The following is a 57671-nucleotide window of genomic DNA, read 5'->3' as shown; positions in this document are numbered from 1 at the left end:
ACCGTGACCGGACCGTTCACCGTGGTATCGGTCAGCGAGACCGGACCCGTGCCCCCGGACACCGAGACGGGCCCGCTCACCACGGAATCGATCAGTCGTACCTGAGCTGCGCGGTTCACCGACAGCGGCCCGGACAGCTTGGCCTTCACCGCGACCAGTCCCGCGCCGGCCGCGACCGTCACCGGCCCCGAGACCACCGCGCCGTCGAGGCAGGTCAGTCCGGAGGAAACGGGCAGAGGCCCGTTCACTCGGCCCGTCACCTTCGTCGTGCAGGCGGAGGCAAGCTGTCGGTCAAGAGCGCCGACGTTCACGGCCCCGACCGTGATTCCACGCGCACATGCCGAGACGAAACCGAACTGAGCTCCGGCACCTTCGGCCTGCTCCGCGTCGAAGCACACGTCATACGTGCCGTCCGGAACGCTGAGCAGGTAGCGCCCGTCCTCGTTCGTCGTCACCGGTGTGCCAACGGTCGCTCCCGTTTTCGGATCGTGCGCCGTCACGCGCACTCCGGACAGGGCCCCGCCATCTGGACCGGTGACCGCACCGTAAATGGAATCCGGTCCGGCGATGAACGGCACGACCCAGGTCTGGTCCTGATAACTGAAGGTGACGGTTCCGTGGTACGGCTGGTCCGCCGGATAGGTGTGGCTCCCGCTGACCGACATCAGGCTTCTACCCTGCCGTTGGCTCGCCACGTAATCGCGTCCCGCGATGCCGGCCGGCTCCGTCGGGGATCCGTCGCCCCAGTCGATCACGGCCGTGACGTTACCCGGCGCAATCGAGCCGGCGGCCAGATTCGCCAGCGGCGCATTGCTCAGGGTCTTGTCCACGCCGAAACGGGCGACCGTTCCCATCGTCGCCGGGTTCCAGGTGACCTGCGAGATGGTGCCGTAGTTCACGTTCGCGAAGGCCCACCGGGGTCCGGCCGCGCTGAGCCGCTGCCGATACGCGTCGTAGTCCTGGGTGAGCACCTTGGGAGACCAGGCCTTTTCCAGGATGCCGGCCAGCCGCGGGAAAACCATGTACTCGTTCGTGGCCAGCCCACGCATCTGCTCGCCCCAGATGGGCGCCTCGATACCGAGGATGTCCTCGGCCTTCGGCCCGCCGTACGCGGGTTGAGCCCAGACCGACCGGTACTTCTCGTACACCCATTCCGGGTCCCACGAGTAGGACTGGAGAAGTTCCGTCCGCGGCGTCCTGCCGGGGGATCCGTCATACCCGAAGTCGAGATAGGCGTTGTATTCCGGGGTCACGATGACGTCCCGGCCCTGGTTGAACCACTCAGGCTTGATGAGAGCGGGCCCACCGCCGGTGTAGTCGGACCAGTAGTGGTTGATGGAGGTGGAACCCGGTGCGTACCCTTCCAGCGCTGGGTTCCAGCCCATCATCCGCTTGCCGTTGTCGTTGACGATGATCTCCATCTGCCGGATCCACCACTTGTAGTCCTCGTGGGGCATCCCGATGGCCTCGTCGCCGCCGATGTGGATGATGGGTGCGGGAGAGATCGCGGCAAGCTGCGCGATCGCGTCCTTCCAGAACGCGAGGGCCCGCGCACTGGCCGGGTCATTCGGATTGGTGCAGAACCGGTCGGTCTGGGTCTGGCCTTGGCAACCCACGACCGTGCGGCCGCCCAGGGCGGTGACTGCCGCCGTGGCATGGGCCGGGCCCTCCAACTCGGGGACGATCTCGATGAACCGATCGGCCGCGTACTTGACCAGGCCCTTGAAGTCCTCTTGCGTGTAGAAACCCGCGAGGCAGGCCGCTCCGTTGCACCCGGTGCCGTCCAGTGCCGGGTAGCCCTTGATCTCAAGGCGCCAGGACTGGCTGTCGCTCAGGTGCAGGTGCAGTTGGTCGCCCTTCAGCGCCGCCAGTTGGTCGATCATGGACCTGACTTCGGCCACCGTCATGAAGTTACGGGCAGGGTCGAGTTGGAGACCTCGATGCTCATAACGGGGGTAGTCCACCACCGTTATGGGCTGCACCGTCCATGGCCCCACGCCGATGGAAGGCGAGTAGCTCGCCGCCGGCAACAACTGCCGAAGGCTCTGGAAGCCGTTGAACAGGCCGTGCGTGTTCGGGGCCACGACGCTTACGCCCGAACTTGACACCGTGAGGGAGTAGCCTTCGGCCGCGGCGACCTCGTTGCCCTGTGGAAGGCCGGGCACTGGCGCGACGGTGAGGGCGATATCGGCGGCGGTGGCAGAACCTGTCACCACGGGGAGTTCGTACCCGGTAGCCGGGCGCAGGTAGCCCGCAAGAACTTCAGCCGAGGCGGCGAGGCCACTGCCGGAGACCACGATCCGGGATTTGGCCGTGAGTTCCCACGGCTGACCGGTGCCGGGCGTCTGCTGCACCGGCACGGGAATGATTTGACCCACGACCGGCGCCGGCTTGGGGCCGGACCACACCTCGAACTCGTTGATCGTGTATCCGGTCGTGGAATTCGTGGCCAGGGCCTGCATCCGGACGCAGGAGATCGGGTCCTTCCGATCGATCACCTGGGAATCCTTGTCGCTCGGATTCACCACGTGGGTGACCGTCGACCACGTCTGGCAGTCGGCGTCCGTGGCGACCTGCAGGTCGTACTCCGTCGGCTTGGCCGGCGACGTCCAGCGGCTGAACACCTCGTAGACCGGGGCGGGCGTGGCCAGCTTGACCTGGAACCAGTCCTGAGTCGGGTTGTAGCCGTTCCCGACCGACGCATAGTTCGAGGTCCAACCGTTGTGGACGAAGACGTCGATGGCGTTGGCGGGCGCGTACGTCGCAGCGGGACTGGTCAGACGCTGGGACTTGGCGGAGGCGACCACACCCGGCAGGAGGGCGAGATTGACGCTCTCGGCCGTGGTGCTCGTCGAAACCGAGAGGGGAACGGTCTGGGGTGATGCCGGCGCGGTCGACGCCGTGCCGGCCTGTGCGGTGTTCGCCATGACACCGGTGAGGGTGGTGGCGAGGAGCGCACCGATTGTCAAAGCAGAGACCGCGCGGGCCCGTGGCCGTCGGCTTCCGCCGCGGTCCCTTATCTGCTCGCGCTTCGCCGATAGGAACGAGATCTTCACGTCACTCCTTAAATCGGGGTACCGCATACCTCCAGCACGGGCCGCGTTCGGACATTGGTGGGACATGTCCGGCGAACCGTTCGGCGCTGCAGCGTCCGTGCAGCTTCCTGATGTGGTGGATGGGGGAGTTCACGCGGCCAGGAGACCGACCGTCCCGGCGATCTTCTTGCTCATCTCGATTACCGCCTTGCTCTTGGGGGGTGACTGGTCTATACCGGTTGGCGGCCTTGGGCGGCGGTTAGACCCTTATGTAGGGGTCTCAGGCTGTCAGGGTAAACAGAAGTTAAAGTTTTGGTCCATACCGCCATGTATCGGATTCGCAACAACGGTGGCTGTTGCCACAGCCGGTCTATACCGGGGTGGGCGACGCCGACGGCATCTCGGGAGTGAGCCGGAACTCGACGGGGCGACGGCACCTGCTCAGGCGTTGAGTGCGCAGGTCGGCCCGATCCTCATCCGCGAATCTTCTCGACGTCCCGCACGGCCTTGTCCAGCAATCCCCGCATGGCGGCCTCGGCCGCGGTCGCGTCCTGCGCCCGGATCGCTTCCACCACCGCCCGGTGGCTCGGCACCGGGTCGTCATGCGGTTCGACGCCGCCGTGCACCAGGCGGTCGCGCTCCGCGAGGCCGGTCTCCATGACGACCTCCATGCGCTCCAGCAACTCGTTATGCGTTGCGGTCAGCAGCACGCGATGGAAGTTCAGGTCGGCGGCGACGGCGGCCGCCGGGTCGCCGTCCGCGGCGGCCATCTCGTCCAGGGCGCCGGCCAGCGCGGCCAGGTCGTCTTCGGTCGCCCGGCTCGCGGCCAGGCGGGCGGCGGCCGGCTCGATGATGCTACGGACCTCGTGCAACTTGTCGAGCAGTCGCGGATCGGCGCCCTCGGCGAACTGCCAGCGGATCACGTCACCGTCGAGCAGGTTCCAGTCCGCGCGAGGCCGGACGAACGTGCCGCGCTTCTGCCGGGCGTCCACCATGCCCTTGGCGGAGAGCACCTTGAGCGCTTCCCGGAGCGCGGTGAGGCTGACGTCCAACTCCTCCTGGAGCGCGGTCATGTTCAGCGTTTCACCCGCGGCGATCTCTCCGGCGAGGATGCGGCGTGCGATGACCTCGACGGTCTGCCCGTGGACGCCGCGGCGGGCATACCGTGCCATGCTCTCCGCCCCCTTCCCGCTCGTCCCTGTCGATCTTTCAGCCTGAGGCTTTCACCGCGGTCCGGCCCCCGTCCACCACCGGACGACCGCACCGTGACCGGCCTGCGACGAGGTCTGAGCGCGACGGCGAATTCCTCATCCTCGCACCGGGAGGCAGACCTGGTGACGGCAGTCGCACCCAGGTGAATCATCACCTGGGTGCGACTGTCCGGTTCAGCAGGCGGCGTTCAGACCCGCCCAGTCGGCGCGGTCGTTGTAACCACCGTCGCCCGCGTCGCCGACGACCAGGTCGAGCATCCGGACGCCGGTCAGATCGACGTCGACCTGGCGGACGTCGTCGCGGGTCAGCACTCCGCTGTCGAACAGCACCCGGCCGTCGCCGATGACCTGGAACGTCGACGTGGCGCCCTCGGGTCCGACGTTGCGCACCGCGTCGTCCAGGCCGACGGTCGCGGTCAACCGGCTGCACTGGTCGCCGACGTAGTAGCGGACCGTGGACGGCGAGGCGACCCCGAGGCCGGTCGGGTACACCTGGCCGAGCATGCTGATCGGTGACCCGCCGCCGACGCTGAGGTCGACCGTCGGGCTCATCCACCCGCTGGTGGCGCTGATCCAGGTGTGGTGTGACAGGACGGCCTCACCGTCCGGGGGCACCGGCGCGACCACCACCGCCGAAATCGTCGTCTGCTGCGGGCGGCCGTGCCCGATCACGTCGTACGACGTGGTGGCGGTCAGTGCCGCGTTACCGGCAGCGGCTGTGGCCGGGAGTGCCACGGCGAAGGCGAAGGTGGCGGCGTGGCCGGAGCCCAGCAGTTTCGGCGCCCCGCTGAGCTCACGGACCGTCCAGCCGGCGGGCGCCGTCAACCTGACCTTCGGCGAGAAGACCGGCAGTGTGCCGTCGTTGCGCACGCCGACTTCGACCCGCACCTCGTCGCCGCCGGCGGCCACGGGTGCCGACCCGTCCGGCACCGGGGCGTCGCCGACCCGCGTCACCTGCGGCAGCCCGGCGACCACGTGCGGGACGCCCGGCAGGCCATGGGCCCGGCCGACCCGGAACAGCGCCGCGCCGTGGGCGGGGACGGCCGCGCTGATGGTGCCGGCGCTCTCGGTGACCTGGTTCGTCCACGCGTTCTTGAGGGTGAACCGGCCCCCGGACAGACCGACCGAGGACGCCTTGGTGGTCAGGGTCTTCGAACTGTCGCCCCGGTTGAGCAGCACCACTGCCCGGTCGCCGTCGGCCAGCCGCTTCACCCAGGTCTCCGTCGTGCCGGCGGGACCGACGCGGACGGCCTGCACACCGGCGGCGTCCTGGTTGATCCCGACCACGTCAGGGTCGGTGAGGATGTCCACGGAGGTCTGGCTGAGCTTGCGGACGTCGCTGCCGATCACCAGCGGCGCGGCGGCCACGGACCAGAGCGTCATCTGGGTACGGAATTCCTCGTCCGTCATCCCCAACTCGGGGCCGAGGTAGTCCGGGTCGTTGAAGTGACCGGGGCCTGCGACCTCGGGGTGCCGTGCGTTGGCGTCGTAGTTGCGCAGCACGTCCTTGAACTTGATGTCGCCGACGAAGCCCACGTCGGTGTAGGTCCGCCAGGACTGCGCGATCGCCGGGGCGTAGCTCCAGGAGTACGTCGACTGCTGCTCCTCCGGGTAGTTTCCCCAGTCCGGCGACGTCACCGGGTTGCACAGGCTGAAGATGATCGGCCGGTGGGCGGCGTTGTTCCGCAGCGCCTGGGCGAACTCGGTGTAGGCGGTCTTCGGGTCCAGGTTCGCGGCGATCCCGCAGAGGAAGTCCACCTTCACCGCGTCGAACTTCCAGGCGGCGAACTGGTCCGCGTCGCGCTGGTAGTAGCCGTGACTGCCGAGTCCGCAGCTCCCGGGGATGTACGGCCCGGCGTCGGTGTAGATGCCAGCCTTCAGGCCTTTGCTGTGGATGTAGTCCACCAGCGGCTTCAACCCGTTGGGGAAACGGGTCCGGTCGGCCTGCAGGTCGCCGGCAGCCGTCCGCGGCTCCAGGTCCTGCCAGCCGCCGTCCAGCCAGACGATGTCGTAGCCGGCCTTGGCCAGGCCGCGGGAGACGAGCGCGTCGGCGACCTCCTTTACGGACTCCTCCGAGAAGGCGCCACCGAGACCGAAGTAGGTGTTCCAGCCCTGGTACGGCGTCGGGCTGACCACCTGCTTTGTCGCTTGCGGCGGGCCTGCCACCCCCGCGCCCGCATCGGCCTGGGCGGTCGCGGGCGCGACGAGCAGACCTGCCACGAGGGCGGTCACAGCGGCGAGCACATGTCGTTTCACATCGGGTTCCTTTGCTGCCGGGGAATGGCGGACGCCGCGATGGGCAACTTGCCGGACTTCTTGTTCTGGACCTGCAGGTGTTTCCGCCTTCACCTCGCTCCGGCGCCTGCGCGGGGGTGGCCCACCAGCCGACGTGAGCCGCGGCGCACAGCGGCTCCGAGACCTTCGAGGAACGTCCCCGACCGGCTGCCAGACCCAGTCATGTCCGCACTCCTGAGGTGTTTGTTTTCAGGGATCTTGTATCTCGTTACGGCAGCATGTCAACATTAATTCGTAATTTATGAGTTGTTAGGTTGCCTGGAGGTGATCTCATCGAACCCCACAGCCATCAACCGCACCCATTGCAGCTGGACAGACGGTGGCACCACCGCATGGCCGGATGCTGATCTCCAGAGCAAGGAAGGCTCGCGCACGTGCACATGCGTGGCTAGTCTCCCGACCATGAAGCGATCTCCACTGATCACTCACATCTCTTGGGGCCGCATGGTCGTCGAGGGGGTGGGCGAAGGAAAGGACTTCAAGCTGTACCCGGGCGGCGGTCGAGCCTGGGACTGGAACGAGACGGGTACGCGTCACACTCCAGGCATCCAACCCGCCGACGTCGCCGAGCTACTCGACCACGGCAGCGAGGTGGTCGTCCTCTCGCGAGGGATGGACCTGGTCCTTCAGACGTGCCCGGAAACCCTGGACTTGCTGAAGCAGAAGGGCATCGAGGTCTTCGTCGAGGAGACGAGGACCGCGGTTGAGCGCTACAACGCGTTGGCTGAGACGACCTCCGTCGGAGGCCTGTTCCACTCGACATGCTGACCCACGCAACCGCGTGCCCGCTGCGCGCCCGTCAGGGTGGTGAATCGCGGTGTCCGCCGGCTCGTCATGTGTCCGAGCGTGAGGGGAGCCAGACGAACACCGCGTGACGATGACAAGGGGCGACCGTCAGCCGACGGCGTCGAGGACCTCGCGCAGCTTGCGGGCGAACGCCTCGGGCTGCCCGGCGTAGCCGAACTCGCCACCGAGGAAGCCGCCGTGGTGGCTCGGGAAGACCGTCGCCTGCTGACCGAGCAGTTCGGCCGTCGCCACCGAGGTGCGTCCGGTGAAGACGTCCAGGGACTCCTCCCCCACTGCGATCACGACCCGCGTCGGCGCCGCGGCAAGCGCGTCGACGTCGGGCCGGTAGCTGCTGACCGCCCATGACCGGTCGGACAGGAGCGGATCGTCGCGGGAGCCGTCATCATCGGTCGGCATCCCGAACACGGCGGGGTCCGGCACGGGCTGGGCGAAGTAGTCGTCGGTGAACTCGCCCTGCCACGAGGTCATCACGATGAAGGCCGCCATGCCGGCACCCCGGCCCTTGCCCTCGTACGCATCCCGGACGCCGGCCCGGGCGCGCTCGGCAGCCTGGGCGTCGGCGAGCACCGGAATGAGTGGCGGCTCGTGCGCCACCAGGGTGGTCACGTCATCGGGGTAGGCCGCCACGAGGGCGAGCGCGGTCACCGCACCGCCGCTGCTCGCGAACATCTCGACCGGGCCCGCACCGAGCGCCTCGATGACGGCGTGCACGTCGGCAGCCTGGATCCTGGGCTCATGGTCGACCCGGCCGTCCTTGCGGGTGCTGCGGCCGAGGCCGCGCGGGTCGTAGGTGACGACGGTGCGCTCGGCGAAGTGGGACGCCAACACGCCGAAGCCGCCGGCGTCCATGGGCTGACCGATCATGACCAGCGGTGGGCGTCCGTCGGCGGTCGGCAGTGAGCCGTGGACGTCGTAGACGAGGTCGACCTCGGGAGTCTCGAGTATCTGCGTTGCCATAAAGGTGTAGACCCCTTCCGCATCAAGAACTCATCGGACCCTGCGCATGGATCAGGGCCATCCTCATTCTCATCACTGTCGGCGTGGCGCTCATCGGCATCGGCACTTTGCGCCTCCTGCGGGGGCTCTCCGACTCCGGGGTGCTGGTCCGCACCCTGACCACCCTGCGTGTGAGCTGAGGCCGCTACGGCGTGACGATGCACTTGACGAAGCCCGGAGGGCGGTCGCCGAAGTAGCCGAATCCCGTGTCGACCCCTTCCAACGAGACACTGTGGGTGATCAGGGGCTCGAACGTGAGGCGCCGGTCGGCCATCATCCGCAGCCCTTCCGCCAAGGCCTTCATGAGGCGCCACCGCTGGCCGGTGAAGCCGTTGACGATGGTCACCCCGCGATACCAGAGCTCGACGTCCAGGTCACGGCGCCCGTCGTGGTGGTAGCCGGCGACGCACAGCGTGCCGTGCGTCGTCACGAGATCACCCGCGAGCTTGAGCCCGGCCGCCCGGCCGGAGAACTCGACGACCACGTCGAACGCCCCGGCAAGGCTCCCGGCGGCCTCATCCGGAGCATGCACCTCGCCGGCGCCCAGTTCGGCCGCGAGATCGCGCGCGTGCGGCGCCGGGTCGACACCGGCGAGCCGCGCGGGGGCGTGGTCGGCGGCGACCTGCAGGGCGGTCAGCCCCATGAACCCGAGCCCCACGACCGCGACCCGCTGCCCCGGCCGTAGACCGCACCGCGACAGTGCCTCGACGACGCAGGCCAACGGCTCGCCGAGCAGGGCCCGACTCGGCACGTTGGCCGGAGCGGGGAGCAGGTCCCTGGCCGGGACGTTCACCATGTCGGCGAACGCGAGGGAGGCGAACCCGGTGACCCGGTCTCCCGGGGACCAGCCATGGACGCCGGGGCCCAGCGCGACGATCTCACCACTCAGCTCGTGACCGAGCCGGCGCGGCTCCGCCCCGTCGTGCTCGGCCCACGCGGGCAGTTCGGAGACGCAGATCCCGGAGGCGAGGGTGCGCACCCTGACCTCCCCCGGGCCGGGGGGCGTATCAGGCGCCTCCACGATCTGCGACGTACCGGGGGCGACGACCTGGGAAAAGCGCATGATCTCCTCTTGGATTCCGGTCCGGTTCAGCGCTGGGTACGGCAGGCCAGCTCGACGGCTCCCCTGACGGGCGGAGCCTGGAGCAGCGAGGCGGCGACCCCGGGGAGCTGGGATGCCAGCTCGTTCTCGAACGCCGCCATGAGGCGGGGCTGGTTGCTGATGACGCCACCCGCGACGACCACGGCGCCAGCCTCGGCGCCCCGCCGGGCCAGACACGCCACGAGGCGGGCGAGAGACCCGCCGCCCGCCCTGATGACGGCGTCGGCCGTGGCGGACCCGGCCTCTGCCGCCGCGAAGACGGCCGGAACATGAGCACCCCAGCTCTCGACGCCCCCGTTCCAGCTCATCACCGCGGCCAGTTCGGGCAGGCCGGGAACACCGAAGGACCGCAGCAGCGCCTCCTCGAGCCCGTCCTCGTCAGCCCCCTCGTCCGCGTGGCCGAGCACCGCCCTGGCGGCGTCACGGACGAGCGCGGAGCCCGATCCCTCGTCGCCCAGCACCCATCCCCACCCGCCGGCCGACAGGTACGCACCCGTGACGCGGTGCCTGCCCACGACGATGGCTCCGGTGCCGGCGATGACGCCGACGCCACCGGTCAGACCCGCGGCCGGCACGAGCAGCTCGGCGTCGTTGACCACGGTCGTCGCGACCCCGATCGCCCCCGTGAGCTCACGGGCCAGCCGATCGCAGTGGTCGGGAGTCTCACAGCCGTGGGCTCCCACGACGACGTGCCGCACCTCGTGGCCCGGGTCGAGCAGCGGCTGGAGGTACGACGCCAGCCATGCCGCCGCCTGCGGAAGCGAGGCGGTCTGCCAGCCGGAGCTGGCCACCGTCAGGTCGGCGAGGACGTCGCCGGTCCCCGCGTCCGCCAGCTGCATCCGTGTCTTGGTGCCCCCGACGTCCACACCGGCCACCGCCGTCGTCATCCGATGGGCTCCTCGATCTTCGTGTCCGTGTTGTTGAAGACGAAGTCCTCGATCTCCACGCCCCTGGCCTGCGCGAGTGACCCGGCGAGCCGCTGCACGACGGCCGTCTCGAGGACGGTGCGCACCGGCATCGACACGCCCTCGGGGATGCGCACCACATGCAGGTGATCAGCGGGCTCCACGGCCGCAGAGGTGACGCAGAGAGTGTGGTGGCGGCTGCCGGCCAGGCTGCGCGCGAGCTCCAGTTCGCGGCCGTCGCCGATCACGACGTGGAGGGTCTCCCCTGCCGACTCCATCTCCCCGTGCAGGTAGTTGCGCGTGACCAGCGCCGAGGCGGGAACCCGGCACACCTCCCGGAGCAGCAGGGCACCGGACTCGGACGCGGAGCGGGAGGCTCCCGACGCGACGATGTCCGCGGCGACGACCCGCCCGGCCCGCTCGGCCACGTCGTCCACCACCGGGGCCAGGGCCGCCTCGTGGCGCGCGAGGACGTCCGCGATTCCCGCCCACTCGCCTGCGCTGTCGGCCGGCGAGCGGCCGAGCACGGTGTGGGCGATCATGGCGAGGGCCACGAGTGTGCCGGTGTAGCCGATGGTCGAGGCGTAGCTGTCGGGCTCGTTCCCGAGGTCGACGCAGTGCCCCACCGAGTCGGCGAGCCGGGAGGGGACGACGTTGACCACCGCCGCCCGCCGCTCCCTCGGCACCAAGGCCAGCGCGTCCACCGTCTCCGGGCTGCGCCCGGACTGCGAGACACCGATCACCAGGTCCGCGCCGTCGAACCTGATCCCCGAGCTCACCTCACTGGCCAGCTCCTGGCGGGCCAGCACGTCGCCGTCGGACAACATCCTCAGCGGCAGGGCGAGCGCGGCATGGCTGGCCCCCATGCCGACGAAGACGGGCCGTGAGCAGTCCGCGAACACGTGGCTGCCGGCCGCGAGTTGATCCGCGACCCGGGTCGCGATCCGCTCCAGGGCGGCAGGCTGCGCCGCCCTGCCGTCGATGTAGGGGATTCGTTCTCCCGACATTTCCGTCATTTCCCTTCGAGAGACGTGTGAAGTACCGGACGTTCCCATGAGCTGACCACAAGATTCAAAGGAGATACCTCTGCATACCACATGATGCCGTAGAGGAACCTGGTATGCGGCATTGGGGGTTGATCAGGATCTAAGGGACAAGTCACTGCCCAGGCAGCACGAAGCCGTGGAACTCACGCGTGACGTGGATCCCACGGTGGCGTCATCGTCCGACGGAACTTCCACCCCGGATGAACGACGTGCGCAGGCGATACCGATCGCCCCGGTAGGTGATGGTCGACACCAACACGACACGGCCCACCGCGTCGACCATCGACTGGTACATCACCAGGACCGGATCTCCGGGAACGAGGTCGAGGTGCTCGGCGATCTCCTCTGAGCATCCCCTGGCCTCGATGACGGACTGGGCGACGACCGGCTCCGCCCCCGCGGCGGCGAGTTCCTCGAGCAGCGACGCCGTGGCGAAGTCGGCGTCCTGGAGCCGGGGCGCGAGGTTCAGCACCACGCATGAGGCGTCCACTCCTATGGGGACGCCGTCCAGCATGCGCACGCGTTCGAGCACGAAGAGCTGGGTGCCCGCCGCCACGCCGAACTGGTCCGCCTCGTCGAGGGAGGCCTCCTTGACCTCTGCGCGGATCACCCGGGAGGTCGCGACCAACGCCTTGCGCCGCGCCGTTTCCGTGAACGACTCCAAGGAGTTGGGCCAGTCACGATCCGGCCGGCTCGCGACGTACCAGCCGCGGCCGTGGGAGGACTGCAGCACACCCTGCTCGACCAGGTGCTGGAGCGCACGCCGGAGCGTCACCCGGCTGATGCCCATCTGGGTGCACAGCTCACGCTCGGCGGGCAGGCGCCGCCCGGCGGGAAGGGCCCCCTCCCGCACCTGGCGCTCGATCAGCTCAGCCGCCTGCACCCACAGGGGCTCAGGGCTGTCCGAAGCGATGAGAGTCGCCTGAGACACCCTATTCACCGGTCCACGTCCTTTCCTGCTCCTGCTCGCCTTCCGCGGCGAACATAATGTCATTCTCACACCGAATCCGGGCGCCGAGCATCACCCGTGACGGTCTCCGACCAGGCGGTCGAATGCCGCGTCCAACTCCGGGTCCGTCCGGCGTCGCGCCGCCTCCCGGTCAAACCAGGACAGAATCTCTCGCGCCCCTTGTTCAAATGGCACTTGCGGCAAGAAACCCGGCACAAGGCGCTTAATCATCGAGTTGTCATAAATAACTGAGTGCCGGAAATCTTCCTGCAGGACCGGACCCATCCACGCGATTTCCCGGCCGATGTCCTCGCTCGACCGGTGCACGATCTCGGGCGCCACGCCCGCGGCCCGGGCGAGGGAGAAATGAATCTCATCCCAGGTTAGAAGCTCGTCAGAGGTGATGTGCACGCTCTGTCCCACGGCGTGCCGGTTGCCGAGCAGGCCGGTCAGCCCGCGTGCGAAGTCGCGGGCGTGCAACAGGTTCCACAGCGAGGTGCCGTCGCCGTGGACGACCACCGGCCTGCCCTCGCGCCAGCGGGCGATCGCGGTCCAGCCGGCCAGGATGGGCAGCACCGTCTCGTCATAGACGTGCGCCGCGCGGACGATCGTCATGGGGAACGCCTCGTAGCGGTACGCCTGTTCGAGCGCCTCCTCGCAGCGGAGCTTCTGCGTGGGGTACTCGAAGCCGTTGTTCCGCCGTGCGGAGGACTCCACGATCGGCAGGCTGGGGGCCGGCCGCGCGTACACCGATCCGGTCGAGATGAAGACGTACTGCCCGGTGCGGCCGGCGTACCTGGCCACGTCGGTCCTGATGTCCTCGGGGGTGTACCCGATGAAGTTCACCACGGCGTCGAACGTCTCGTCGCCGAGGGCCCCACGCATCGAGGCGTCGTCGTGCACGTCGGCGTGGACGACGCGCACGCCCTCCGGCACGGGACGCAGTGTCGTGCGGCCCCTGGTGACGACGGTCAGATCCACGCCGGCCGCGACGGCCTCCTGGGCGCAGGCGGCGCTGAGCACGCCGGTTCCCCCGAGGAAGAGCACCCGTATTCCGCTCATCGCGGCCCCACCTCCACCGATCGCCTGCCCGTGGCCAGACCGCGGCCGACGAGGAAGTCGTAGCAGCGGCGCAGCAGTTCGTACATGTCCTGACGGGCGCGGTCCGCCTCGACGATCTGCCACCTCACCGAAGGATTGGCACGGGCCACGCTCTCCACATCGACCACGCCCTCCCCGAAGGGGAGCATGTAGTCGTCCATTCCCCGGGCCGGCCCGTCCTTGAGATGGACGAACTCCAGCCGCTCGCCCAGCGAGGCGGCGACGGGCGCCGGCTCCACCCCGGCGGTGCGGACCCAGTAGGCGTCCAGCTCGACGACGACCGCCGGATCCAGCTCGCGGAGCAGGATCTCGTAGGCCCGCTCCCCGCTGAAGACGTTCTCGAACTCGGCGAAGTGGTTGTGGTAGGCGATGCGCATGCCCCGCCCGGCGGCGTTGGCCGCCGCCTCGTTGATGCGTTCCGCCCCCCTCAGCACGCCGTCCAGCGTGGTGAACTCCTCCGGCTCCATGCTCCAGACGAGCGTCTCGACGCCGAGCTCCTCGTTCTCGTCGAGGATCGCCTCGGCGGCGTCTCCCACCGGGAACGGCGCGTGCGCGCTGCAGATCTCCAGGCCGAGGTCGTCGGCCACCCCCCGTACGAGGGACGGCTTGTGGCCGTACAGGCTGATGGGCTCGACCGCGACGTACCCGAGCGCCGCGACACGCGCGAGCACACCGAGCAGGTCCCGGGACGCCTCCTCGTGCAGAGACCACAGCTGCGCGGCGATCGGCGCGGGGCCGGACGCGCCTAGACGGCTCATGACACACCTCCGATCGTTCGCCCGTTGCCGAGCGGCCAGCGCGTCGACCACGTGAGGATCTCGTCGTCTTCTACGCCTGCCGCCCAGAGCGTCGCCTGGCGGACCAGCTGCCGGAAGCCGGGGTTCCCCCACGCTCGCGCGTCATGCCCCAGTGCGGTGTAGCAGACCCTGCCCCGGCCGTGGTCGCGTACATAGACGAGCGGCTCGGCGCCGTCGGGCGTCTCCCGCTCGGCCAGCACCTGGACGTCCGGGGCGTACTCGAGGATGTAGAACTCGTCGTCGATGCCGAAGTCCTCCAGGTGCCGCGTCACGGGGTGGGAGCCGCCGCGCAGCCGCACGTCGAACCGGCCCTCGGAGCCGGACGCCCCATGGGACAGGTACCGGGAGCCCACCAGGTCGAAGGCGACCCGATCCGCGTCGAGGCCGCCCTCGCCGAACCCGAACAGGTTGCTCGCGTGCAGGACGACCAGGCCCTTGCCTTCGGCGACCAGGTCGGAGAGGGCCTGCTGCTCGCGGCGGTCGAAGACGACCGACGAGCGGTACACGACGTACACATCCGCCTCGGCCGTGGCCGGCGTGAGATCGGCGAAGCGGCCCATCCCCACGGCCCTGGCCGTGGGGAGCCCGGCCTCGGTCACGATCTCCTGCAGCGCCAGCGCGGCGCCGATCAGGTCGTGATGGATGTCCGTGCCGTCGACGATCACCATCGCGGACGGCGAGCGTCTCAACTTCATTCATGCTTCCTTCGGTAGTGCGGGCGGCCGCCGCAGGCCGCACGAGCGGGGGCGGCGGCCGCCCGCGTGGACGATCAGCCGGCCAGCGCCGCCGCCTCCGCGTACTCCTTGGCCATCTTGTCGCCGCCACCCGTCTTCCACTTCTGGACCGCCGCCGTCAGGCTGGAGGCGGACTCCCGCCCGAGGAACACCGCGGTGATCGCGTCCTGCATCTGCTGCTGCAGGGACGCGCCCTTGGAGTTGAAGGTCTCGGAGTACAGGTGCGCCGCCGGGTTGTCGAGGAGCATCGGGACGACCTTCTGCTGCCAGTCGTGGTTGAGCTGGTCGACACCGGGGGCGCCCTGCGGGTCGCACAGGACCTGGGGGCCGCCCGCGATGTAGGCCAGGCCGAGGTCCTGCTCACGCTGCCCGCGCGTGGTCAGCACGGCGACGCCGTCCTTGACCTCGTAGTCCACGCCCTCGACTCCGTAGCTCATGATGAACGACTCCCGGGAGCCGAAGGGCGCCGCGATGTAGTCGAGGACCCGGAGGAACATGTCGATCCTCTTCTTGTCGGTCGTCTTCTTGATCATCGTCATCGCGTAGGCGCCGCCGCCGGTCCAGTGCACGGCGTTGCCGCCGTCCTTGCCGAAGGGGGTCATGATGTCGAAGACGACGTCCTTGTCATCGGCCACGATGCCGACCGAGCGGTTGCCGTCGTAGAGCATGGCCAGCTTGCCCGACCGGAAGAGCGCGTCGCGCTGGACCTTGTTGGTCATCAGCGTGGGGGTGTCGGGGTGGAAGCAGCCGCTCTTGTAGAGGTCGGCGAGCTCGGACATGGCCGGGACGAACGCCTCGTGCTCCCAGGCCGAGACGAAGGTGCCGTCGGCCTTCCGCGTCCACTTGTTGGGCACGCCGAACATCATCATCATGAAGTCGGCGATGTTGCCGCCGAAGGCGTACACGCCCGCCTGCGCGTTGGTGACGGCCTTGGCGAGGTCCTTGAACTCCTGAAGGTTCGCCGGCTGCGGGTTGGCGCCCGCGGCCTTGATGACGTCCGTCTTGGTGTAGATCTGCGTGGAGAACACGGGGTCGGACTTGGGAACGCCGTAGATCCGGCCGTTGAGGTAGCCGTTGAGCCAGCCCGCCTTCTGGATGCCCGCGAGGTTGGGGTACTTCTTCACCGCGTCGCCGGAGAGGTACTCGCTCAGGTCGGTGAACTGCGCCTCGGCGAGCTGCGGCAGCCGGGCGACGTTCTCGTACAGGGGGACGGAGACGAACTCGGGCAGGTCGTCGCCGGCCACCAGGGCGGGGAACTTCGTCTGGAAGTCGGCGTAGGGCACCTGAAGGGGCTTGACCTTGAGGTTGAGCTCCTTGTTCAGCAACTGCCAGTAGGGGCTCTGGTCCACCGGCGGGGACGGCTGGCCGTACGTCATGATGAGCACGTTGAATTCGCTGCCGTCGCCGATCGTCCCGTTGACCGTGCGCGGCCCGTCCATCGGGAAGGACGCGTAGACGTCCATGACGCCCTGCGCGCTGCCCTCCAGCAGAGGCTTGGGCTTGACCGGCGGAACGTAGGTCGGCAGCGGCACCGACTTGGCGGCCGCGGCGCCGCCGCCACCGCCGCCCCCCGACGAACCGGAGCCGCCGCAGGCGGCGAGCACGCCGCTCACGGGGACGAGCGCGGCGGCCAGCCCGGCACGCTTCAGCAGGGTCCTGCGGCTGAGGCCCTCGTTGGAGGCGGAGGAGCCGGATCCATTGATGAACGGCATTGATCTATTCCTTACGTTCTCGACTAACCCTTGATCGCCCCGGTCAGCATCCCCTTCGACATGTGCTTCGTCAGGAAGGGATAGACGCACAGGATCGGGATGGTGGCGATCGCCACCAGAGCCATCTGCACCGACTGCGTGGGCGGCGCCACATATCCGGGAATGGACGCCGCGGTGGATGTGACGTTGTTCTGCAGGACGAATGTCCGCATGACGAGCTGGAGCGGCCACATTTGCGTGTCGTTCAAATACAGCAGCGGGCCGAAATAGTTGTTCCAGTAGCCGACGGCGAGGAACAGGCCGACGACCGCGATGACCGCCCTGGAAAGGGGCAGCACGATCGACCACAGGATCCGCCACTCACCCGCGCCGTCAATTCGCGCCGCGTCGAACAATTCCTTGGGAATGCCCTGGATGAAGCCCCGGACGATGACGATGTTGAACGCACTCACCGCGCCCGGGATGATCAGCGACCAGTACGTGTTGAGCATGCCGAGCTGCTTCACCATCAGGTAGACGGGGATCATCCCGGGGCCGAACAGCAGGGTGAGCAGCACGAACGACAGCAGGCCCCGTTGGAAGAGGGACCCCCTCCGGCTCAGGCCGTACGCCGCGAGGACCGTGCAGAACAGGCTGAACGCGGTGCCCACGAGCGTGACGCCGACGCTGATGACGATCGACCTGGCGACCTGCGTGCCGTTGAAGATCTGGTAGTAGGCCTCGAAAGAGATCTTCGTAGGCCACAGGACGTAGCCGCCGTTCTCGTCGATCTGCTGCTTGGTGGCCAGGCTCGTGGAGACGACGGTCAGGAACGGGAAGATCACGACCGCGCTGATCAGCACGAGGGCCAGCGCCTTGAGCGCGACGGCCACGGGCTTCGGCTTGCCGAGCCAGACGGGCCTGCCTGGAAGGCTCATCGCTTGTACACACCTTCCTCACCGAACCGGTGGGCGAGCTTGTTCGCCGCCAGGACGAGAAAGAGACTGACGACGCCCTTGAGGAGGCCTGCCGCGGTGGCGGTCCCCCAGTTCCCGTCGACGACGCCGTTGTAGTAGACGAAGGTGTCCAGTACCTCGGCGGCGCCGGGGCCGACCGCGTCCCGTTGCAGCAGGATCTGCTCGAACCCGACCGTCAGGGAGTCGCCGAGGCGGAGGATGAGCATCAGCACGATGATGGGCCGCATTCCGGGCAGCGTGATGTGCCAGAACCTGCCCCACGCGCCGGCGCCGTCCATCGTCGCCGACTCGTACAGGCCGGGGTCGATGGCCGCGATGGCGGCGAGGAAGATGATGGTGCCCCAGCCCGCGTCCTTCCAGATGGCCTGGGTGGTGAGCAGCAGCTTGAAGGTGTCCGGGTTGGACATCACGTCGAACGGCGAGAGCCCGTGCGTGATCAGGAACCGGTTGACGATCCCCGCGCCCCCGAGGACCTGCTGGAACAGCGCGACGATGATGACCCACGAAAGGAAGTGCGGCAGGTAGATGACCGACTGGACGAACTTCTTCGCCACCGGCAACGCCACCGTGTTCAGCAGCACCGCCAGCAGGATCGGCACGGGGAAGAACAGCACCAGTTGCAGGAAGGTGATCTGCACCGTGTTCCACACGGCGGTCCAGAACGAGGGGTCGGAGAAGAGCGCGGTGAAGTTGTCCCAGCCCACCCAGTCGGATCCGGTGAACCCGAGGAACGGGACGTAGTCCATCCACGCGATCACGCTTCCCAGGAGCGGGACGTACGTGAACAGCAGGAGCACGATCGCGGCCGGCGCCACCATGACGAGCAGCGGCGCGTCCCGCCATAACCGCGCAAGAAATGGCGCCTTTTGCGAAGTTTGCCGCGTTTCATCGCTTTGTGGGGCGACCCGGGGCAATGCCTGTTTAAGCGTCATGCACACCTCTCACCGAGTCAGGTGGACCGCCGATGCGTCTATGCCAACCAGGTAAATACCAAGGAAGTACCGGGAAGATACCAGTTGCACCAAAGTAAGACAATGGGTACCTTCGCGGTCATAAGTTGGTGTGCCGGAACCCCTGACAGGCCGGCCGGATCAACCCCGACGGGACTGCCTTGGACCCCTATTCCGTTCTTCTCCCCCAGCCTGAACTGGCCTTTTCCCAGCCTGGAATGTGCCTGCTAAATGGGCATACGCCCGTCGAGGTGACGGGATCCCCGGAGATCGACAGGCTGCTCAGGCGGTTCGTCGCCGGACTGCCGCTCCCGGCGGCCGACGGACCTCCGAGCGGTCCAGCTAATACCACTCAGACCGCACGGATCTTCGTCACCGAGACGGACGACGTGCCCGGCGCCTACGGCGTCGAGGTCACCGAGTCCCGCGTCGACATCCGCGCCGGCGGGTTCGAGGGCGCGGTCAACGCGCTGACGACGCTGCGGCAGCTCATGCCGGCCCAGGCCTGGCGGCGCGAGTGGAGCGCCGACGGCGGCGGCTGGGCCGTACCGTGCGGCACGGTGGTGGACCGGCCGGAGTACGGCTGGCGCGGCGCGATGCTCGACGTGGCCCGCCACTTCTTCCCCAAGAGCACGATCCTGCGCTACGTCGACCTGCTCGCCGCGCACCGGTTCAACCGCCTGCACCTGCACCTCGCCGACGACCAGGGATGGCGGGTGGAGAGCCGGCGCCATCCGCGGCTGCACCAGGTCGGGAGCTGGCGGCCCTCGACCCGGCTCGGCCCCGACGGCGTCGCCGACGGCACCCCGCACGGCGGCTACTACACACTCGACGACCTGACCGAGATCTCTGCCTACGCGCGTGCTCGGGGGATCACGCTCGTCCCCGAGATCGACGTGCCGGGGCACACCTCGGCGCTGCGCGCGGCCTACCCGGAGCTGGGCCGGCCCGGGCAGGAACAGGCGGTGCTCGACACCGTCTGGGCCGGCGGCTCGTCCATCAGCCCCACCCCGCCGGTCGTGGCCTTCCTCCAGGACGTCCTGGAGGAGATCCTCGACGCCGTCGACACTCCGTACGTCCACCTCGGCGGCGACGAGTGCGACATGAGCTGGTGGGCGGACGACGCCGCGATCGCCGCAGAGATGTCCGAGCACGGCTACACCGACGTGAAGCAGATGCACGGCCACTTCCTCAGGTCCCTCGGCGGCTTCCTCGCCACGCGCGGCGTGCGCATGGTCGTGTGGGACGAGGGGCTGGTCACGGGAGGCGTGCTGCCGGACACCGTCGTCATGGCCTGGCGCGGGCACGAGGTCGCGGGCCGGGCGGCGGCGTCGCATGACGTGGTCCGGGCACCGCTGTTCCCGACGTACTTCAACTTCGACCAGTCGGACCTGCCCGAGGAGCCGCGCTCGGAGGGCGGCCCCATCACGCTCGACGACGTCGCGGCCTTCTCCCCTGCGCCCGCGGAGTGGCCGGACGACATGCGGGACCGGGTCCTCGGCGGCCAGTTCCAGATCTGGACCGAGTGGGTCCCCACCGAGCGGCGCCTCGACTACCTGGCCTTCCCCCGCGCGTGCGCGCTCGCCGAGGTGCTGTGGAGGGGGCGGGTCACGGACCTTCCGGATTTCGAACGGCGGCTGTCCGTCCACCTCGAACGGCTCGACGCGCTGGGCGTCGACTACCGGCCGCCGGCCGGGCCGCACCCGTGGCAGACCGGCGGGGCGGGCGTATGGCGGCGCTCCGGGCCCGGGCAGATCGAGGAGACCAAGAAGTGGGTCGAGTCCATCTCTCGCGAGCCGTAATCTCTCAGCACCCGAAAGATCCTGTTTCTCTCGTGAATGGACGGTCTGCCCGATGACTCAGCGTGCGAATTTCCTGTGGGGTTCGGCTACCTCGTCGTATCAGATCGAGGGCGCCGTGAGCGAGGACGGGCGCACCCCCTCCATCTGGGACACCTTCTGCGCGACTCCCGGCACCGTGGCGGACGGCGACACCGGCGCCGTCGCGTGCGACCACTACCACCGGATGCCCGAGGACGTCGCGATCATGGCGGATCTCGGGCTGGACGTGTACCGCTTCTCCCTCGCCTGGCCGCGTGTGCAGCCGGACGGGACCGGCGGAGGCAACCCCGCCGGGATCGCTTTCTATGACCGTCTTGTCGACGAACTGCTGGCCAGGGGCATCCGCCCGTGGGTGACGCTCTATCACTGGGACCTTCCCCAGGCGCTGGAGGACGCGGGAGGCTGGCCGAACCGCGACACCGCGTACCGCTTCGCCGATTACGCGGCCATCGCCTACGACGCGCTCGGCGACCGGGTGAGCCAGTGGACGACCTTGAACGAGCCGTGGTGCTCGGCCATCCTCGGCTACATGAGCGGCGAGCACGCACCCGGGCGGCAGGACGCCCGCGCGGCGATGGCAGCCGTCCACCACCTGCTGCTGGGGCACGGCCTGGCCGTACGCGCGATCCGCGACAGGGCGGAGGCCGCCGGCCGCGCCGCCGACCTCGAGGTCGGCATCACGCTCAACCTGTCCCCCAAGCTCCCGGCCGGCGAGTCCTCCGCCGACCTGGCCGCCGCCCGCTGGGAGGACGGCCTCTCCAACCGGCTCTACCTCGACCCGCTCCTGCGCGGGCGTTATCCGGCCGACATCGCCGGGAAGCTCGACGAGCTGGGATGCCCGCTCCCGATCCGGGACGGCGACCTCCCACTGATCGCCCAGCCACTGGACGTCCTCGGCGTCAACTACTACTCATCGCAGGTGGTGGAGGCGGCACCCACCGGTCAGAACGGCTGGCCCGGATCGGTCACTCTCCGCCGTGACGTCCCGCGCACGGCCATGGACTGGGAGGTCACGCCCGGCGCGCTGACGGACCTGCTCCTGCGGCTGGAGCGGGAGTATCCGGGCCCCGCCTGGTACATCACGGAGAACGGCGCCGCGTACGCGGACGTGCCGGACCAGACCGGTTATGTGGACGACGCCGAGCGGACCGACTTCCTGCGGGCGCACATCGACGCCACGCTCGAGGCTCGCGATCTCGGCGCGAACGTCCGCGGCTACTTCGCCTGGTCGCTGCTCGACAACTTCGAGTGGTCCTTCGGTTACGACCGCAGGTTCGGCATCGTCCGGGTCGACTACGACACGCTCGAGCGCACCCCGAAGCGGTCGGCGCGCTACTTCGCCGAGCGTGTCGCGGCCGAGAAGAAGGCCGCCGCGGAGGAGGGCGAGCTTTGATCACCGTTCTCACCAGCCACCTCGGCTACAACGCCGCAGGCACGAAGAAGGCCGTCGCGCTGCTCCGCGGTCCCGTCACGATCGAGGACGCCGCCCTCGTGAACGAGGATGACGGCACGCGGACCGGGCTCGCCGTCGGTCCGGAGGAGCGGGTGGACGGATGGTCTCTCGGCACGTTCCTGCGTATCGACTTCACCCATGTCAGGGCCGAGGGCCGATATCGGATCGAGGTGGTCACGCCGGACGGCGTGCGCACGTGCGAGCCGTTCACCATCGGCACGCGACGCATCCACCACATGACGCTGTCGGACACGCTCTACTACTTCAAGGCCGTCCGATCCAGCGGCGAGATCGATCGCAAGGACCGGCACGCGCGGTTCTACCAGGACGACTCGGGCCGCACGGTGGACGCTCACGGGGGCTGGCTGGACGCGTCCGGCGACCACAGCAAGTTCCTCAGCCACCTCAACTACACCCGGATGATGAATCCGCAGCAGACCCCGCTGTGCGCGTGGGCGTTCATCGCCGCACACGACCGGCTCGCCGCCGCGCATCCGGAGCTGTTCCGCAGCCTCGGCGGCCGGATGCGTGACGAAGGCCTCCACGGCGCGGACTTCCTCATGCGGTTCCAGTCGGAGGACGGCTACTTCTACACGGCGATCTTCGACGCGCTGACCAAGGACCTCGACGAACGCGTGATCAACGCGCCCCTGCAGGACAGCGTCAGGACCACCCGCTGGCAGGCCGCCTACCGCCAGGGCGGAGGCATGGCCATCGCCGCGCTCGCCCGCGCGTCGACGCTGGACGACCACGGCGACTTCACGCCCCGGCAGTACCTCGAGGCGGCGCACCGCGGGTTCACCCACCTGGAGGAGCACAACCTCGACTACCTCTACGACGGGGCGGAGTCGGTCATCGACGACTACTGCGCGCTCATGGCCGCGACCGAGCTTGCCCACGCCGCCGGAATCATGCCCGGCGGCCCCGACCCCGCGGATTTCGCGAAGGCCGCGGATCGGCGCGCGGAGTCGCTGATGAACCGCCACACCACCACGGGCATGGGTTTCGGCTACCTGCTCGGCGACGTCGAGGGCCGGCCGTTCTTCCACGCGGCGGAGTCCGGTCTGCCCGCGCTGGCGCTGATGCGATTCGCGGAGGTGCGGCGCGACTCGGCGCTCGCCGGCCGGGCCCGCTCAGTCGCGCTCACGCTCCTGCGGGACGCGGCCTTCCTGGCCGACGAGGTGCCGAACCCCTTCGGCTACGCCCGGCAGTACGCGCAGCCGGCCGGATGCCCGCCCAGGACCACCTTCTTCTACCCGCACGACAACGAGACCGGCTACTGGTGGCAGGGCGAGAACGCGAACATCTCCTCGATCGCCTACGCCGCGCTGCTCGCCGCCGAGCTTCCCGAGTGCGACCCCGCGCTGCGCGAGCGGCTGCTCAGGCTCGCGGACGACCAGGTGCAGTGGGTGATGGGGCTGAACCCGTTCGACGCCTCGATGATCCAGGGCAGAGGACGGGGCAACGTCGAGTACTCGACGGCGTTCCAGAATGTGCCAGGAGGCATCCTCAACGGCGTGACCAGCGGCTTCGACGACGAGCACGACATCGCGTTCATGCCGGACGAGCACCGCGCCAGCGGGAACTCGTGGCGCTGGGCCGAGCAGTGGATCCCCCACAGCGCCTGGTTCATGCTCGCCGTCTCGGCGCTCGGATAGGGGGACGGCGATGGCGATCATCCGTCCCTTTCAGCCGTTCGATCTGCCCGGCATGTACCGGGTGTGCCTGCGGACCGGCGACTCCGGAAGGGACGCCACCGGGCTCTATCACGATCCCGACCTGCTCGCCCATGTCTACGCCGCGCCGTACCCGGCCGCCGACCCCGGCCTGACGTTCGTCGCCGCCGACGCCGACGGCGTCCTCGGTTACATCGTGGCGACCGCCGACACGTTCAGGTTCGAGACCTGGCTGGAGGAGCACTGGTGGCCGGCGCTGCGCGAGCGGTACCCACGGGAGCGGGCCGCCGATCCGGGCGACGGAACCGAGGACTGGCAACGGATCGCCCACATTCACGAGACGCGACCGCAGGCCGACGAGCTGTACGACCGGTATCCGGCGCACCTCCACATCGACATCCTGCCGCGCGGCCAGGGCGTGGGGCTCGGCCGGCGGCTCATGGCCACGCTCGTCGAGGCGCTGCGGGAACGGCGGGTGCGCGGCCTCCACCTGGGCGTGGGAAGCGGAAACCCGGGGGCCTTCGCCTTCTACCAGGCCGTCGGCTTCAGCGAGGAACGTCCTGGTGACTGGGGCTCCATCATGGTGATGGACCTTCGCGGCTGATCGGCGTCAGGCCGGACCGCGTGTGGGGCGCCAGAACAAATAGTTGACACGACATATATGTCATGTAATCTACTTTCCATGACGAGCGAACCGAAGGGCGCGACAAGCCCGATCAAGCAGGTCTCGGTGGTCAGCACCGGGACGGTGTCGATCCACCCCGAGCATGTGGCCGCCACGCGCAAGCCGTTGTACTGGTGGCTGTTCACCTCGCGCCGGTGGACGGATCCGCTGCCGATCAACGTCTACGTGATCGAGCACGACGAGGGGCTGGTGTTGTTCGACACCGGTCAGGACCGGGCGTCGGTGACCGACCCCGGCTACTTCCCCGGCGGCGTCAGCGGAGTGGTGTACGACAGGCTGGCCCGCTTCGACATCGGCGCGGCCGACACCCTCACGGCCCAGTTGGCCGCCATCGGCTACGACATCGCCGACGTGCGCGTGGCCGTGCTCTCGCACCTGCATCAGGACCACATCGGGGGGCTGCCCGAGCTGGCCGGCGCGGAGATCGTGATCAGCGGTGAGGAACGGCGGACCCTCGACGGGCCCCTGCCGGAACCCCGCGGTCTCCTTCGCGACCACATCGACCTGCCCGGGCTGCGCTGGCGACACGTCGATCCCGGCCCCGTCCACGATCCTCAGATCGCGCCCTTCACGACCGGCCACGACCTGTTCGGCGACGGCGCCCTGATCCTGCTGTCCACCCCCGGTCACACCCCCGGGTCGATGTCGCTGCTGGTCCGAGCCCCCGGGCAGCCGCCGCTGCTCATGGTCGGCGACCTGACCTACGACGCGCACCTGCTGGAGGAAGGCCACGTGCCGGGCGTCGGGAACAAGCGGCAACTGACGGAGACCACCAAGATGATCAACCAGCTGCGGGAGCGGAACCCGGGCCTGGTGATCCTTCCCGCCCACGATCCGGGAGCGGCGTCACGGCTGGCCCCCGTGACCAGGGCTCTTGCCGAGGGACGGGAGACCGCCGCGTGAGACCCGCAGAAGAGCTCCGCTACCTCATCCTGGCCGCCCAGCGCGAGGGCAACCGGCTTCTCGCCCAGGCTCTGCGGCCGCTCGGCATCACCCCCTCACAGGCCGAAGTGATCCGCATCCTCCAGGATCGCCGGCTGCTCACCCTCAACGGCCTCGGCGACCTGCTGGTCTGCGAGAGCGGCAACAGTCCCAGCCGGCTGGTCGACCGGCTCACGTCCGCGGGCCTGGTGGACCGCCAGGTGTCGGCGCACGACCGCCGCCACGTCGAGGTGACCCTCACAGAGGAGGGCCTGCGCCTCGCCGGGCAGATCGCCGCGATCGAAGAAGGCCTCTACGAGTCCATCGACGCCGCATCCGAAGGCCGTGACCTCGACCAGATCACCGGTTTTCTCCGCGCCTTCGTCGCCGACCTGCCGGCCGGCCAGGCTCTGGCCCGTCGCATCACCACTGAATGAGGAACCCCACCCGTCACCTCCCAGGAAGCGACCCGGCTCGTGCACGCATTGCCGGCCCGCGCCCGTCAATCGTTCTCGCCGTCGGCCCTTCCCCGGGCCATGGGCGCGCCGCCCAAAGATCTCCCCGGGTTTCGCGAACCGATGAACGATGACGTTGACCAGCGCCTTAGCTCTCTCTAGCGTGAGGTGATGGTCGGTTTGCGGCATATGCAGCGGATTGGCAACCTGCCTGCCGACCTGACCAGCTTCGTGGGCAGGAAACGGGAGCTCACCGAGATCAGGCAGCTGCTGACCGGCTCGCGGCTGGTGACGCTGACGGGGCCGGGCGGCGTCGGCAAGACGCGGCTCGCCCTCCGGGCGGCGGCCGAGCAGCATCGCGCGTTCGACGCGGTGTGGCTGGTGGACCTGACCGGCCTCGACGACCCGGAGCTCGTGGTGGAGACGGTGGCGGCGACCATCGGCCTGCGCGATGAGTCCACGACCCGCCCACTGGACAGGCTTTCCCTGCTGCTGTCCTCGCAGCGGACGTTGCTCGTCCTCGACAACTGCGAGCACCTGAGCGACGCCTGCGCCGGGCTGGCCGACTGTCTTCTGCGGACCGCCTCGGAACTGCGGATCATCGCGACGAGCCGGCAGTCGCTCGGCATCCCGGGCGAGCGTGGGATGAAGGTGGCACCGCTCGCCGTTCCCGGCCCGGATCAGCCCCTGGCGGCGAAGGCGCCGGAGCTGTACGACGGGCTGGCCCTGTTCGTGGAACGGGCGGTGGCGGTGCTGCCCGAGTTCTCGTTGAACCAGGACAATCAGGCCGCGGTCGCCGAGCTGTGCCGCCGGCTGGAGGGCATCCCCCTGGCGATCGAACTCGCCGCAGTGCGTCTGCGGGCGCTGTCGGTGAACGCGCTCGTCGAGCATCTCAACGATCGTTACGGCTTCCTGACGCGCGGCAGCCGTACGGCCGCGCCGCGTCAGCGGACCCTGCACGCGCTGGTGGACTGGAGCTTCCAGTTGCTCTCCCCCAGTGAGCAGACACTGTGGAGCCGCCTGTCGATCTTCCCGGGAGACTTCGATCTGGAGACCGTCGAATCCGTCTGCACCGGCGGCGGCATCGAGCGGCAGGACGCGCTGGACCTGGTCGACGCGCTGCTGGACAAGTCGCTGCTGCAGCGCGAGGAACACGAGGGACAGGTCCGCTATCGCATGCTGGATACGCTCCGGGAGTTCGGGCGGCTGAGGTTGGGCGCCGACGAGCGGCGGTCGCTGCTGCGGAGGCACCGGGACCGGTACCGGCTGCTGGTCGATCAGGCGGTCGCCGAATGGTTCGGCCCCCGGCAGGTCTCCTGGTTCACCCGGCTCCGGCTGGAGCGCGCGCATCTGCGGGCCGCCATGGAGTTCTGCCTGCAGGAGCCCGGCGAGGCGGAGACCGGGCTGCACATCGCCACCTGCCTGTACGAGACCCACTGGAAGCCCAACGCGTTCTACAGCGAGGGCCGCCACTGGCTCGACCGCGTGCTGGAAGCGGCTCCGGGTCCCACCGCCACGCGAGCGCAGGCCCTGTGCGCCGAGGCCGACGCCGCCTTCACCCAGGGCGACATCGCGGCGGCCGAGCTTCTCGCCGAGGAGGGCCGGGTGCTGGCCCACAAGCTGGGCCACTCGGAGGCCATAGGCCTGGCCTCGCTGATCTCGGGCACGGCGGCGAACATCAGAGGCGACTACGGGCGGGCGGCCGTCCTGCTCGAGGATGCCGCGACCAGGAACGCCGCCGCCGGCAACACCTTCCGCCTGGTGTGCGCCCTGCTCTCCCTCGGAACGGCCGCCCACTACCTCGGCGACCGGTGGCGGGCCGCCGAGCTGATCGAGCGGAGTCGCGCACTGTCCGAGGCCCATGGGGAGAGCTGGATCCGCTCCTGGGTGCTGATCATCGTCGCCGTCGGCGCCTGGGAGCACGGCGACAACGCGCGGGCGATCTCGCTGTTACGCGAAAGCCTGGCGGTCGGGCGCGACTTCGACGACCGGCTGATCATCACGATCGGCATGAGGGCGCTCGGCTGGATCCTGGCGAGCGAGGGTCACCTCATCGGCGCGGCCCGCATGCTCGGCGCCGCGGACGAGATACGCCGCACGGCCGGCATCTTCACCGGCTGGAGCCAGCACGCCGAGTTCCACGAGCAGTGCGTCGCCACCCTGCGGGAGAAGCTGGGCGAGGAGGCCTTCGCCGCCGCGGTACGGCAGGGCGGCGGGTTGACGGTCGAAAACGCGACCGCGGAGGCGCTCGGCATCCGGCCGGACGACAAGGAGAAGGCCGCGGAGAAGCCGGCGCCGTCGCCGCTGACCCGGCGAGAGCACGAGGTCGCGGAACTGGTCGCCCGGGGATTGGGCAACAAGGAGATCTCGTCCGCGCTCGTCATCGCCCAGCGCACCACGGAGAGCCATGTCAAGCACATCTTGACCAAGCTCGGATTCAGGTCGCGCACCCAGATCGCGGCCTGGATGACGGCTCGAAAGGCCGCTGAGCAAGCAAGGCCATAGAGGGATCGTTCGCCGGTTCACCCGCCGCGCCCCGCTGACCACGGATGTGCCGCACTTCCCTGGACGGGGTGGGCGAATTCGGCGCGACCGCGTCCAGCGGGCGGCCGTACGGCCAATGATCCCCCGGGGGCGTCTGGACGGACGACGCGAGCGGGAGGCGGACCACGAACCGGACGCCGGGATCGGCGTCCTGGACGAGGATGTCTCCGCCGTGGGCCTCGACGACCTCGCGGACGATGGCCAGGCCGAGGCCGGGGCCGCCGTCGCATCTGCTCCTGGCCGTGTCCCTCCGGGAGAACAGGTGGAACATCCGCTCACGGTCCTCCTCGGGCACGGGCTCGCCGTCGTTGCCCACCGACAACAGGGCTCGCTCGCCGTCCCGGCGGACCTCCACGTCGACCATCGTCGCGCCGTGCCGTTCCGCGTTGTCCAGCAGGCTCGCCACCAGCCGGGACAGCAGGGGGCGCGACCCCTCGACGGTCACGCCCGCCTCTCGGTGGAACCGGATCGGCCGTCGTCCCGCGCGGCACAAGAGTTCGCCCGCGACCAGCCGCCCCAGATCCACCTCGTCGCCGGCAGTGGGCGGCACGGCCCCGATGTCCGCCAGCAGCAGCAGGTCGGCCACTATCGTCTCCAGCCTGCCGATGGCCCCCAGCGCCCCGCTGATCGCCTCGCGCGCGTCCCCCGGATACAGCAGCGCCGCCTCCAACTCGACACGGATGGCCGCGAGGGGGGTGCGCAGTTCGTGCGACGCATCGGCGGCGAACTGGCGCTGCTGCCTGAGCGCATGCTCAGTGATCTGCTCGGCAGAGCTCCGGATGCGGTTCATTCTCGGCATTCTCGGCTTTCCTCGATCCACGGCTGGACGTGCGGTCGAACACCCACTCCACCAGCATGCGCGCACCGGGCTCCCCCGAGAACGGGATAAACCACGACATTCATACTGAAACCCGGCCGGGTAACCTCAGCCCCTCTCCGTCGTGGCCTCCGATGCCGGGTTCAGCCGAGGACGCCCCGTGTCATCCGTGAGGGCGGCGAGCTCGCCCAGGGTCACCGGGAACGCGAGGCTGCGGGTGGACAGCGAGCGGAGGTCTTCCGGAGTGGTCTCACGACGGCTCAGGCAGGACGCGATCTCCGCGCTCGCGAAGCCGCATATGCGCCCCTGGCACCAGCCCATCCCCGGCCTGGCCAGCATCTTCAACGTGCGTGGATCCTCCGCGCCGAGGTCGTGACAGGCATGGAGGAGGTCACCGTAGGAGACCTCCTCGCACCGGCACACCAGTGTCGACTCCGACAGCCACTCCGTCCACGCGCCCGGCACCGGATACGCGCGATGCATGGCGGCGGCGAACCTCCGTCCCCGCCGGATCGCCCTTTGCAACCGCCCTGCCACAGCGGCCGTCGCCGGACGGCGAAGTGAGGCACTGAGGGCGAGGGCGCTCAAGCGGCCCTCGGCGACGGCCAGGGCCGCGCCCCCGACGCCGGTCGCCTCTCCCGCGACGTACACGCCGTCGACGCTGCTGCGCTGGAGGTCGTCGACGACCACGACGAGGGAGCCGTCCGTGTCCTTCCTGGTGTCCACGCCGAGCATGAGCGGCAACTCGAGCGAGGGGGTGAAGCCCCAGCCGAGGGCCACGAGGTCGGCGGCGATCTCCCTGTCCGGCCCGGCACGGCGGCCCTCGCGATCGACCCTGGCGATCCGGACCGCCTCGACCCTGTTCTCGCCGAGGATCTCGCGGATCACGGTCCTGCGGCGGTACGGAATGCGGTGACGTGCCATCAGCGCCGCGTACTGCAGCGCCTCCACGCCCTTGCCCGGGACCGCCACCGTGCCCAGGGGATCACGCAGCCAGCCGAGCGTGCCGTTGGCCTCGACGACGGCCGCCAGACTCGCCCCGGCTCGCGCGAGGCCCGTGGCCACCGGAAGCAGGAACGGCCCGGTGCCGGCGACGACGGCGCGCTTGCCCGCAAGCGTGCGATGCCCCTTGAGCAGGGCCTGGGCTCCGCCGGCGGCCATGACCCCGGGCAGGTCCCACCCGGGGACGGGCAACTGCCGGTCGTATCCCCCCGGGCAGAGAATCAGCGCCCGCGCCGCCACCTCCCGGTTCGGCCCGGTTCCCGTGCCCCCGATCACTTCGGCCGCGGCGCGTCCGGCGGATCCGTCGAAGGAGCGCGTCACCCGCAGGGTGAACACGCCGGGATCGTCGCGGGTGATGAGCCAGACCTGGTGGCCGGGGAGGTAGTGGATCCGGCCTGCGGCGGTCAGGGCGTCCAGCCGGTCGCGCAAACGGGTGAAGGCCGGCCAGCCGTGGTGGCCGCGGTGGTCGCCGGGACGGGCGTGGCTCTCGTCGTAGTGCCGCCAGTATTGGCCGCCGGGTTGTCCGGCGCCGTCGATGAGGGCGACGGCGAGCCCGGCCTCGGCGCTCTCCACGGCGGCGGCGAGCCCGGCCGGGCCCGCGCCGACCACGGCGACGTCATGCGTGTACGGCACGGCCGCCCTCCTCGTCGTCGCCGAGTTCCATGCCGTCCCCGGCCGGGACGAGGCAGGCACGCTGATCGGGCATGCCGTCGACCGTGATCAGGCAGTCGAAGCAGACCCCGATGCCGCAGAACAGGCCACGGGGTCTGCCGCCCTGGCGGGTGGTGCGCCAGTCGAGGATCCCCGCCGCCACCAGGGCCGCGCCGACGCTCTGGCCGGGCTGGGCGGGGACGACGGAACCGCGGAAGGTCATCCGGTAGGTCACCTGAGCGCCTCCTCGTCGTCGGGGAATCGGTCAGGGGCGAACGGCACGAGATCCAGGCCGGGCTTCACTCCCGCGAGAGCCTGGGCGATCAGCTTGCCCGTCCCGGCGGACAGGCCGATGCCGGCGCCCTCGTGCCCGCAGGCGTGCCACAGGCCGGGCGCGCGCGGATCCGGGCCGATGACGGGCAGGTGGTCGGGACAGTAGGGACGGAAGCCGAGGTAGGTGCGCATCGCTCGGACCTCCCGCAACATCGGGAACAGCGTGATCGCCTTGGCGGCGAGGGCGCTGATCGCGGTGACGGACACCGTACGGTCGAAACCGACGCGCTCGCGCGACGAGCCGATGAGGATCGTGCCGCTGCCGGTGCCCTCGACGACGGGCGACGTCTGCAGGGCGGCGTCCGAGCTGGCCACGTCCCCGACATATTCAGCGGCGTACACCTTGTGGCGGATCGTCCGGGCCGGCATGGGCTGGGTGACCAGGATGAAGCCGCGGCGGGGCAGCACGGGCACGCGCACTCCGGCGAGGTCGGCGACGCCGCCGGCCCACGTGCCCGCCGCGTTGAGCACCGCGCCGGCCGGGATGTCGCCTCCGGAGGTCCGCACGCCCTTCACCCGGTCGCCGTCGCGCAGGAATCCGACCACCTCGGTACGCGTACGCACCTCCGCCCCCGATTCGCGGGCGAGGCGGAGCAGGTGCGCGACCACCAGCATCGGCTGGACCTGGGCGTCCTGGGGGTAGAAGGCGCCTCCGGCGAGCTCGCGGGAAAGATGCGGCTCGTAATCGTGCAACTCGGCCCGCGCGACGTCCCGGACCTCGACGCCGCACCGGCGCTGGTGGACGCTGAGCGCGCGCAGCGAGGCGAGGCCGTGCTCCGAGCCCGCGACGACCAGACCCCCTTTGGCCTCGAACTCCCACAGACCGGCGTGTTCCACCAGGTCCTCACGCCAGACCTGCTGCGAGTACAGCGCCAGGTCGAGCTCGGGGCCGGCCTCCTTGTCGGAGACCAGCAGGTTGCCCTCCCCCGCGCTGGACGTGCCTCCGGCGAGCGCGCCGCGTTCGACGACGACCACCCGCAGCCCGGCCAGCGACGCGAAGTACGCACTGGCCGCACCCACCACGCCCGCTCCGACGACGACGAGGTCCGCACTCATGGGGCGTCCGTGGCGGCACCTGCCCACAACCCGCGCACGTGGCCGACGTGGCGGTGCATCAGGATCTCGGCTCCGACCGGGTCGCGGGCCTCGACGAGGTCGAGCAGTTCGTGATGCTCGGCGGCCGAGGCGCCCAGCCTGCCGCCGCGCAGCAGCGCGGCCAGGCCGAACAGCCGCGTCTTGGCGCGCAGGCCTGAGACGACCTCCAGGAGGAACCGGTTGCGGCTGTAGCCGAGCAAGGTCAGGTGGAAGACATGGTCGGCCTCGACGTATCCGACGAGGTCGCCGCGCTCGGCGGCGTCGACGATGGCCTGGGCCAGCGTCCGCAACCCGGGAAAGTCCTCCGCCGGTATCACGGCGACGGCGTCCCGAACGGTCGGCGGCTCGATGAGCAGCCGTACGGCGGCGAGGTTGTCGAGATCCTCATCGGACACCTCGGTGATCCGGAAGCCCTTGTTCGGGTGCGCGACGACCAGGCCCTCCTTCACCAGGTCGAGCATGGCCTCCCGTACAGGGGTGGGCGAGACGCCGAACTGCGCGCCCAGCGTGGGAGCCGAGTAGACCACGCCGGGCTCCAGCCTGCCAGAGATGATCGCGGCCCGCAGGGCGTCCCTGATCCGGTCGCGGAGGTTCTCCCGCCGGCCGATGTCCGGCAGACCGGGAACGGAGGCGGGACTCACAGCAGGAAACCGGCGGGGAACGGGTCGGTGGGGTCGAGGTGGAACTGCGAGGTTCCGGTGACCCATGCCCGGCCGGTGATCGACGGCAGCACCGCGGGAAGCGACCCGACCGTGGTCTCGCCGAGCAGTCGTCCCGTGAAGCGCGTGCCGATGAACGACTCGTTCACGAAGTCCTCGCCGATCCCCAGCTCTCCACGCGCGTGCAGCTGGGCCATCCGGGCGCTCGTGCCCGTGCCGCACGGGGAACGGTCGAACCAGCCGGGGTGGATGGCCATGGCGTGCCGCGACAACTCGGCGGTCGAGCCGGGGGCCTTCAGATAGACGTGATGGCAGCCGTTGATGTCGTCGCGCTCCGGGTGGACGGGCCGGTCGTGCTCGTTCACCGCATCCATGATCTTCAGTCCGGCGGCCAGCAGGTCGCCGGCGCGGGATCGGTCGAAGGGCAGTCCCAGGTCCGACAGCTCGACGACCGCGTAGAAGTTCCCCCCGAACGCCATGTCGTAGCCGACTTCGCCGAAACCGGAAACCTCGACCTTCCGGTCCAGCGCGTACGAGAACGACGGCACGTTCTGGATGGTGACCGACCTCGCCGCACCGTCCTCGACCGCGACGGACGCGACGACGAGCCCGGCGGGAGTGTCGAGCCTGATCGTGGTCACCGGCTCGACGACGGGCACCATCCCGGTCTCGACCAGGACCGTCGCGACCCCGATCGTGCCGTGACCGCACATCGGCAGCAGGCCGGAGACCTCGATGAACAGCACACCGTAGTCGGCGTCGGGACGCGTGGGGGGCTGCAGGATCGCGCCGCTCATCGCCGCGTGGCCGCGCGGTTCGTACATGAGCAGCGTGCGGACGTCGTCGCTGTTCTCCATGAACCACAGCCTCCGCTCGGCCATGGTCGCGCCGGGAATCGTCCCCATGCCGCCGACGATGACCCGCGTGGGCATGCCCTCGGTGTGGGACTCGACGGCGTGGAAGGTGCGGCGTGATCTCACTTGTAGCCCTTCGCGAGGACGGCTTCGGTGTCGGCGGTGATGCGGGCGACCAGTTCCGGCGGGAGCGGCAGGCGCGGCGGGCGGCAGGGACCGCCTCTGCGGCCGGCGACGTCCATCGACAACTTGATCGACTGAACGAACTCGGTCTTGGAGTCCCAGCGCAGCAGAGGGTGCAGGTCACGGTAGATCGGCAGCGCCGTGGCGATGTCGGCGCCTTCGCCGGAGGTGACCAGCCGATAGAGCGCGGACGTGGCCTCAGGGAACGCGTTCGGGTAGCCGGCGATCCAGCCGACGGCCCCGGCGACTCCCAACTCGAGCAGCACGTCGTCGGCGCCGACCAGCACGTCGAGGCCGGGTGCCAGTTCGGCGATCTCGTACGCCCTGCGGACGTCGCCGGTGAACTCCTTGACGGCGACGATCAGGCCCTCGTGGAAGAGTTCGGCGAGCAGTCCCGGCGTCAGGTCGACCTTGGTGTCGACGGGGTTGTTGTACGCGACGATCGGCAGTCCGGCCTTGGCCACCTCGCGGTAGTGCTCGACGACGGCCTCCCTCCCGGCGCGGTAGGAGTTCGGCGGGAGCAGGAGGACGGACGTGGCCCCGGCGGCGGCGGCCTGCTCGGCCCAGCGGCGGGACTCCAGCGCGCCGTACGCGGCGACGCCCGGCATCACGCCGAACCCTTCGGGGGCGGCCTCGACGGCCGTCTCGACGACGCGGGCCCGCTCCTCCGGGGTGAGCGTCTGGTATTCGCCCAGCGAGCCGTTGGGCACCACTCCGTCGCAGCCGCCCGCGGCGAGGAACCGCACGTGCTCGGCGAACGCGGTGTGGTCGACGGAGAGGTCCTCGTTGAAGGGCAGCGCCGACGCGACGTGGACGCCGCGCCAGGGCCTGGCGGAGATGGTCATCCCGGACTCTCCTCAGTGCGTATGCGGCTAGTGCAATGTCACATTGTTAGAGCGCCGTCAGGCGATTTTCAAGACCGGCGGTGCTCGGGGACCTGACGCATCTAGGGGACCTACCGCATCTATCGGCCTAACGCCATCTATACGACACCTATACAGCCGCTGATCAACATGAGTCCGACTGTGTATTCGCGTTATGCGGAGGTAGAGGGTGTTGAAGAAATCAAGGCGGCCGACCGCGTTACCGGCCCTCATGGCCCTGGCGCTGGTGTCCACTGTCGTGGTGCCGGTCCCAGCGAGAGCGGCGCCGGTCTCGGCCAAGGCCCAGGCGCCGGCCGCGACCTGTCCCGACGAGATGCCGACCGAGATCTCCGCCAGGCTGGCCGCCGCGGTCTGCGGCAAACGGATCAAGGTGACGTCACTCACCTCGGAGACCGACGAGTACTTCATCAACCCCGGCGGCACGGTGACTCAGGAGCACCGCTACCGCCCCGTACGGGTGAAACGTGGCGACGAGTGGACCGCCGCGGACGCGACGCTGGTCGCGAACCCGGACGGGTCGATCGCTCCGAAGGCCTCGTCCGTCTCCTACAGCTTCTCCGGCGGCGGTCAGGGCCCGCTGGTACGCGCATCCGAGAAGGGCACCGAGTTCTCCCTGGACTCGCCGCTCGGCGCTCTGCCCAAGCCGGTGCTGAACGGCGCGACCGCCACCTACTCCGAGGTGCTGCCCGGCGTCGACCTGGTGCTGACCGCAGATGTCGACGGGTTCGCCGAGAAACTCGTGGTCAAGTCCCGCGCAGCGGCCGCCGATCCCAAGCTGAAGGCGCTGACGTTCGCCACCTCCCTGAAGAAGGGCAAGATCAAGGCCGACGAGTACGGCAACGTCGCGATCGTGAACACCAAGGACGACCCGGTGTTCACGACTTCAGCCGCGGAGATGTGGGACGCCACCGCGGAAAAGGCCATGACGCGCAACCCCGCCACCCCGGCCGTCGGCGCGCAGGCGGGCAGGCGCAGCAAGATGGACGTGCGGCTTTCGGCCGGCGCCCTGAAGGTCACCCCTGACGCCGCCCTGCTCACCGACCCCGCCACCGTCTTCCCCGTGACGATCGACCCGAGCTTCACCGCCGCCAAGTCGGGCTGGACGTACGTCGACTCTGCCTATCCGACCAGCGCCTACTACAACTCCACCAATGACGCCACGGCCGGCACCAGTAGCGCCGGCGCGGCCAAGCGGCGCTCGTTCTTCAACATGAGCTTCTCGGGGATGGGCACGGGCAAGCACATCATCTCCGCGACGTTCAACATCAAGGAGACCTGGGCCTGGTCCTGCTCGGCCAGGAACGTCGAACTGCACAGAACCGCCGCGGTCGGCTCCTCCACCAACTGGAACAACCAGCCCGCCTCCAACCTGTCCATCGGCGCGAAGAACGTCGCCTACGGCTGGTCGTCCAGCGGGCTCGGCGGCCCTTCGACCTGCCCGGCGGCCGTCGTCGGCTGGGACGTGACCAGCGCCCTGCAGAGCACCGTGACCGCCGGCGGCACGTCCATCACGTTCATGGTCAAGGCCGGCAGCGAGACCGACAACTACTACTGGAAGCGGTTCGAGAACAACCCGAGCATCTCCATCACCTACAACACGATCCCGGCGACGCCCGCGAGCCTGGCGATCGCGCCGTGCACCACGTGTGCCAGTCCCGCCCTGGTGAGCGCTCCCCAGCCGACGCTGTCCGCCAAGGTCAGCGACACGGACGCGCAGGCGCAGCGGGCCGACTTCGAGGTGTGGACTCCCGACCACGTGACCAAGGTCACCGGCGGCTCCGTCTCGAACATCGCCTCCGGCGCCACCGGATCGTGGAAGGTGGGCACGCCTCTCGCCAACACCTCCTATCACTGGCGGGTCCGCTCCTTCGACGGCACCGACTACAGCGCGTGGTCGAGTTGGTTCACCTTCACCGTGGACGCCACTCCGCCGCCCGCTCCCGCCGTCTCCTCCGACGACTACCCCGAAGACGGGTGGGCGAAGGGATCCGGCCAGGCGGGCAAATTCATCATCACGCCCGGCGGCACCGACGTGTCGGCGGTGCTCTGGTCCTTCGACGGCGGCGCCCAGCAGTCCGCGGCGAACTCCGGCGCGCCGTACGCGCTCAACTGGACCCCCGGCAGTGACGGCCCGCACACCCTGAAGGCGTGGGTGAAGGACAAGGCGGGCAACCTGTCGGCCGCCACCACGTATGCCTTCAACGCCGGCACATCGGCCGTCACCTCGCCGACGGACGGGCAGTCGACCGCTCGCCGCACCGTGCTGGCCGCGACGGGCAGCCCGGGACTGACCGCGGTCACCTTCTCCTACCGGCGCGGCGAGACCGACACCTGGCACCAGGTTCCCGCCGCGGACGTCCGGAAGAAGTCGGACGGCACGGCGATCACCTGGCCGGTGGCGATGGCCTCAGGCGTCTCTCCGGAGCTGATCTGGGACACCACGCACACGCTCACCGAGGACGGCGTGATCCAGGTGCGTGCCGAGTTCACCACCTCGACGGGAACGGCGGCGTCCGATTCGGTCGACCTGGTCGTCGACCGTGAGGCGCAGGGCGCGTCCACCCAGCCCATCGGGCCGGGGGTGGTCAACATGCTCACCGGCGAGTTCAAGATGGCGGCCACGGACGTCAACGTGTTCGGCGTCGGGCTCATGCGCTCCTTCTCCTCGCGCGACCCGCGCAAGGGATCGTCCCTGCCGGGGGTCGCGGCGATCTTCGGCACCGAGTGGACCTCGAGCGGGCTCGCCCAGGCGGGGCAGGGCTCCTTCACGCAGCTCCGTCCCACCTCGGCCACCTCCGTCGAGATCAGCGGCGAAGACTCCTCAGTGGCCTTCACCAAGAACACCGACGGCTCCTTCACCCCTCAGCCGGACGCCTCCAACCTGACGCTGACCTTCGATGCGGCGACCGACCGCTACACCCTTTCCGACGTCAACTCGGCAGACCGGACGGTCTTCGCCAAGGTGAACCCCACGGCGACGACCTACCTGGTCCGCGCCGCCTACCCGGCGAGCGGCAAGGGCAGCACGGTCTTCATCTGGGAGCCGGTGACCGGCTCTGACGGCACGACTCTGGCCAGGCCACTCAAGATCATCGCCCCGTCCTGGTCGGTCGCCTCGCAGACCGACTGCGACGTGGACGACCTCGCCTCCCTGCCCAAGGGCTGCCAGCTGATCAAGTTCACCTACGCCACCACGACGACCGCCGGCGCGCAGCTCGGCGACGTGGCCGGGCAGGTCAAGCAGATCAGCCTCTGGGAGGGCGGGGCGAGCACGCCCCAGGGCCTGGCCGTGTACAGCTACGACGACCTGGGCCGCCTCCGCGAGACGTGGGACCCCGACAGCCCGACCGTCAAGACCCGCTACGACTACGACCTGGGTGGCCGGGTGAACCGGTACACCCCGCCCGGACAGCTGCCGTGGACCATGGCGTACGGCAGGGCGGGCAACGCCGACACCGCGTCCGACGGGATGCTGCTCAGTGTCTCCCGGCCGACGCTCCGCCCGGGAACCCTGAGCGAGACGAACGGCACCGCGACCGTCTCGGTCGTGTACGACGTCCCGATCAGCGGGGCCGGCGCGCCGTACAACCTGGCCCCGGCGACCACGGCGACGTGGGGGCAGTCCGACGCGCCCGCCGACGCGACCGCGATCTTCCCCGCCGACCAGGTGCCCGCGAACAACACCGGACGCGGCGGCCTGGCCGGGTCCGACTACGGCCGCGCCACGATCACCTACCTCGACGCGTCGGCGCAGCTGGTCAACCGCGCGGAGCCAGGCGGCGGCGTATCCGTCAGCCAGGACGACGGGCAGGGCAACACCGTGCTCTCACTCTCGGCGGCCAACCGGGCGCTCGCCCTGGGCCAGGGGCCGAACGCGGCGAACGTCCTGACCCAGCTCGGCCTGCTCAACACACCGACGGCGGAGCGGGCGCGGCTGCTCTCCGAGCAGACCACCTACAGTGCCGACGGGCAGCGTGAGGAGTCCGAGCTCGAACCGCTGCACCTGATCACCTCAGGCGGCGCCCAGGTCGCCGCCAGGAAGCACACGGTCAACACCTACGACGAGGGCCGGCCGGCGGACGCCAAGGTGGCGAACCTGGTCACCACCGTCACCGTGGGCGCCTCGGTGCCCGGCGGGACGGCGGACGCCGATCTCCGGGTCAGCAAGACGTACTACGACTGGAGCTCCGGCCAGGCCACCAAGACCGTCGACGATCCCGGTGGTCTGGCGATCACCAAGACCACCGGATACGACACGGACGGCAGGGTGATCAGCACCACCATGCCGAAGTCGTCGGGCGCCGACGCCGGCACGACCACCACCGAGTACTACACCGCCGACGGCACCGGAACCTGCGGCGGCAAGCCCGAGTGGGCCGGGCTGCTGTGCCGATCGAAGGCGAAGGCTGCGATCTCCGACAGCGGCTCCAACCCCGCCGAACTGGTCAGCAAGGTCTACAGCTACGAAGCGGGCGGCCGCGTCTCCGCCGTGACCGAGACGGCGAACGGGGTCACCAGGACCACCTCCATGACCTACGACACCGGGGGCCGGGTCGTGCAGACCTCGATCACCGGCGGTGTGGGCACGGCGGTACCGGTGGTGACCACGACCTACGACGCGGCGGGACACGCGGTGCAGACCAGCGCGTCCAACGGGACCGTGATCAAACGGGAGTACGACGTGCTGGGACGGCAGGTTTCCTACACCGACTCCGGCGGCGGCGTGACCAGGGCGGAGTACGACGCGCTCGACCGGGTCACCAAGAAGACGGACGGCGCGCCGTCCACGGTGACCTACGTTTACGACACCGCGGCCGACCCCCGGGGCGTGCTCACCTCGATGACCGACTCGGTCGCGGGCAGCTTCACCGCCGCCTACGACCTGGACGGCGCCGTCGTCCACGAGAACCTGCCGGGAGGCGTCTCCTACAGCGTCACCAGGGACCCGGCAGGCGCACCGACCTGGCGCGGCTACCAGAACGCCACAGGTGTGAAGCTGCTCGACGACTCGGTGACCTGGTCGATCCACGGTGAGCAGGTCTCGCACAACGGGCTGTCGTCCCAGCAGATCGGCTACGACAAGGCGGGCAGGATCAGCTCGGTGGACGACACCGTGAGTGGGACCTGCGCGCGGCGGAGGTACGGATACGACGCCAACTCCAACCGGACCGCGCTGACCAGGAGCGGCTGCGACGGCTCGGGCGCGGTCACCGAGAACCACGTCTACGACGGCGGGGACCGGCTGGCCGACTCCGGCTACGTGTACGACGCCTACGGCCGCACCACGGCCACGCCCGGCGGGCTGAAGGTGGACTACTACAACACCGACCTGGTCAAGACGATGACCTCGGGCTCGGTGCGGCAGTCCTACACCCTCGACCCGCAACTCCGGCGCGACACCACCGTGCTGGCGCAGCAGTCGGGCGGCGTCTGGAACAACGTCAGCACGCGGATCGAGCACTTCGACGCCGATGACGACACCCCCGCGTGGGTCGTGGAGGACACCACCTCCGGCGCCGTCACCAGGAACGTCACCTCGATCGCGGGTGGTCTCGCGGCCGTCACATCGGCGACCGGAGACGTCCGGCTGCAGCTCACCAACCTGCACGACGACATCAACGTGGTCTACACCGTGGTCGGCGGAGTGCCTCTGGCACTGGACTACGACGAGTTCGGCAACCCGCGCCCGGGCCAGCCCTCAACGCGGTACGGCTGGCACGGCGCGGCCCAGCGAGCCGCCGACACCCCCGACGGCACCATGCTCATGGGTGTCCGGCTCTACCAGCCCAAGCTGGGACGGTTCCTGCAGACCGACCCGGTGGACGGCGGCAGCGCCAACGCCTACGACTACGCCGCCCAGGCGCCCACCGCCAAGGCCGACCTGGACGGCAAGAAGTGGTACTGGTGCACGAGTTTCTGGGACTTCGCGTTCAACCACTGCGGCGTCAACTACGCCTGGTATCACGGCAGTTGGCTCTGGGTCTCCTGGAAGAAGACCCCCGCGGGCTGGTGGATCCGCGGAATCAAGTACGACTACTGCACGAAGGCCCCCGACAAGCCGCTCGGGTACGACTTCCGGTGGGCGTGCATGATGCACGACTACGGACTGGCCCTGCGCAACATGGGATACGTCCGCAGCAAGGGCGAGGTCGACAACGTCTTCTATTACGTCCTCTACTACGGCGTCTGCTCGCACTACTTCTGGAAGGGGACCTGCAGGGGCATCGCCTACAAGTACTACCTCGCGGTGCACTACATCGGCTAGCCGTGACCGCTTGCTGAATCAGTGAACCCGCACCGGCGGGAGCCGCATGACGGGCTCCCGCCCGGTGCACAGGTGGCTCGGCTCGACTCAAGTGTTGACGGGAGTAAAACGATCGTGCATATTAAGGCGGCTTCGATCTTGTTTGTGCATGATCGTTCTGTCCGGGAGCACGATGGAGTTCGCCGTCCTAGGACCGCTGCGCGTCGCAGCCGAAGCCCAGCCTCTGCCCCTCGGTGCGGGCAAGCAGCGCACCCTGCTCGCCGAACTCATCTGCCATATGGGACGCGCCGTGCCCCCTTCCACTCTCATTGAGGCGTTGTGGGGGCAGTCGCCGCCACGAACCGCCACCGACAACCTCCGGCTCTACGTGCACCAGCTCCGCAGGACGCTGGGCCCTGACCGGATCGTCCGCACCAGCACCGGTTACGTGCTGTCCATCCATCCGGGTGAGTTGGACGCCGGCCGGTTCGAGATCCTTGCCGAACAGGGCGGGACCGCCCTCGCCGCGGGAGACCACGAACGGGCCGCCGCGCTGCTCAGGGAGTCTCTGGAGCTGTGGCGCGGTCCCGCGTACGCGGGGCTGAACCTCACCACCGGGCTCAGCGAACACGCCCACCGCCTCGAAGAGGAACGGCTCACCGCGCTGGAGAACCGGATCGAGGCGGACCTGGCTCGCGGGATGCATGCCGCGTGCGTCGCCGAGCTCATCGGGCTCGTCGCCGAGCACCCGCTGAGAGAGCGGCCACGCATGCAGCTCATGCTCGCCCTGGCCAGGTCGGGACGTCAGGCGGAGGCGCTGGCCACCTACCAGGACGCCCGCCGGGTGTTCGCCGCGGAACTCGGCCTGGATCCCGGTGCCGAGCTCCGCCACCTGCACCAGGCCATCCTCACCGGCACGCTCCCCGTCGACCCCTCCACGGTCTCGTCAGGTGACGTCACCCCCGCCCAGCTCCCGACGGACATCTCCGACTTCACCGGCAGGGACGACCACCTGGCCCGGCTGACGGACCTTCTCGGCAGGGAGCCTCCCCCGGGCCCCGGGCCCGTGCGTGTGTGCGTCATCACGGGGATGGGCGGCGTCGGCAAGACCACGCTCGCCGTACACGCCGCCCATCAGGTCGCGCGGCACTATCCCGACGGCCAGCTCCATGCGAACCTGCACGGCGCCGAGGCCTCCCTCGCCGACCCCTCCCAGGTGCTCGCGGCCTTCCTCACCGCGCTCGGCGCGCCGCGCTCCACGCTGCCGGAGACCACAGAGGAACGGGCCGCGTTCTTCCGGAGCCTGCTGGCGGGACGCCGGATGCTCATCGTGCTCGACAACGCCGCCTCCGAGCAGCAGGTCCGCCCGTTGCTCCCCGGCACGCCCGGCTGCGCGGTCATCGTCACCAGCAGGTCCCGGCTGAACGGGCTGTCCGGCGCGAATCTGATCGAGCTCTCCGTGCTCCTGCCCGAGCAGGCCGTACAACTGCTCTCCAGGATCGCGGGGGCCGGCCGGGTGGCGGCCGAGCCGGACGCGGCGGCCGAGATCGTCCGGCTGTCGGACCACATCCCGCTCGCCGTCCGGGTGGCGGGAGCCCGCCTCGCCGCGCGGCCGCACTGGTCGCTGACCCGCCTGGCCGGGCAGCTCACCGATGAGCGGCGGCGGCTCGACCAGTTCGCCACCGGCGACCTCGCGGTCAGGGCCAGCCTGGCGCTCAGCTACGTCGGTCTCGACCACGTCACGCGCAGGGCGTTCCGGCTGCTCGGCTCGCTGGACGTGCCCGAATTCGCCGGCTGGGTCGCCGGGGCGCTGCTCGACCTGCCGGTGGCCGCGGGAGAGGAGCTGGTCGAGGCTCTGGTGGACACGCAACTCGTGCTCGTCAGCGGAACGGACCTGGTGGGGCAGCCCCGCTACCGGTTCCACGACCTCGTCCGCCTGTACGCCCGCGAGCGCAACGGCCTCGAAGACGAGCCGGAGGCCGTGGCCGCGGCACTGGGCAGGGCTTTCGGGGCCTGGCTCACGCTGGCAGAACGTGCCACAGAAAGGGTGCAGGGCACCTCGTCCGCCATCATCCACGGCACCGCTCCTCGCTGGAACTCCCCCGACGGGGCTCCCTGGGCGGGTCTGGCCGAGCAGGACCCCATGGCGTGGTTCGACACCGAGCGGACGGCGCTGATCGCGTCGATCCGCCAAGCCTGCTCGATGGGCTTGACCGAGGTCGCATGGGATACGGCCTGCTGCGTGGAACGCTACTTCGACGTGAGCGGGCAGTTCGACGACTGGCGCGCCCTGCACGAGCGCGTACTGGAGGCCTGCCGCAAGTCGGGCAACAGGCTCGGCGAAGCGATGATCCTTCGAGGGCTCACGCACGCCACCACGTGGATGGAGACCGGCGGGGCCATGGCCGCGCAGTACGACGGGGCCGAGCAGCTGATCGCCATGTTCACCGAACTGGGCGAGGATCGCGGCCTGGCCGACGCCTACGTGCTGCGCGCCTGGGGGGAGGCGGCCAGGGGCGACATGGCGCAGGGCCTTCGGTCAGGGCAGATCGCGCTGCGCCTGGCGGAAGGCAGCGGCCACATGAGCGGCCAGGCCAGGGCACACGTCTGCATGGCTGTGACGTACGGGCCCAGAGAGATCAGGATGGCCATCGTCCACCTGCTGAAAGCCCTGCCGCTGGCCGAGAAGCTGGGCAACCCGCGCTTCGAGGCCACGACGCTGCAGTTCCTCGGCCTCGCGCACGCCCATGCGAGAGAGTTCGAGGCCGGTCTGGAATATCTGGTCAAGGCGCTGGCCATCTACCGCCAGTTCCGCGACCCGCTGCTGGAGGCGATGGGCCTGGTGGCGCTGGCCAAGCTCTACGGCGTGGCCCGCGACCCCCGGGCCAGGGCCGCGGCGGAGGCGGCCGAGGCGCTGAGCCGCTCCCATCACCTGGCCCACCACAGGGCCGACGCGCTCTGGGTGCTCGGCGACGTCGACCTGGCAGAGGGCAGGTTCGGCGAGGCGGTCACCCATCTGGAGGAGTCGGTGCGGCTCTGGCGCACCCGTGGCTGGCAGGACTTCCTCGCGGGCGCGCTGAGCAGCCTCGCCGACGCCTACACCGCGGCCGGCGACCTCGTGGCGGCTGCCGGGGCACGCCGGGAGGTGGACGCCCTCACCGGGACGGTATCTGATCCGACATCGCAATCTACTCAGTCATGACGATATCTCCGCGCTAACCGGAAAGGCCCATGGTCGATCAGGATGAGTCTTGAGCAGCAGGTTTTCGCGCCTAGGAGTCCCATGCCCCGTTCCGCCCTCGTGTGGGCCCTCGGCCTCGTCATCGCGGGGTCCGTCGCGGTGGCCGTCTGCGTCCTCACCGCCCCGAAAATCGCCCCCGACGCCCCCCGCGACTTCTTCGACTCGCCCTACCTGCTGCTCGCGTTCGCGGGCTTGGGGGTCCTGGCCGGTCTGGCCGGATGGTTCGTCCCTCGGACGGGGATCCTGTGGGGCCTGCTCGCCGTCGCCCCGTTCTTCGTATATTTCGCGATCACCATCATCAGGGATCTCGGGGAGGACGACCAGGGGCTCTGGCCGGTCGGCGTGGTGTTCCTGGTGGCTCTCACCCTCATCCCCGCCGCCGCCGCCCTGACGACGTCACTCATCCACAAGGCCCGCTGAGGGCGTCGCCGCGATCGCCCGCGGTCAGGCCGGCGGACAAGGCGCTCGGCTCATCGGTCGTGGAGTGTCATCGCCTGACGTCGTAGACACGGTTGGTGAGGGTCTCCGTGGCGAGCCTCCACCTGTGCAGCCCCGCTTCGCCGGCGATGCTCCTCATGACCTCCTCGCCCGCGTGATTGCCCAGTGCCCGCGGGCCCTTCTGGGCCAGCGCGCCAGGCAGGCAGAGCACGGCGGAAGTGGACGCGAAGGACCGGCCGATCGGGTTGATCAGGTCCAGGGGATCGGCCGGGGCATTCGGTTCGACGACCATGCAGCCGCCGTCCGCGGCCAGCGCCCGCTCGGCGTGGCGGAGGGCCGCACCCGGGTCCCCGAGGTCGTGCAGGCAGTCGAAAAAGGTGATCAGGTCGTAGTCGTCGCCGGGGAAGTCCGTGGTGGCGGCGACGTCGAACGTCACCCGGTCACCCAGCCCCTGCTCCCGCGCCGCACTGCGCGCGGCCTCGATGGACGGAGCGTGGAAGTCGAATCCCTGGCAGCGGGACCTCGGGAACGCCTGTGCCATGAGCAGGGTGGAGTGGCCGAAGCCGCACCCGACGTCGGCGACCGACGCGCCCCGTTCCAGCTTCTCCACGACGCCGTCCAGCGCCGGCAGCCACTCCTGCACCAGCATCGCCGCGTAGCCGGGACGGAAGAACGCGGCGACCCCCTCGTACAGTTCCGGCCCGTGCTCCTGCCAGGCCACGCCCTCGCCCGTGCGGTAGGCGTCCACCAACGCGTCTTCTGTGGCGTACAGCGGCTTGAGCATCGTGAAGGCGCCGACCAGATACGTGGGTGCGCCGGGGTCCGCCAGCACGGCCGCGTGCTCGTCCGGCAGCAGGTAGGTGCTCGTCCCGGCGTCGTAGAGCACGTATTCGCCGGCCACCTGTGCGGCCAGCCACTCCCTCACGTACCGCTCGGCGAGCCCGGCCCGCTCGGCCAGTTCCACCGAGGTGAGGGGTCCGGCCCCGGCCAGCGCCGCGTACAGGCCGAGCCGGGCGCCGATCGAGGTGGACAGTCCCGCGAACGCGGCGGCGCTGTCGGCGGCCACCCGTCCCAGGAACTCCGCGACCCGGTCCTGGTCAAGCTTCTTGGCATCCGCCACCGTCTTCACCTCTCCTTATGTCACGTGACCACCGCCGTCCATCGTTTCGATAAATAGGTCATACGGCAACATAGACGGCTAAATCGGGCAGGTCTTGGGCGGCGCCCGAGGGGTTCGCACGGTCGATGCGAGCCGATACGGAAGACCGTTATAACGACATATGTCAGAAAACTCCACAAGAATGTAACGAATACGAAATACCGGACCCTGTATACGTTCTTCCAAAAGAATCTTCCAGGAGGAAACGGATGCGGTCCGCGCGCCACCTGAAAACGATCGTCCCGCTCGTCGCCCTCCCCCTGGCCCTCGCGGCCTGTGGCGGAGGCGGCGCCCCCACCAGCGCCCCCTCTGTGGCCGACGCCACCGCCGACAATCGCACCGTCCAGAGCGGTGGCACGCTCGCCGTCGCCCTGAACGCCGACCCCGACGCACTGGACCCGAGCACCGCCACGACGCTCGTCGGCCGTGAGGTCTTCGTCAACATGTGCGAGAAGCTCTACGACATCGACGCGACCTCCACGCTGGTCCCCCAGCTGGCCGCTGCCATGCCCCAGCTCTCCCCCGACGGCAAAGAGGTGACGATCAAGCTGCGGACGGGCCTCAAGTTCAACGACGGCACCGTGATGGACGCCGCCGCGGTCAAGAAGTCGCTGGACCGGCACCGTTCCTGGGAGAAGTCCGCCCGGCAGGCGGATCTGGCCGCCGTCACCGACGTGACCACGGTGGGTGAGGACACGGTCAAGCTCACCCTGTCCCGGCCGGCCACCCCGCTCACCGCCCAGCTCGCCGACCGGGCCGGCATGATCATGTCGCCCAAGGCGCTGGACAGTGAAGGCGACGCCTTCGGCGCGAACCCGGTGTGCGTCGGGCCGTTCAAGTTCGCGAGCCGGACCTCCGGCAGCGAGGTCGTGCTGGAGCGCGCGCCTGACTACTACGACGCCGCCAAGGTCAAGCTCGACAAGATCGTCTACAAGATCATCGTCGACCCGAACGTCCGCGCCGCCAACCTCAGGTCGGGTGACGTACAGGTCGGCGACCAGCTCGCCACCACCACGGTCGCCGGAGTGCAGGCCGACCCCAACCTCAAGGTCGTGTCGGGCGGAGGTCTCGGCTACTTCGGGATCAACGTCAACATCGGCAACGTCGCCGGTTCGACGGAGAAGTACGGCTCGGTGGACAGCGCGCTCGGCAAGAGCCCGGAGCTCCGCGAGGCGTTCGAGCTCGCGCTCGACCGTGACGCGATCAACAAGACCGTCTACAACGGCCTGTACGAGTCCGACTGCTTCCCGCTGCCGGCCGACAGCCCGTACCGCGCGGCGAGCCTCCAGTGCGCGCCGCACGACGTGGCCAAGGCCAAGCAGCTCGTCCAGGCCTCCGGCGTGCCGACGCCGATCCCGGTGACCCTGACCACGCCGAACGACGCCACCAACCAGCGGCTCGCCCAGGTGATCCAGCAGATGACCAAGGAGGTCGGCTTCGATGTCAAGGTGGAGACCGCCGAGTTCGTCGCCACTCTGGAGCAGGGCGGGGCGGGCAAGTACGACACGCTGCTCACCGGCTGGTCGGGCCGCGTAGACCCGGACGGCAACCTGACCAACATCATCACCACCGGGGGCAGCAACAACTACCCCGGCATGTCGGACCCCGACATCGACGAGCCGATCAAGCAGGCCGCGGCGGCCACCGACACGGCCGAGCGGGCCGAGCTGTACGCGAAGGCCATCCAGAAAGCCGCTGACCTGCGCGGATTCATCTACCTATACCACAACAAGTACTACCTGGGCATGAACAAGACCGTCGCCGGCGTCCAGTACTTCAAGGACGGCCTGCCTCGCTTCACCACGGCCGGGTTCACCGCGAAATGACCTGGTTCATTCTGCGGCGCTGCGGCGCGGCGGTGATCGTGCTCCTCCTGGGCAGCGTCCTGATCTTCCTCGGGGTCAGGGCGCTGCCGGGGGATCCCGCGCTGGTCATGGCCGGGGAGGACGCCTCACCGGCCCTGGTCGCGGCCATCCGGGAGGAGTACGGCCTGGACCGGCCGCTTCCCGTGCAGTACGTCGAGTACCTGCGCCAGACCCTGTCCGGCAATCTCGGCAGGTCCACCCAGGACCAACTGCCCGTCGCGACCATCCTGGCCGAGCGGCTGCCGGTGACGCTGGAGCTGACCGCGCTCGCCATGTTGGTGGCGGTCACGGTCGGCGTGCTGGCGGGCATCGTCGCCGCCGTCCGGCGCGGCCGCGCCGCCGACTACGTGGCCACCGGCTTCGGCCTGGCGGGATTGTCCATCCCGCACTTCTGGCTCGGGCTGCTGGCCATCCTGCTGTTCTCGGTCACGCTGCGCTGGCTGCCCGCCTCCGGGTATGTCCCGTTCACCGAGGACCCGGTGGGGAACCTGCAGCGCATGTTGCTGCCGACGCTGGTCCTCGGCATGGGGTTCGCGGCCGTGCTGATGCGGCAGACCCGCTCGGCGATGCTGAGCGCGCTGTCCGCCGACTACGTCCGTACGGCCCGCTCCAAGGGCCTGCCGGAACGCGCCGTGGTGGGTGTGCACGCGCTGCGCAACAGCCTCACCACCGTCGTGACGGTGCTCGGCCTGCAGCTCGGCGCGCTGATCAGCGGAGCCGTCGTCACCGAGCAGATCTTCGTGATCCCGGGCTTCGGCAAGCTCACCGTGGACGCCGTGCTGACCAGGAACTATCCGGTCATCCAGGCGGTGGTGCTGGTGACCGTGACCGCTTACGTGGTGATCAACCTGCTGGTCGACATCGTGTACGCCTTCCTCAACCCGCGCATCCGGCTTTCGGGGGCGTCCCATGGCTGACCCGATGACGGTCTCCGTGGGGGCCATCCGCGTGGGGAGCCCGGCGGAGCGACGACGCCGGCTGTGGCGGCGGTTCCGCCGCCGCCCGATGCCGATGGCCGGCCTCGTGCTCGTCGCCGGGTTCCTCCTGCTCGCCCTGGTGGGGCCGTTGGTGACCGGCGACCCGATCATCCAGGACTACGCGGCCACGCTCGCCCCGCCGTCGGCCGCCCATCCGATGGGCACCGACGATCTCGGCCGGGACGTGCTGGCGAGGATCGCCTCGGGCGCGCGGGTCTCCCTCCAGGCGGGCGTGTTGTCCACGCTGCTCGCCATGGTGGCGGGCATCCCGATCGGGCTGCTGGCGGGCTTCTATCGGCGCTGGCTCGACCCGCTGGTCGGGAGGCTGGTCGACGTAACACTGGCATTCCCGTTCCTGGTGTTCGCGGTGGGCCTGGCCGCGATCATCGGCCCGTCGCTCACCGGGGTCGTGCTGGCTCTCGGCTTCGCCCAGCTCCCCGCCGTCATCCGGATCACCCGTGGCGAGGTCCTGGCGATCAAGGAGATGGACTACGTCTCCGCGGCGATCGCGGACGGCGCCGCCGACGGCCACATCCTGCTCCGCTACGTCCTGCCGAACTGCGCCGGGCCGCTGATCGTCCAGGCCACGGTGGCGATTCCGACGGCGATCATCGGTGAGGCCACCCTGTCCTTCCTCGGTCTCGGCGTGCAGCCGCCGACCCCGTCGTGGGGCGTCATGCTCACCGTCGCCCAGCAGTACCTCGACGTCGCCCCGTGGCTGGCGATCTGGCCGGGTCTGCTGATCGCGCTGGCCACACTCGGATTCAACCTGCTCGGCGACGGGCTGCGCGACGTCCTCGATCCCAGGAGCGGCCTGTGAGCCTTCTCGACATCACCGACCTGACCGTCGGCTTCGACACCGAGGACGGCCACGTCCACGCGGTCAAGGAGGTCTCACTCAGCCTGGAAGAGGGGGAGATCCTCGCCCTGTGCGGCGAGTCGGGCTGCGGCAAGACGGTCACGGCGATGTCGGTGCCGAGGCTGCTGCCACCCCGCACCACCCGCCTGACCGGCTCGATCCGGCTCGACGGCCGCGAGCTCACCACCCTGCCCGAGCCGCAGATGCGCCAGGTGCGCGGCAAGGAGGTCTCCGTCGTCTTCCAGGAGCCGATGACCTCCCTGAATCCGTCGTTCACGGTCGGCTTCCAGATCGCCGAGGTGCTGCGCAGGCACGAGAACCTGTCACGCGGCGCCGCCCGCCGCCGCGCGGTCGAGTTGCTCGAACTCGTCGGCATCCCGGCTCCGGCCCAGCGGATCAAGGAGTATCCCCACCAGCTCTCCGGGGGGATGCGGCAGCGCGTGATGATCGCCATCGCGGTGGCGTGCTCGCCGCGCGTGCTGATCGCCGACGAGCCGACCACCGCCCTGGACGTGACGATCCAGGCGGGCGTGCTCGACGTCTTCCGCGACCTGCGCGACCGGCTGGGCACCGCGATCATCCTGATCACTCACGACCTCGGCGTGGTCGCCGACATCGCCGACCGTGCCGTGATCATGTACGCGGGACGGGCGGCCGAGCAGGCCCCCGTCGAGGAGTTGTTCGCCCGTCCCCTCCACCCGTACACCCTGGGCCTCATGAAGGCCCTGCCCGCCGCCGCCGTCGCCGCCGGCCCCGGCGGGCGGCGCAGGCTGGCGGAGATCCCGGGAATGGTCCCCTCACCACTCGCCGACCCCGCCGAGTGCGCCTTCCACGCCCGCTGCCCGAGCGGGCAGGACGACTGCCTCGCGGCCCGGCCCTCCCTCGTACGGCACGGCCCGGCGCACCTCGCCGCCTGCTTCCATCCCGCGCGATCAGGAGAACAACCGTGAACGAACCCGTCCTGCGGATCGACTCCCTGGTCAAGCATTACGGCCAGGTCAGAGCCGTGGACGGGCTGTCGCTGACGATCGGGCAGGGCGAGGTGCTCGGCCTGGTCGGGGAGTCGGGCAGCGGAAAGTCCACCGTCGGCAAGTGCGTGCTGCGCCTGACCGAGCCCACCTCCGGCACGATCACGCTGGGCGGCCGGGACGTCACCCACCTGTCACGCCGGGCCATGCGCCCGCTCCGCAGGGACGTCCACATGGTGTTCCAGGACCCCTATTCGTCGCTCAACCCGCGCTTCTCGATCGAGCAGATCGTCAGCGAGCCGCTGCTCCGGCACAAGGTGATGCGCAGGCGAGAGGCGGGCGAGCGCGTCGCCGCGATGCTGGAGAAGGTCGGGCTGCGCACCGAGATGATGTCGCGTCTCCCCCACGAGCTGTCCGGCGGGCAGCGGCAGCGCGTGGGCCTGGCCAGGGCGCTGGTCCTGGAGCCGAAGCTCGTGGTGGCCGACGAGCCGGTGTCCGCCCTCGACGTCTCGGTCCAGGCCTCGGTGCTCAACCTGATCACCGACCTGCAGCGCGACATGGGCTTCTCCTGCCTGTTCATCACCCACGACCTGTCGGTGGTGGAGTTCCTGGCCGACCGGATCGCGGTCATGTACCTGGGGAAGATCGTGGAGACCGGGCCGACCGCGGAGTTGTTCGCCGGACCCCGGCATCCGTACACGCAGGCGTTGCTGTCCGCGGCTCCCGTTCCCGACCCCGCCAGGGCGCGCGAGCGCCGCAGGATCGTGCTCGGCGGCGACGTCCCGAGCCCTCTCGATCCTCCGGCGGGCTGCCGTTTCCACACCCGCTGTCCGCTGGCCTTCGACGCCTGCCGTACGGTCGATCCGGCGTTGACCGACCCCCGGGACGGCGACCACCCGGCCGCCTGTCACCTGGTGACGCCCGAACGCCGGCCCGACGCGGCCGTCCCCGGGCGGACGCTCGAGTACTGATCGGTTTGCTGAAGGAAGGGACCGGGTGTTCACCACAAGACCCGAACTGACGGGCGACTTCGGAATGGTGGCAAGCACGCACTGGCTGGCCTCCGCCGCGGGGATGAGCGTGCTGGAGCGCGGGGGCAACGCCTTCGACGCGGCCGTGACGGCGGGGTTCGTCCTCCAGGTGGCCGAGCCGCACCTCAACGGACCCGGCGGCGAGGTGCCGATCCTGCTGTGGAGCGAGGCCGAGCAGCGGCCCTTCGTGGTCTGCGGGCAGGGCGTGGCACCCGCGGCGGCGACCATCGAGCGGTTCACCGACCTCGGTCTGGACGTCGTCCCCGGGACCGGGCTGCTGGCCGCCACCGTGCCCGGCGCCTTCGGCGGGTGGATGCTCATGCTGGAGCGCTGGGGCACGTGGTCGCTGGCCGACGTGCTGGAACCCGCCATCTCCTACGCCGAGCACGGCGTCCCGGTGCTGGAGCGCGTCTCGGCGACGATCGGCACCGTGGAGCGGCTGTTCTCCGAGGACTGGCCGACCTCGGCCGCCACCTGGCTGCCGCACGGTCAGGTGCCGGAGCCGGGCTCACGGCTGACCAACCCGGTGCTGGCCGCGACCTACCGGCGCCTGGTGACCGAGGCCGCACAGGCCTCCGGCACGCGGGAGGGGCAGATCGCCGCAGCCAGGGACGCGTGGTACCGGGGCTTCGTCGCCGAGGAGATCGCCCACTTCAGCGGAGGCAAGGCCTGGCGCGACAGCTCGGGAGAGCCGCACTCCGGCCTGCTCACCGGCGACGACCTGGCAGGCTGGGCGGCGTCCGTGGAGGAGCCGCTGACCTTCGACTACCACGGCCACACCGTGTGCAAGACGGGGCCGTGGGGTCAGGGGCCGGTCTTCCTGCAGCAACTCGCGCTGCTGTCCGGGTTCGACCTGGGCGGGATGGGCCACCTCAGTCCTGACTACGTGCACACCGTCATCGAGTGCGCCAAGCTGGCCTTCGCCGACAGGGAGGCGTGGTACGGCGATCCGGGCTTCGCCGACGTGCCGATGGCCGGCCTGCTGAGCGAGGCGTACAACGTGGAGCGGCGCACGCTGGTCGGCGAGGACGCCTCCTACGAACTACGGCCGGGCGCCCCGGAGGGCCGCGTTCCGCGGCTTCCCCACCTGCCCGGGCCGGGCACGGTCAGCCACGCGCCGGGGGTGTCCCGCACGCGCGGGACCGCTGGTGTGGGGGAACCGACCGTGGGCGGCGACGGCCGGGTCAAGGGCGACACCTGCCACGTGGACGTCGTGGACCGGCACGGCAACATGGTCTCCGCCACGCCCAGCGGCGGCTGGCTGCAGAGCTCGCCGACGATCCCCTCGCTCGGGTTCTGCCTGGGCACGAGAGGCCAGATGTTCTGGCTGCAGGACGGGCTGCCCGCGTCGCTGCGCCCGGGAAGCCGGCCGCGTACCACCCTGTCCCCCTCTTTCGCCCTACGGGACGGCAGGCCCTGGCTGGCGTTCGGCACCCCCGGCGGGGACCAGCAGGATCAGTGGAGCCTGAACTTCTTCCTCTCCGTGGTCCACGGCGGGCTCGGCCTCCAGGAGGCCGTCGACGACCCCATGTTCCATTCCGAGCACTTCCCCAGTTCGTTCTTCCCCCGCGGCTCGCTGCCGGGTGTCCTGCACATCGAGGAGCGGGCGGATCCGGCGCTCGTCGCCGAGTTGCGGCAGCGCGGCCACCAGGTGGAGGTGCTCGGTCCGTGGTCGCTCGGCAGGCTGAGCGCGGTCGCGCGGGACACGGCTCCGGGCGGATTCCTCCACGCGGCGGCCAACCCGCGCGGCGCCCAGGGATACGCCGTGGGCAGGTGAGTCGATGACGCCGACGGCACCGGTTAAACCGCTTAAGCCGCTTAAACCGCGCCGGTGCCGGCCAGGCCCTCCCAGGACCAACGGGGCACGGGCAGGCTCGAAGCCACCTGGGAGCCGCGCGGAGAGTACGAGACCACCTCTGCCACAGCCCACTCCATGTACGACCGCAGAGCGGCCCGGAAGTCGGGGTCTTCGGGCAGGCCCGCGTCATCGGCCGCCTGCACGAAGCATCTGACGAAGCGTTCCCCCAGGTCATGTTCCGCGCCCTGGCCGGCGTGGATGCCGAGCATCGCCGAGTGCCCCCCGCACGACTGCGAGTAGAGGGCGGGACCACCGAACACTTCAGCCCAATAGCTCGCCAGTCTCTCCACATGCTGGGGATGACCGGGATGCGAGAACGGATGGTTCAGCACCGGATCCCGCAGGCAGCGTTCGTGGTGGGCGGCCGCGAGCGCGAGGAACGCCTGCTCGCCGCCGGCGAACTCGAATATCGATGGCCGCGACACGGCTACCACTGTGCCACAGGCCGGCGTCCGGCCGCCCGCTGTCCTTCCGAGACCGGCTCAGCCGGCCGAGAGGCTCGCGGCGTCGACGATCTCGGCGCCCTCGGGCGCTTCGAACGCCTTGGAGTCGGCCTCATCGGTGAAGCTCACCAGTTCGATCGAGGCCTTTTCCCCGTTGGTCAACGTGCCGGTGAAGGAGGCGAGAACGCCCGCCTCCGTGACGCACACCGAGAAGTCGCGCGGTGCGTCGGTGTCGCCCGGCGACGCGGCCGCCTCCAGCCCTGTGGCGGTGGCACAGAGCGAGTCCTGACCGGCGATCTCCTTCTCCTCGCTCTCGATGTCGGCGCCGGGGACCACAGCGGCGGCCGCGACGACCCCGAGCGCCAGTTCCGGCGTGACGAAGCCGGGCCCGGTCGCGGCCGTCAGCGCCCCGGCGTTGCCGGCGCCGGCAGCCGGGGCGCGGGTACAGGTGTTCTCCGCGCAGAGCAGCATGTGGTCGGGCGTGAAGATGTACCTGCCTTCGGGGCCGATGAAGACCGAGTTCGGCGGCTCCTGGACGAGCGTCACCGTGCCCCCGTCGGTGGACTTGTACGTGGCGGTGAACGTGAGGCCGGCCGACTTGCCCAGCCTGTCGCTGAACGTGGACAGCGTGTTGGCGGAGTCGACCACGTTCGTGACCTGGCCGATGACGCCGCAGCCCATGAGGGAGGTGCCGAGGACGCCGACGGCGGCGGTCAGGGAAGCGAGGCGGACGGCGATGCGGCGACTGCCTGCCTCGGTCCTGATCTGGGCGCGCGTTGAGAGGTGCATGGTGATTCTCCTGAAGTGAGAGGGCCGGCTCCGGCGACGCTCCCGGGACCGCACGACAAGAGATAGATCACGTTCCTTGCAGCATGATTGCGCCGCCTGACCGCCTCGCTTGCGGATCACTTACACACCAGCGCGGCCTTGCCGTCAGGTGAAGCAGCGTTGAGTTCGGCGGCGCGGGTGCCGGTATCGGCAGGTCTAGCGGGCCCCGCCGCCGGGCCTGCCGGAGCGCTGTCGTCTGCGCCTCGTGATCGGGTTCCGCTCTCCGGCATCGGCATGGACATCGTCTCCGGCGCCGATGGCCGCGCGCTCGTCGTGGCTGCGTTCCTCTTCGAGCGGGACGTGGTCCGTGCCGTAGGCCTCGCTGACCTTCGCCCGCAGCCGGCCGAGGGCGGTGCGGGTCTCCTTCGGTGGGATGCCGTCGCCGTCCACGCCGCTCTCGATGATCGGAATCTCTTCCTTGCCCCGGATGTGGTCGGCGATGTCCTGCGTCGCCGGGGTGTGGACCTCGATGTACTCACCGTTCGGCAGGCGCTTGATGACGCCCGACTCCACGCCGTGGGACAGCATCTCCGCGTCCCTGCGCTGGAGGCCGATGCAGATCCGGTACGCGACGACGAAGGCCAGCGCGGGACCGATGAAGATCGCGAAGCGCCCGAAGATCGTCGTCAGGTACAGGCTGATGTGGAAGTTGGCCGAGATCTCGTCGTTCGCTCCGAGCAGCCAAAGAAGACCGTAGAAGGTGATTCCCGCGAAGCCGATCCCCGTGCGGACGGGGTTGTCGCGCGGCCGGTCGGCGAAGTGGTGCTCCCGCCGGTCTCCGGTCACCCACTGCTCGACGAACGGATACACCGCCAGGCCCGTCAGGATGACCCCCATCGGCAACAGCGCCGGGATCAGCACGCTCAGCGACAGCGTGTGACCCAGGAAGTTGATCTCCCAGGAGGGCATCAACCGCAGCGAGCCCTCCAGGAATCCCATGTAGAAGTCGGGCTGGCTGCCCGCCGAGATGGCCGCCGGCGTATATGGACCGAACAGCCAGATCGGGTTGATCTGGGCGAAGGTGGCCAGCAGCGCGATGACGGCGAAGGTGAACAGGAAGAACGCGCCCGACTTCGCCATGAAGGAGGGGTAGAAGGGCCCGCCCACCACGTTCTTCTCGGTCCGGCCGGTGCCCGGCATCTGCGTGTGCTTCTGCACCCACATGAGAACCAGGTGGGCGGAGATCAGCGCCAGCAGGATGCCCGGGATCAGCAGGATGTGGATCGTGAAGAACCGCGGAATGATGTCATGGCCGGGAAACTCTCCACCGAAGAGCAGGAACGCCAAGTACGTCCCGACCACGGGGATGCCCAGTATGACGCCCTGAGTGATCCGCAGACCGGCGCCGGAGAGCAGGTCGTCAGGGAGGGAGTAGCCGGTCAGGCCCTCCAGCAGCGCCAGTGTGAGCAGTCCGAGGCCGATGAGCCAGTTCAGCTCACGCGGCTTGCGGTAGGCGCCGGTGAAGAACACCCGCAGCATGTGGACGGTCATGCCCGCCACGAACAGCAACGCCGCCCAGTGGTGGATCTGCCGGATCAGCAGACCGCCGCGGACGTCGAAGCTGATGTTCAGCGCCGAGGCGTAGGCCTCGGACATCCTCACGCCCACCAGAGGCTGGTAGGAGCCGGAGTACACGACTTCGCCCATGCTCGGCTTGAACCAGAACGTCAGGAACGTGCCGGTCAGCAGCAGGATGATGAACGAGTACAGCGCGATCTCGCCCAGCAGGAACGACCAGTGATCGGGGAAGATCTTCCTCAGGTTGCGCTTGAGAAAGCCGCCCGGCCCGATGCGGTCGTCGAGGAAGGTCGAGACCCCTGCGATGAGTTTCGGGGCGGTTTTCAATGAAGCCCCTCTCGGAGATCGGGCATAGCACGGCCCGAGCGTCCTGTGGCGTCAGCCGGTCCGCTCCCTGGCTTCGCCTCGCCGCCGCCTCCCTGGCCGTCCGCGGCCCCCACCACGGATCGCCTTCACGGCATGATCACTTTCACGGCGTGAACACGGCGCCTTCACGATGCCTTCACGGCGTGAACACGACGAGGCGGAAACGGTCACGGCTCGCCAGGCGGATGCCCTCCGCGCGTATGCGGCGAATTCAGCCAACCGGTCCACTTCAGTTCTCTTCCAGCCTATCCATCTGTTTTCATGACAAACCTTGAGGCCAGCCACGTATGGGTGCATCCGAGGAGACCGGGCGCATGCCCCAACGCGGGCACCGGACGCGAATGTGAGAACCGTCAGTGGCAACGGACTTTTGAGGGCCAAAAACCGCCTCAAGTCATACGGCTGGCCTTTAGTCTCCCTCACGCCATAAGCGGACAACTCTCCCGTACCCTCCTTCCGCCCCGCTTGGTGATGCGGTTCCTCGATGAACCCGGCCGCACCGGGAGCACCCGCTCGCACCGACCGTCGCAGACCTACACGTTCACTCGCGGCTTAGAATTTCTGTTCTAAATCTGTAGCGGACTGACTACTCAGCGTGAGATTATTCAGACACACGTTCGATGCAGATGGGGAAAGGGGGTGCCGCCGTGAACGACTCACACGGGAGACGTCACTCCTTCTCATCGACCGACGAGATGCCCTGTGGTCCACAGTGGTGGGCGCAGGTGACGGCGCGCGCCCGGTCATGGTCATCCGATGGCAGTTCGGCGTTGAGTTCGCCGCCCCTGGTAGATCCATGGCCAGATTCCCCACCATCAGACCCCGCGCCACCAGACTCCGAGCGACCAGACTCCGCTCAGCCTAACCCCAGGCCATCAGACTCCGCTCGGCCTGACCCCGCGCCACCAGTCCTCGAGCCGTCGGCCCTCGAGCCGTCGGGCTCCGCACTGGACCATTCGTCGCCGTCCGGCCCACGTGACCATGCGCGCACCGGACAGGAGTCGCAAGCGGACGCATCAGCCGAGCCCGGCGAATCAGGTGAGCCCAGCCCAGGTAAGCCCAGCCGATCAGGTGAGCCGGGCGAATCAGGTGAGCCGAACCTAGGTGAGCCCAGCCGATCAGGCGGGCCGGGCGAATCATCCGGGCCGGGCGAATCATCCGAATCGGCGCACACGGCAGCCCCCGCCGGCCCGGATGAGCTGGTGGCAGTGCTGGTGGATGCGGCCA

42 protein-coding genes (1 of these 42 running past the window's edge) are annotated in these 57671 nt (G+C 69.5%); 17 read left to right on the top strand and 25 right to left on the bottom strand.

Annotated elements, in window-relative coordinates:
- From Pmi06nite_RS34730 to Pmi06nite_RS34720, 3 genes are all read right to left on the bottom strand, one after another.
- On the bottom strand, nucleotides 1–3122 hold the 5' portion of the coding sequence (locus Pmi06nite_RS34730) for a family 20 glycosylhydrolase (RefSeq protein ID WP_203957434.1). It extends 211 nt beyond the left edge of the window; only the first 3122 of its 3333 coding nucleotides appear in the window; the start codon lies at nucleotides 3120–3122; the stop codon falls past the left edge of the window.
- Nucleotides 3123–3508: 386 nt separating this feature from the next.
- Nucleotides 3509–4207, bottom strand: a complete 699-nt coding sequence (locus Pmi06nite_RS34725; RefSeq protein WP_203957433.1) for a FadR/GntR family transcriptional regulator — start codon at nucleotides 4205–4207, stop codon at nucleotides 3509–3511.
- 213 nt (nucleotides 4208–4420) lie between these two features.
- Entirely contained in the window at nucleotides 4421–6502 is a 2082-nt protein-coding gene (locus tag Pmi06nite_RS34720; protein WP_203957432.1) for an NPCBM/NEW2 domain-containing protein, read from the bottom strand.
- A gap of 441 nt (nucleotides 6503–6943) precedes the next feature.
- Here Pmi06nite_RS34720 and Pmi06nite_RS34715 point away from each other — a divergent pair, with 441 nt between their 5' ends.
- The gene (locus tag Pmi06nite_RS34715) at nucleotides 6944–7309 is read left to right on the top strand and encodes an Mth938-like domain-containing protein (RefSeq protein ID WP_203957431.1); all 366 of its coding nucleotides are present in this window, start codon (nucleotides 6944–6946) and stop codon (nucleotides 7307–7309) included.
- A 126-nt stretch (nucleotides 7310–7435) separates the two neighbouring features.
- Here Pmi06nite_RS34715 and Pmi06nite_RS34710 read toward each other — a convergent pair whose 3' ends face one another.
- The 11 genes from Pmi06nite_RS34710 to Pmi06nite_RS34660 all read right to left on the bottom strand — a co-directional run bounded on the left by Pmi06nite_RS34710 (nucleotide 7436) and on the right by Pmi06nite_RS34660 (nucleotide 18464).
- The gene (locus Pmi06nite_RS34710; RefSeq protein WP_203957430.1) at nucleotides 7436–8305 is read right to left on the bottom strand and encodes an alpha/beta fold hydrolase; all 870 of its coding nucleotides are present in this window, start codon (nucleotides 8303–8305) and stop codon (nucleotides 7436–7438) included.
- A 184-nt stretch (nucleotides 8306–8489) separates the two neighbouring features.
- Complete coding sequence (locus tag Pmi06nite_RS34705) at nucleotides 8490–9407, bottom strand: alcohol dehydrogenase catalytic domain-containing protein (RefSeq protein WP_203957429.1); 918 nt, start codon at nucleotides 9405–9407, stop codon at nucleotides 8490–8492.
- A gap of 26 nt (nucleotides 9408–9433) precedes the next feature.
- Entirely contained in the window at nucleotides 9434–10333 is a 900-nt protein-coding gene (locus Pmi06nite_RS34700) for an N-acetylglucosamine kinase (protein WP_203957428.1), read from the bottom strand.
- Entirely contained in the window at nucleotides 10330–11358 is a 1029-nt protein-coding gene (locus Pmi06nite_RS34695) for an SIS domain-containing protein (RefSeq protein WP_203957427.1), read from the bottom strand. The genes Pmi06nite_RS34700 and Pmi06nite_RS34695 overlap by 4 nt, the downstream gene beginning before the upstream one ends.
- 211 nt (nucleotides 11359–11569) lie before the next feature.
- Nucleotides 11570–12337 (bottom strand): GntR family transcriptional regulator, encoded by a 768-nt coding sequence (locus tag Pmi06nite_RS34690; RefSeq protein WP_203957426.1) that lies wholly within the window; start codon nucleotides 12335–12337, stop codon nucleotides 11570–11572.
- An 81-nt stretch (nucleotides 12338–12418) separates the two neighbouring features.
- On the bottom strand, nucleotides 12419–13408 hold the full coding sequence (locus Pmi06nite_RS34685; RefSeq protein WP_203957425.1) for an NAD-dependent epimerase/dehydratase family protein: 990 nt from the start codon (nucleotides 13406–13408) through the stop codon (nucleotides 12419–12421).
- Nucleotides 13405–14205 carry a sugar phosphate isomerase/epimerase family protein gene (locus Pmi06nite_RS34680; protein WP_203957424.1) on the bottom strand — a complete coding sequence of 267 codons (801 nt, stop codon included), beginning with the start codon at nucleotides 14203–14205 and terminating at the stop codon, nucleotides 13405–13407. The genes Pmi06nite_RS34685 and Pmi06nite_RS34680 overlap by 4 nt, the downstream gene beginning before the upstream one ends.
- Nucleotides 14202–14939, bottom strand: a complete 738-nt coding sequence (locus Pmi06nite_RS34675; protein WP_203957423.1) for a ThuA domain-containing protein — start codon at nucleotides 14937–14939, stop codon at nucleotides 14202–14204. The genes Pmi06nite_RS34680 and Pmi06nite_RS34675 overlap by 4 nt, the downstream gene beginning before the upstream one ends.
- Nucleotides 14940–15013: 74 nt before the next feature.
- The gene (locus Pmi06nite_RS34670) at nucleotides 15014–16690 is read right to left on the bottom strand and encodes a type 2 periplasmic-binding domain-containing protein (RefSeq protein ID WP_203957422.1); all 1677 of its coding nucleotides are present in this window, start codon (nucleotides 16688–16690) and stop codon (nucleotides 15014–15016) included.
- 23 nt (nucleotides 16691–16713) lie between these two features.
- A complete protein-coding gene (locus tag Pmi06nite_RS34665; RefSeq protein WP_203957421.1) occupies nucleotides 16714–17607 on the bottom strand; it encodes a carbohydrate ABC transporter permease in 894 nt (297 codons plus the stop codon).
- Nucleotides 17604–18464, bottom strand: a complete 861-nt coding sequence (locus Pmi06nite_RS34660; RefSeq protein ID WP_203957420.1) for an ABC transporter permease — start codon at nucleotides 18462–18464, stop codon at nucleotides 17604–17606. Before Pmi06nite_RS34660 ends, Pmi06nite_RS34665 begins: the two co-directional genes overlap by 4 nt.
- A gap of 293 nt (nucleotides 18465–18757) precedes the next feature.
- Between Pmi06nite_RS34660 and Pmi06nite_RS34655 the strand changes: the two genes are divergently transcribed.
- The 7 genes from Pmi06nite_RS34655 (at nucleotide 18758) to Pmi06nite_RS34625 (ending at nucleotide 28132) form a co-directional block, all read left to right on the top strand.
- Nucleotides 18758–20398 (top strand): beta-N-acetylhexosaminidase, encoded by a 1641-nt coding sequence (locus Pmi06nite_RS34655; RefSeq protein WP_275409634.1) that lies wholly within the window; start codon nucleotides 18758–18760, stop codon nucleotides 20396–20398.
- Between the two features lie 52 nt (nucleotides 20399–20450).
- Nucleotides 20451–21830, top strand: coding sequence for a GH1 family beta-glucosidase (locus Pmi06nite_RS34650; protein WP_203957418.1), 1380 nt, complete (start codon nucleotides 20451–20453; stop codon nucleotides 21828–21830).
- On the top strand, nucleotides 21827–23548 hold the full coding sequence (locus Pmi06nite_RS34645) for a glycoside hydrolase family 9 protein (protein ID WP_203957417.1): 1722 nt from the start codon (nucleotides 21827–21829) through the stop codon (nucleotides 23546–23548). Before Pmi06nite_RS34650 ends, Pmi06nite_RS34645 begins: the two co-directional genes overlap by 4 nt.
- A 10-nt stretch (nucleotides 23549–23558) precedes the next feature.
- Nucleotides 23559–24170, top strand: a complete 612-nt coding sequence (locus Pmi06nite_RS34640) for a GNAT family N-acetyltransferase (protein WP_203957416.1) — start codon at nucleotides 23559–23561, stop codon at nucleotides 24168–24170.
- Between the two features lie 78 nt (nucleotides 24171–24248).
- On the top strand, nucleotides 24249–25154 hold the full coding sequence (locus Pmi06nite_RS34635) for an N-acyl homoserine lactonase family protein (RefSeq protein ID WP_203957415.1): 906 nt from the start codon (nucleotides 24249–24251) through the stop codon (nucleotides 25152–25154).
- The gene (locus tag Pmi06nite_RS34630; protein WP_203957414.1) at nucleotides 25151–25609 is read left to right on the top strand and encodes a MarR family winged helix-turn-helix transcriptional regulator; all 459 of its coding nucleotides are present in this window, start codon (nucleotides 25151–25153) and stop codon (nucleotides 25607–25609) included. The genes Pmi06nite_RS34635 and Pmi06nite_RS34630 overlap by 4 nt, the downstream gene beginning before the upstream one ends.
- Before the next feature lie 189 nt (nucleotides 25610–25798).
- Nucleotides 25799–28132, top strand: coding sequence for an ATP-binding protein (locus tag Pmi06nite_RS34625; protein WP_203957413.1), 2334 nt, complete (start codon nucleotides 25799–25801; stop codon nucleotides 28130–28132).
- On the opposite strand, the gene Pmi06nite_RS34620 is transcribed toward Pmi06nite_RS34625, so the two are convergent.
- The 7 genes from Pmi06nite_RS34620 to Pmi06nite_RS34590 all read right to left on the bottom strand — a co-directional run bounded on the left by Pmi06nite_RS34620 (nucleotide 28065) and on the right by Pmi06nite_RS34590 (nucleotide 34610).
- Nucleotides 28065–28961 carry a sensor histidine kinase gene (locus tag Pmi06nite_RS34620; RefSeq protein WP_203957412.1) on the bottom strand — a complete coding sequence of 299 codons (897 nt, stop codon included), beginning with the start codon at nucleotides 28959–28961 and terminating at the stop codon, nucleotides 28065–28067. The two genes, Pmi06nite_RS34625 and Pmi06nite_RS34620, sit on opposite strands and share 68 nt — an antisense overlap.
- Before the next feature lie 135 nt (nucleotides 28962–29096).
- A complete protein-coding gene (locus tag Pmi06nite_RS34615) occupies nucleotides 29097–30623 on the bottom strand; it encodes an FAD/NAD(P)-dependent oxidoreductase (RefSeq protein ID WP_239114403.1) in 1527 nt (508 codons plus the stop codon).
- Entirely contained in the window at nucleotides 30607–30876 is a 270-nt protein-coding gene (locus Pmi06nite_RS34610) for a (2Fe-2S)-binding protein (RefSeq protein ID WP_239114402.1), read from the bottom strand. Before Pmi06nite_RS34610 ends, Pmi06nite_RS34615 begins: the two co-directional genes overlap by 17 nt.
- The gene (locus Pmi06nite_RS34605; RefSeq protein WP_203957411.1) at nucleotides 30873–32030 is read right to left on the bottom strand and encodes an NAD(P)/FAD-dependent oxidoreductase; all 1158 of its coding nucleotides are present in this window, start codon (nucleotides 32028–32030) and stop codon (nucleotides 30873–30875) included. Before Pmi06nite_RS34605 ends, Pmi06nite_RS34610 begins: the two co-directional genes overlap by 4 nt.
- Nucleotides 32027–32710 (bottom strand): GntR family transcriptional regulator, encoded by a 684-nt coding sequence (locus Pmi06nite_RS34600; protein WP_239114401.1) that lies wholly within the window; start codon nucleotides 32708–32710, stop codon nucleotides 32027–32029. The genes Pmi06nite_RS34605 and Pmi06nite_RS34600 overlap by 4 nt, the downstream gene beginning before the upstream one ends.
- Entirely contained in the window at nucleotides 32707–33708 is a 1002-nt protein-coding gene (locus Pmi06nite_RS34595) for a proline racemase family protein (RefSeq protein WP_203957409.1), read from the bottom strand. The genes Pmi06nite_RS34600 and Pmi06nite_RS34595 overlap by 4 nt, the downstream gene beginning before the upstream one ends.
- Entirely contained in the window at nucleotides 33705–34610 is a 906-nt protein-coding gene (locus tag Pmi06nite_RS34590; RefSeq protein WP_203957408.1) for a dihydrodipicolinate synthase family protein, read from the bottom strand. The genes Pmi06nite_RS34595 and Pmi06nite_RS34590 overlap by 4 nt, the downstream gene beginning before the upstream one ends.
- 208 nt (nucleotides 34611–34818) lie before the next feature.
- Between Pmi06nite_RS34590 and Pmi06nite_RS34585 the strand changes: the two genes are divergently transcribed.
- The 3 genes from Pmi06nite_RS34585 (at nucleotide 34819) to Pmi06nite_RS34575 (ending at nucleotide 44554) form a co-directional block, all read left to right on the top strand.
- On the top strand, nucleotides 34819–40914 hold the full coding sequence (locus Pmi06nite_RS34585; RefSeq protein ID WP_203957407.1) for a phospholipase A2: 6096 nt from the start codon (nucleotides 34819–34821) through the stop codon (nucleotides 40912–40914).
- Nucleotides 40915–41062: 148 nt separating this feature from the next.
- Nucleotides 41063–44095, top strand: coding sequence for an AfsR/SARP family transcriptional regulator (locus Pmi06nite_RS34580; protein WP_239114400.1), 3033 nt, complete (start codon nucleotides 41063–41065; stop codon nucleotides 44093–44095).
- Between the two features lie 81 nt (nucleotides 44096–44176).
- Nucleotides 44177–44554: a hypothetical protein gene (locus Pmi06nite_RS34575; protein ID WP_203957406.1), complete on the top strand. Its 378-nt coding sequence runs from the start codon at nucleotides 44177–44179 to the stop codon at nucleotides 44552–44554.
- Between the two features lie 67 nt (nucleotides 44555–44621).
- Here the strand turns inward: Pmi06nite_RS34575 and Pmi06nite_RS34570 are convergent, their stop codons facing one another.
- Nucleotides 44622–45701, bottom strand: a complete 1080-nt coding sequence (locus Pmi06nite_RS34570; RefSeq protein ID WP_203957405.1) for a class I SAM-dependent methyltransferase — start codon at nucleotides 45699–45701, stop codon at nucleotides 44622–44624.
- Between the two features lie 239 nt (nucleotides 45702–45940).
- Between Pmi06nite_RS34570 and Pmi06nite_RS34565 the strand changes: the two genes are divergently transcribed.
- The 6 genes from Pmi06nite_RS34565 (at nucleotide 45941) to Pmi06nite_RS34540 (ending at nucleotide 53208) form a co-directional block, all read left to right on the top strand.
- Nucleotides 45941–47557: an ABC transporter substrate-binding protein gene (locus Pmi06nite_RS34565; RefSeq protein WP_203957404.1), complete on the top strand. Its 1617-nt coding sequence runs from the start codon at nucleotides 45941–45943 to the stop codon at nucleotides 47555–47557.
- Nucleotides 47554–48513, top strand: a complete 960-nt coding sequence (locus Pmi06nite_RS34560; RefSeq protein ID WP_203957403.1) for an ABC transporter permease — start codon at nucleotides 47554–47556, stop codon at nucleotides 48511–48513. The genes Pmi06nite_RS34565 and Pmi06nite_RS34560 overlap by 4 nt, the downstream gene beginning before the upstream one ends.
- Entirely contained in the window at nucleotides 48506–49393 is an 888-nt protein-coding gene (locus Pmi06nite_RS34555) for an ABC transporter permease (protein WP_203957402.1), read from the top strand. The genes Pmi06nite_RS34560 and Pmi06nite_RS34555 overlap by 8 nt, the downstream gene beginning before the upstream one ends.
- Nucleotides 49390–50382, top strand: coding sequence for an ABC transporter ATP-binding protein (locus Pmi06nite_RS34550; protein WP_203957401.1), 993 nt, complete (start codon nucleotides 49390–49392; stop codon nucleotides 50380–50382). The genes Pmi06nite_RS34555 and Pmi06nite_RS34550 overlap by 4 nt, the downstream gene beginning before the upstream one ends.
- Nucleotides 50379–51371, top strand: coding sequence for an ABC transporter ATP-binding protein (locus Pmi06nite_RS34545; RefSeq protein WP_239114399.1), 993 nt, complete (start codon nucleotides 50379–50381; stop codon nucleotides 51369–51371). Before Pmi06nite_RS34550 ends, Pmi06nite_RS34545 begins: the two co-directional genes overlap by 4 nt.
- Before the next feature lie 64 nt (nucleotides 51372–51435).
- A complete protein-coding gene (locus tag Pmi06nite_RS34540) occupies nucleotides 51436–53208 on the top strand; it encodes a gamma-glutamyltransferase family protein (protein ID WP_203957529.1) in 1773 nt (590 codons plus the stop codon).
- Between the two features lie 41 nt (nucleotides 53209–53249).
- Here the strand turns inward: Pmi06nite_RS34540 and Pmi06nite_RS34535 are convergent, their stop codons facing one another.
- From Pmi06nite_RS34535 to qcrB, 3 genes are all read right to left on the bottom strand, one after another.
- The gene (locus tag Pmi06nite_RS34535) at nucleotides 53250–53714 is read right to left on the bottom strand and encodes a group II truncated hemoglobin (RefSeq protein ID WP_203957400.1); all 465 of its coding nucleotides are present in this window, start codon (nucleotides 53712–53714) and stop codon (nucleotides 53250–53252) included.
- Between the two features lie 57 nt (nucleotides 53715–53771).
- Entirely contained in the window at nucleotides 53772–54521 is a 750-nt protein-coding gene (locus Pmi06nite_RS34530; RefSeq protein ID WP_203957399.1) for a hypothetical protein, read from the bottom strand.
- A 195-nt stretch (nucleotides 54522–54716) separates the two neighbouring features.
- Nucleotides 54717–56405, bottom strand: a complete 1689-nt coding sequence (qcrB, locus tag Pmi06nite_RS34525; protein WP_203957398.1) for a cytochrome bc1 complex cytochrome b subunit — start codon at nucleotides 56403–56405, stop codon at nucleotides 54717–54719.
- Nucleotides 56406–57671: the final 1266 nt, after the last annotated feature.

The sequence above is a fragment of the Planotetraspora mira genome, from assembly GCF_016863275.1.
In the GTDB taxonomy this organism is placed as follows: domain Bacteria; phylum Actinomycetota; class Actinomycetes; order Streptosporangiales; family Streptosporangiaceae; genus Planotetraspora; species Planotetraspora mira.
Note: the sequence above shows the minus strand (reverse complement) of the source record. Positions and strands in the feature narration are given on the sequence as shown.

Excerpts from the sequence above, each read along its gene's own strand:
- Pmi06nite_RS34725 (WP_203957433.1), bottom strand. The coding sequence starts at position 4,207 with ATGGCACGGTATGCCCGCCGCGGCGTCCACGGGCAGACCGTCGAGGTC.
- Pmi06nite_RS34660 (WP_203957420.1), bottom strand. The coding sequence starts at position 18,464 with ATGGTGGCGCCGGCCGCGATCGTGCTCCTGCTGTTCACGTACGTCCCG.
- Pmi06nite_RS34650 (WP_203957418.1), top strand. The coding sequence starts at position 20,451 with ATGACTCAGCGTGCGAATTTCCTGTGGGGTTCGGCTACCTCGTCGTAT.
- Pmi06nite_RS34620 (WP_203957412.1), bottom strand. The coding sequence starts at position 28,961 with ATGAACCGCATCCGGAGCTCTGCCGAGCAGATCACTGAGCATGCGCTC.
- Pmi06nite_RS34580 (WP_239114400.1), top strand. The coding sequence starts at position 41,063 with ATGATCGTTCTGTCCGGGAGCACGATGGAGTTCGCCGTCCTAGGACCG.
- Pmi06nite_RS34625 (WP_203957413.1), top strand. The coding sequence starts at position 25,799 with ATGGTCGGTTTGCGGCATATGCAGCGGATTGGCAACCTGCCTGCCGAC.
- Pmi06nite_RS34555 (WP_203957402.1), top strand. The coding sequence starts at position 48,506 with ATGGCTGACCCGATGACGGTCTCCGTGGGGGCCATCCGCGTGGGGAGC.
- Pmi06nite_RS34700 (WP_203957428.1), bottom strand. The coding sequence starts at position 10,333 with ATGACGACGGCGGTGGCCGGTGTGGACGTCGGGGGCACCAAGACACGG.
- Pmi06nite_RS34710 (WP_203957430.1), bottom strand. The coding sequence starts at position 8,305 with ATGGCAACGCAGATACTCGAGACTCCCGAGGTCGACCTCGTCTACGAC.
- Pmi06nite_RS34560 (WP_203957403.1), top strand. The coding sequence starts at position 47,554 with ATGACCTGGTTCATTCTGCGGCGCTGCGGCGCGGCGGTGATCGTGCTC.
- Pmi06nite_RS34635 (WP_203957415.1), top strand. The coding sequence starts at position 24,249 with ATGACGAGCGAACCGAAGGGCGCGACAAGCCCGATCAAGCAGGTCTCG.
- Pmi06nite_RS34670 (WP_203957422.1), bottom strand. The coding sequence starts at position 16,690 with ATGCCGTTCATCAATGGATCCGGCTCCTCCGCCTCCAACGAGGGCCTC.
- Pmi06nite_RS34695 (WP_203957427.1), bottom strand. The coding sequence starts at position 11,358 with ATGTCGGGAGAACGAATCCCCTACATCGACGGCAGGGCGGCGCAGCCT.
- Pmi06nite_RS34530 (WP_203957399.1), bottom strand. The coding sequence starts at position 54,521 with ATGCACCTCTCAACGCGCGCCCAGATCAGGACCGAGGCAGGCAGTCGC.
- Pmi06nite_RS34640 (WP_203957416.1), top strand. The coding sequence starts at position 23,559 with ATGGCGATCATCCGTCCCTTTCAGCCGTTCGATCTGCCCGGCATGTAC.
- Pmi06nite_RS34675 (WP_203957423.1), bottom strand. The coding sequence starts at position 14,939 with ATGAAGTTGAGACGCTCGCCGTCCGCGATGGTGATCGTCGACGGCACG.
- Pmi06nite_RS34685 (WP_203957425.1), bottom strand. The coding sequence starts at position 13,408 with ATGAGCGGAATACGGGTGCTCTTCCTCGGGGGAACCGGCGTGCTCAGC.
- Pmi06nite_RS34575 (WP_203957406.1), top strand. The coding sequence starts at position 44,177 with ATGCCCCGTTCCGCCCTCGTGTGGGCCCTCGGCCTCGTCATCGCGGGG.
- Pmi06nite_RS34680 (WP_203957424.1), bottom strand. The coding sequence starts at position 14,205 with ATGAGCCGTCTAGGCGCGTCCGGCCCCGCGCCGATCGCCGCGCAGCTG.
- Pmi06nite_RS34540 (WP_203957529.1), top strand. The coding sequence starts at position 51,436 with ATGGTGGCAAGCACGCACTGGCTGGCCTCCGCCGCGGGGATGAGCGTG.
- Pmi06nite_RS34605 (WP_203957411.1), bottom strand. The coding sequence starts at position 32,030 with ATGAGTGCGGACCTCGTCGTCGTCGGAGCGGGCGTGGTGGGTGCGGCC.
- Pmi06nite_RS34665 (WP_203957421.1), bottom strand. The coding sequence starts at position 17,607 with ATGAGCCTTCCAGGCAGGCCCGTCTGGCTCGGCAAGCCGAAGCCCGTG.
- Pmi06nite_RS34705 (WP_203957429.1), bottom strand. The coding sequence starts at position 9,407 with ATGCGCTTTTCCCAGGTCGTCGCCCCCGGTACGTCGCAGATCGTGGAG.
- Pmi06nite_RS34590 (WP_203957408.1), bottom strand. The coding sequence starts at position 34,610 with ATGACCATCTCCGCCAGGCCCTGGCGCGGCGTCCACGTCGCGTCGGCG.
- Pmi06nite_RS34565 (WP_203957404.1), top strand. The coding sequence starts at position 45,941 with ATGCGGTCCGCGCGCCACCTGAAAACGATCGTCCCGCTCGTCGCCCTC.
- Pmi06nite_RS34715 (WP_203957431.1), top strand. The coding sequence starts at position 6,944 with ATGAAGCGATCTCCACTGATCACTCACATCTCTTGGGGCCGCATGGTC.